Source organism: uncultured Ferrovibrio sp. (assembly GCF_937960835.1).
Classification (GTDB): Bacteria; Pseudomonadota; Alphaproteobacteria; order Ferrovibrionales; family Ferrovibrionaceae; genus Ferrovibrio.
The window spans coordinates 1-56,966 of the sequence record NZ_CALGPC010000012.1 but is presented as its reverse complement, the minus strand read 5'-3'; the positions used below and the strand labels follow the sequence as shown (position 1 = coordinate 56,966).

50 protein-coding genes, 2 tRNA genes and 1 pseudogene (1 of these 53 running past the window's edge) are annotated in these 56,966 nt (G+C 62.5%); 39 read left to right on the top strand and 14 right to left on the bottom strand.

What is annotated here, in order from left to right; translation table 11 throughout:
* The 8 genes from Q0603_RS12290 to Q0603_RS12255 form a co-directional block, all read left to right on the top strand.
* Nucleotides 1-20, top strand: the final stretch of a protein-coding gene (locus Q0603_RS12290; RefSeq protein WP_298726043.1) for an ABC transporter ATP-binding protein. Its footprint begins 736 nt before the window's first position; only the last 20 of its 756 coding nucleotides appear in the window; the start codon falls outside the window, past its left edge; the stop codon is at nt 18-20.
* A 4-nt stretch (nt 21-24) separates the two neighbouring features.
* Entirely contained in the window at nt 25-801 is a 777-nt protein-coding gene (locus Q0603_RS12285; protein WP_298726041.1) for an ABC transporter ATP-binding protein, read from the top strand.
* Between the two features lie 38 nt (nt 802-839).
* Complete coding sequence (locus Q0603_RS12280; RefSeq protein WP_298726039.1) at nt 840-2,714, top strand: AMP-binding protein; 1,875 nt, start codon at nt 840-842, stop codon at nt 2,712-2,714.
* 89 nt (nt 2,715-2,803) lie between these two features.
* Entirely contained in the window at nt 2,804-3,958 is a 1,155-nt protein-coding gene (locus Q0603_RS12275) for an ABC transporter substrate-binding protein (protein WP_298726038.1), read from the top strand.
* Nucleotides 3,959-4,137: 179 nt separating this feature from the next.
* Entirely contained in the window at nt 4,138-5,316 is a 1,179-nt protein-coding gene (locus Q0603_RS12270) for an ABC transporter substrate-binding protein (protein ID WP_298726037.1), read from the top strand.
* Between the two features lie 198 nt (nt 5,317-5,514).
* Nucleotides 5,515-6,705, top strand: coding sequence for an ABC transporter substrate-binding protein (locus Q0603_RS12265; protein ID WP_298726035.1), 1,191 nt, complete (start codon nt 5,515-5,517; stop codon nt 6,703-6,705).
* An 84-nt stretch (nt 6,706-6,789) separates the two neighbouring features.
* Complete coding sequence (locus Q0603_RS12260; protein ID WP_298726032.1) at nt 6,790-7,971, top strand: ABC transporter substrate-binding protein; 1,182 nt, start codon at nt 6,790-6,792, stop codon at nt 7,969-7,971.
* A 111-nt stretch (nt 7,972-8,082) separates the two neighbouring features.
* Nucleotides 8,083-8,994 carry a DMT family transporter gene (locus Q0603_RS12255; protein WP_298726030.1) on the top strand — a complete coding sequence of 304 codons (912 nt, stop codon included), beginning with the start codon at nt 8,083-8,085 and terminating at the stop codon, nt 8,992-8,994.
* A gap of 44 nt (nt 8,995-9,038) precedes the next feature.
* On the opposite strand, the gene Q0603_RS12250 is transcribed toward Q0603_RS12255, so the two are convergent.
* A tRNA-Pro gene (locus Q0603_RS12250) sits at nt 9,039-9,115 on the bottom strand.
* Between the two features lie 86 nt (nt 9,116-9,201).
* On the bottom strand, nt 9,202-10,140 hold the full coding sequence (locus Q0603_RS12245) for a polyprenyl synthetase family protein (RefSeq protein WP_298726198.1): 939 nt from the start codon (nt 10,138-10,140) through the stop codon (nt 9,202-9,204).
* Nucleotides 10,141-10,346: 206 nt separating this feature from the next.
* Between Q0603_RS12245 and Q0603_RS12240 the strand changes: the two genes are divergently transcribed.
* The 6 genes from Q0603_RS12240 to Q0603_RS12215 all read left to right on the top strand — a co-directional run bounded on the left by Q0603_RS12240 (nt 10,347) and on the right by Q0603_RS12215 (nt 18,345).
* Entirely contained in the window at nt 10,347-11,096 is a 750-nt protein-coding gene (locus tag Q0603_RS12240) for a methyltransferase (protein WP_298726028.1), read from the top strand.
* A gap of 90 nt (nt 11,097-11,186) precedes the next feature.
* A complete protein-coding gene (locus Q0603_RS12235) occupies nt 11,187-11,420 on the top strand; it encodes a hypothetical protein (protein ID WP_298726026.1) in 234 nt (77 codons plus the stop codon).
* Between the two features lie 117 nt (nt 11,421-11,537).
* The gene (locus tag Q0603_RS12230) at nt 11,538-12,413 is read left to right on the top strand and encodes a glycine--tRNA ligase subunit alpha (RefSeq protein WP_298726197.1); all 876 of its coding nucleotides are present in this window, start codon (nt 11,538-11,540) and stop codon (nt 12,411-12,413) included.
* Nucleotides 12,413-14,485: a glycine--tRNA ligase subunit beta gene (gene glyS, locus Q0603_RS12225; RefSeq protein WP_298726024.1), complete on the top strand. Its 2,073-nt coding sequence runs from the start codon at nt 12,413-12,415 to the stop codon at nt 14,483-14,485. Before Q0603_RS12230 ends, glyS begins: the two co-directional genes overlap by 1 nt.
* Before the next feature lie 7 nt (nt 14,486-14,492).
* Entirely contained in the window at nt 14,493-17,387 is a 2,895-nt protein-coding gene (gene ppdK / locus Q0603_RS12220) for a pyruvate, phosphate dikinase (RefSeq protein WP_298726023.1), read from the top strand.
* 112 nt (nt 17,388-17,499) lie between these two features.
* Nucleotides 17,500-18,345: a protein-methionine-sulfoxide reductase heme-binding subunit MsrQ gene (locus Q0603_RS12215; RefSeq protein WP_298726021.1), complete on the top strand. Its 846-nt coding sequence runs from the start codon at nt 17,500-17,502 to the stop codon at nt 18,343-18,345.
* Between the two features lie 3 nt (nt 18,346-18,348).
* Here the strand turns inward: Q0603_RS12215 and apbC are convergent, their stop codons facing one another.
* A complete protein-coding gene (gene apbC / locus Q0603_RS12210; RefSeq protein ID WP_298726019.1) occupies nt 18,349-19,494 on the bottom strand; it encodes an iron-sulfur cluster carrier protein ApbC in 1,146 nt (381 codons plus the stop codon).
* Nucleotides 19,495-19,684: 190 nt separating this feature from the next.
* Between apbC and hflK the strand changes: the two genes are divergently transcribed.
* The 3 genes from hflK to Q0603_RS12195 are packed head-to-tail and all read left to right on the top strand — an operon-like array spanning nt 19,685 to nt 23,291.
* Complete coding sequence (gene hflK / locus Q0603_RS12205; RefSeq protein ID WP_298726017.1) at nt 19,685-20,836, top strand: FtsH protease activity modulator HflK; 1,152 nt, start codon at nt 19,685-19,687, stop codon at nt 20,834-20,836.
* A 13-nt stretch (nt 20,837-20,849) separates the two neighbouring features.
* Nucleotides 20,850-21,743 (top strand): protease modulator HflC, encoded by an 894-nt coding sequence (hflC, locus tag Q0603_RS12200; protein ID WP_298726015.1) that lies wholly within the window; start codon nt 20,850-20,852, stop codon nt 21,741-21,743.
* A gap of 57 nt (nt 21,744-21,800) precedes the next feature.
* Entirely contained in the window at nt 21,801-23,291 is a 1,491-nt protein-coding gene (locus Q0603_RS12195; protein WP_298726013.1) for a DegQ family serine endoprotease, read from the top strand.
* 67 nt (nt 23,292-23,358) lie between these two features.
* Here Q0603_RS12195 and Q0603_RS12190 read toward each other — a convergent pair whose 3' ends face one another.
* Nucleotides 23,359-23,994 (bottom strand): ATP-dependent Clp protease proteolytic subunit, encoded by a 636-nt coding sequence (locus tag Q0603_RS12190; RefSeq protein WP_298726011.1) that lies wholly within the window; start codon nt 23,992-23,994, stop codon nt 23,359-23,361.
* Between the two features lie 168 nt (nt 23,995-24,162).
* On the opposite strand from Q0603_RS12190, the gene Q0603_RS12185 reads away from it, so the two are divergent.
* The gene (locus Q0603_RS12185) at nt 24,163-24,945 is read left to right on the top strand and encodes a 3-hydroxybutyrate dehydrogenase (protein WP_298726009.1); all 783 of its coding nucleotides are present in this window, start codon (nt 24,163-24,165) and stop codon (nt 24,943-24,945) included.
* A 126-nt stretch (nt 24,946-25,071) separates the two neighbouring features.
* On the opposite strand, the gene serB is transcribed toward Q0603_RS12185, so the two are convergent.
* Nucleotides 25,072-25,974, bottom strand: coding sequence for a phosphoserine phosphatase SerB (serB, locus tag Q0603_RS12180; protein WP_298726007.1), 903 nt, complete (start codon nt 25,972-25,974; stop codon nt 25,072-25,074).
* A 53-nt stretch (nt 25,975-26,027) separates the two neighbouring features.
* Here serB and miaA point away from each other — a divergent pair, with 53 nt between their 5' ends.
* The 5 genes from miaA to Q0603_RS12155 all read left to right on the top strand — a co-directional run bounded on the left by miaA (nt 26,028) and on the right by Q0603_RS12155 (nt 31,771).
* Nucleotides 26,028-27,002, top strand: a complete 975-nt coding sequence (gene miaA / locus Q0603_RS12175) for a tRNA (adenosine(37)-N6)-dimethylallyltransferase MiaA (protein ID WP_298726005.1) — start codon at nt 26,028-26,030, stop codon at nt 27,000-27,002.
* Nucleotides 27,003-27,070: 68 nt separating this feature from the next.
* Entirely contained in the window at nt 27,071-28,855 is a 1,785-nt protein-coding gene (locus Q0603_RS12170) for an acetolactate synthase 3 large subunit (protein WP_298726003.1), read from the top strand.
* 32 nt (nt 28,856-28,887) lie between these two features.
* The gene (ilvN, locus tag Q0603_RS12165; protein ID WP_298726001.1) at nt 28,888-29,403 is read left to right on the top strand and encodes an acetolactate synthase small subunit; all 516 of its coding nucleotides are present in this window, start codon (nt 28,888-28,890) and stop codon (nt 29,401-29,403) included.
* 53 nt (nt 29,404-29,456) lie between these two features.
* Nucleotides 29,457-30,479, top strand: a complete 1,023-nt coding sequence (gene ilvC, locus Q0603_RS12160) for a ketol-acid reductoisomerase (RefSeq protein WP_298726000.1) — start codon at nt 29,457-29,459, stop codon at nt 30,477-30,479.
* A gap of 110 nt (nt 30,480-30,589) precedes the next feature.
* The gene (locus Q0603_RS12155; protein WP_298725998.1) at nt 30,590-31,771 is read left to right on the top strand and encodes a lipid-transfer protein; all 1,182 of its coding nucleotides are present in this window, start codon (nt 30,590-30,592) and stop codon (nt 31,769-31,771) included.
* A gap of 67 nt (nt 31,772-31,838) precedes the next feature.
* On the opposite strand, the gene Q0603_RS12150 is transcribed toward Q0603_RS12155, so the two are convergent.
* The gene (locus Q0603_RS12150) at nt 31,839-32,678 is read right to left on the bottom strand and encodes a hypothetical protein (protein WP_298725997.1); all 840 of its coding nucleotides are present in this window, start codon (nt 32,676-32,678) and stop codon (nt 31,839-31,841) included.
* Nucleotides 32,679-32,709: 31 nt separating this feature from the next.
* Nucleotides 32,710-33,450, bottom strand: coding sequence for an SDR family oxidoreductase (locus tag Q0603_RS12145; protein ID WP_298725995.1), 741 nt, complete (start codon nt 33,448-33,450; stop codon nt 32,710-32,712).
* 631 nt (nt 33,451-34,081) lie between these two features.
* On the opposite strand from Q0603_RS12145, the gene Q0603_RS12140 reads away from it, so the two are divergent.
* The 10 genes from Q0603_RS12140 (at nt 34,082) to Q0603_RS12095 (ending at nt 43,899) form a co-directional block, all read left to right on the top strand.
* Nucleotides 34,082-35,647, top strand: a complete 1,566-nt coding sequence (locus Q0603_RS12140; protein ID WP_298725993.1) for a 2-isopropylmalate synthase — start codon at nt 34,082-34,084, stop codon at nt 35,645-35,647.
* A 78-nt stretch (nt 35,648-35,725) separates the two neighbouring features.
* A complete protein-coding gene (locus Q0603_RS12135) occupies nt 35,726-36,769 on the top strand; it encodes a rod shape-determining protein (RefSeq protein ID WP_298725991.1) in 1,044 nt (347 codons plus the stop codon).
* A gap of 44 nt (nt 36,770-36,813) precedes the next feature.
* Entirely contained in the window at nt 36,814-37,701 is an 888-nt protein-coding gene (gene mreC, locus Q0603_RS12130; RefSeq protein ID WP_298725988.1) for a rod shape-determining protein MreC, read from the top strand.
* A gap of 11 nt (nt 37,702-37,712) precedes the next feature.
* Nucleotides 37,713-38,234 (top strand): rod shape-determining protein MreD, encoded by a 522-nt coding sequence (mreD, locus tag Q0603_RS12125; protein WP_298725986.1) that lies wholly within the window; start codon nt 37,713-37,715, stop codon nt 38,232-38,234.
* A 5-nt stretch (nt 38,235-38,239) separates the two neighbouring features.
* Complete coding sequence (mrdA, locus tag Q0603_RS12120) at nt 38,240-40,144, top strand: penicillin-binding protein 2 (protein WP_298725984.1); 1,905 nt, start codon at nt 38,240-38,242, stop codon at nt 40,142-40,144.
* A gap of 1 nt (nt 40,145) precedes the next feature.
* Nucleotides 40,146-41,291: a rod shape-determining protein RodA gene (gene rodA / locus Q0603_RS12115; RefSeq protein WP_298725982.1), complete on the top strand. Its 1,146-nt coding sequence runs from the start codon at nt 40,146-40,148 to the stop codon at nt 41,289-41,291.
* Nucleotides 41,292-41,414: 123 nt separating this feature from the next.
* Nucleotides 41,415-41,490 (top strand) — tRNA-Lys (locus tag Q0603_RS12110).
* A gap of 189 nt (nt 41,491-41,679) precedes the next feature.
* Nucleotides 41,680-42,492, top strand: a complete 813-nt coding sequence (locus Q0603_RS12105; RefSeq protein ID WP_298725980.1) for a methyltransferase domain-containing protein — start codon at nt 41,680-41,682, stop codon at nt 42,490-42,492.
* A 60-nt stretch (nt 42,493-42,552) separates the two neighbouring features.
* Nucleotides 42,553-42,783: a DUF3606 domain-containing protein gene (locus tag Q0603_RS12100; RefSeq protein ID WP_298725978.1), complete on the top strand. Its 231-nt coding sequence runs from the start codon at nt 42,553-42,555 to the stop codon at nt 42,781-42,783.
* A gap of 69 nt (nt 42,784-42,852) precedes the next feature.
* On the top strand, nt 42,853-43,899 hold the full coding sequence (locus Q0603_RS12095; RefSeq protein ID WP_298725976.1) for a DUF1593 domain-containing protein: 1,047 nt from the start codon (nt 42,853-42,855) through the stop codon (nt 43,897-43,899).
* A 263-nt stretch (nt 43,900-44,162) separates the two neighbouring features.
* On the opposite strand, the gene Q0603_RS12090 is transcribed toward Q0603_RS12095, so the two are convergent.
* Nucleotides 44,163-44,459 (bottom strand): hypothetical protein, encoded by a 297-nt coding sequence (locus Q0603_RS12090; RefSeq protein WP_298725974.1) that lies wholly within the window; start codon nt 44,457-44,459, stop codon nt 44,163-44,165.
* A gap of 398 nt (nt 44,460-44,857) precedes the next feature.
* Between Q0603_RS12090 and Q0603_RS12085 the strand changes: the two genes are divergently transcribed.
* Nucleotides 44,858-45,400 carry a GNAT family N-acetyltransferase gene (locus Q0603_RS12085; protein WP_298725972.1) on the top strand — a complete coding sequence of 181 codons (543 nt, stop codon included), beginning with the start codon at nt 44,858-44,860 and terminating at the stop codon, nt 45,398-45,400.
* Between the two features lie 36 nt (nt 45,401-45,436).
* Here Q0603_RS12085 and Q0603_RS12080 read toward each other — a convergent pair whose 3' ends face one another.
* Nucleotides 45,437-46,336, bottom strand: a complete 900-nt coding sequence (locus tag Q0603_RS12080; RefSeq protein ID WP_298725970.1) for a LysR family transcriptional regulator — start codon at nt 46,334-46,336, stop codon at nt 45,437-45,439.
* 100 nt (nt 46,337-46,436) lie between these two features.
* Between Q0603_RS12080 and Q0603_RS12075 the strand changes: the two genes are divergently transcribed.
* Entirely contained in the window at nt 46,437-47,438 is a 1,002-nt protein-coding gene (locus tag Q0603_RS12075) for a zinc-dependent alcohol dehydrogenase family protein (protein WP_298725968.1), read from the top strand.
* 13 nt (nt 47,439-47,451) lie between these two features.
* On the opposite strand, the gene corA is transcribed toward Q0603_RS12075, so the two are convergent.
* A complete protein-coding gene (corA, locus tag Q0603_RS12070) occupies nt 47,452-48,441 on the bottom strand; it encodes a magnesium/cobalt transporter CorA (RefSeq protein WP_298725966.1) in 990 nt (329 codons plus the stop codon).
* A 637-nt stretch (nt 48,442-49,078) separates the two neighbouring features.
* On the opposite strand from corA, the gene Q0603_RS12065 reads away from it, so the two are divergent.
* Nucleotides 49,079-51,301: a hypothetical protein gene (locus tag Q0603_RS12065; RefSeq protein ID WP_298725964.1), complete on the top strand. Its 2,223-nt coding sequence runs from the start codon at nt 49,079-49,081 to the stop codon at nt 51,299-51,301.
* A 61-nt stretch (nt 51,302-51,362) separates the two neighbouring features.
* Nucleotides 51,363-52,112, top strand: coding sequence for a hypothetical protein (locus Q0603_RS12060; protein WP_298725962.1), 750 nt, complete (start codon nt 51,363-51,365; stop codon nt 52,110-52,112).
* A 9-nt stretch (nt 52,113-52,121) separates the two neighbouring features.
* On the opposite strand, the gene Q0603_RS12055 is transcribed toward Q0603_RS12060, so the two are convergent.
* The 4 genes from Q0603_RS12055 to Q0603_RS12040 form a co-directional block, all read right to left on the bottom strand.
* A complete protein-coding gene (locus Q0603_RS12055; RefSeq protein ID WP_298725960.1) occupies nt 52,122-52,661 on the bottom strand; it encodes a flavin reductase family protein in 540 nt (179 codons plus the stop codon).
* Nucleotides 52,662-53,026: 365 nt separating this feature from the next.
* A complete protein-coding gene (locus Q0603_RS12050; RefSeq protein ID WP_298725958.1) occupies nt 53,027-54,046 on the bottom strand; it encodes a TniQ family protein in 1,020 nt (339 codons plus the stop codon).
* Nucleotides 54,047-54,333: 287 nt separating this feature from the next.
* A complete protein-coding gene (locus tag Q0603_RS12045) occupies nt 54,334-55,146 on the bottom strand; it encodes a hypothetical protein (RefSeq protein WP_298725956.1) in 813 nt (270 codons plus the stop codon).
* The gene (locus Q0603_RS12040; protein WP_298725954.1) at nt 55,103-55,543 is read right to left on the bottom strand and encodes a hypothetical protein; all 441 of its coding nucleotides are present in this window, start codon (nt 55,541-55,543) and stop codon (nt 55,103-55,105) included. The genes Q0603_RS12045 and Q0603_RS12040 overlap by 44 nt, the downstream gene beginning before the upstream one ends.
* Nucleotides 55,544-55,661: 118 nt before the next feature.
* Here Q0603_RS12040 and Q0603_RS12035 point away from each other — a divergent pair, with 118 nt between their 5' ends.
* Nucleotides 55,662-56,516 carry a hypothetical protein gene (locus tag Q0603_RS12035; RefSeq protein WP_298725952.1) on the top strand — a complete coding sequence of 285 codons (855 nt, stop codon included), beginning with the start codon at nt 55,662-55,664 and terminating at the stop codon, nt 56,514-56,516.
* A 32-nt stretch (nt 56,517-56,548) separates the two neighbouring features.
* Nucleotides 56,549-56,966 (top strand): annotated as a pseudogene (locus Q0603_RS12030) (transposase); the annotation flags it as partial.

Genomic DNA, 56,966 nt, shown 5'->3' with positions numbered 1-56,966 from the left:
AGGCCTATCTGGGAGGCTGATGTCATGACAGCCGAACCGATCCTGCGCCTGAGCAACATCGAGACCTATTACGGTCCGATCATGGCGATCCGCGGCGTCAGCCTGGAAGTGCCGAAGGGCGCCATCGTCACCGTGCTGGGCGCCAATGGCGCCGGCAAGACCACGATTCTTAAGACCATCTCCGGCGTGATGGACCCGCAGAAGGGCACGGTCGTCTTCGAGGGCAAGGAAATCCAGAAGATGGACCCGGACAAGGTGATGCGGCTCGGCATCGGCCATGTGCCGGAGGGCCGCGAGACCTTTCCGTTCCTGAGCGTGCACGACAATCTGATGATGGGCGCGTTCACGCGGCGCGATGCCGATGGCATCGCCCAGGATCTGGAGATGGTCTACGGCTATTTCCCGCGCCTCAAGGAGCGTGCCGGCCAGCCGGCGGGTTCAATGTCGGGCGGCGAGCAGCAGATGCTGGCGATCGGCCGCGCGCTGATGGGCCGGCCGAAGCTGCTGTTGCTCGACGAGCCGTCGCTTGGCCTGTCGCCCAAGCTGGTGAAGGAAATCTTCGAGATCATCGTCCGCATCAATAAAGAGCAGAAGACCACCATTCTTCTGGTCGAGCAGAATGCCAATGTGGCGCTGCATGCGGCGCATTACGGCTACGTGCTGGAAGTCGGCCGCATCGTCATGGCCGATACCTGCGCCAAGCTGCTCGAGAAGGAGGACATCAAGGAGTTCTATCTCGGCATGAAGGAACAGGGCGTGCGCGGGAAGCGCCGCTGGAAGAAACGCAAGACCTGGCGGTAGACTGAACCAAAACCACCGCCACCAGGGAGGACGCCATCATGCATGGCAAAGCGGTCGATCCGAAGACGGGCGTGCTCATCGACGCCGACATCCTCGAAATCATCGAGCGGGACACGCTGCCGCGGTATTTCTGGCGCAAGGTGGCCGAGCGCGGCTCCAAGGTCGCGATGCGCGAGAAGGATCTCGGCATCTGGCGCTCGATCACCTGGACCGACTACGGCAACAACGTCAAGCATGCCGGCCTCGGCTTTGTCGCACTGGGGCTAAGGCGCGGCGAGGTGGTTTCGATCATCTCGGAAGGCAATCCCGAATGGCTCTTTGCCGATCTCGGCTGCCAGGGCGTCGGCGGCGTGACGAATGGCATCTACACCACCGATTCCTCCAAGCAGGTCGAGTACATCGTCAACGACAGCCGCACGGTCATCTATGTGGCTGAGAATGACGAGCAGCTCGACAAGGTGCTGGAGGTGCGCGACCGATGCCCGACCTTGAAGAAGATCGTTGTCATCGACATGGAGGGCCTGACGGACTTCCACGATCCGATGGTGATCAGTTTCGAGCAACTGCTGCAGCTCGGCCGCGATTTCGAAAAAGCCAATCCCGGCTATTGGGAAGCTGAACTGGCCAAGGGCAAGCCGGATGATCTCGCCATCCTGATCTATACCTCGGGTACCACCGGCGCGCCGAAGGGGGCGATGATCAGCCATCGCAATCTGCTGTTCCAGATGGAGAATGCCGGCCGCCTGCTGGATCAGACCACCCATGACGAGCAGCTCAGCTTCCTGCCGCTTTGCCATATCGCGGAGCGCGGCTTCTCGCTGCTCTGGCCGCTCCGTTCCGGCTCGACGGTGAACTTTGCCGAAAGCCCGGAAACGGTACCGCAGAATCTCCAGGAAGTGCAGCCGACCGTCTTTTTCGCCGTGCCGCGCCTGTGGGAAAAGTTCTACTCGGCCATCGCCATCCGCATGAAGGATGCAACGACCGTCGGTAAATGGGCCTACAAGACAGCTTTGGGCATCGGCTACAAGCTGGCGCAATGCCGCCTGGAGGGACGACAGCCGTCACTGGGGCTGAAGATCGCCTTCTGGCTGGCCGATCATCTGGTGCTCAAGAACATAAAGCGCATGATCGGCATCGACCGCTGCAAGTGGCTGCTGACGGGCGCGGCGCCGATTTCGCCTGACCTGATCAAATGGTATCTGGCGCTGGGCAAGGACATGCGCGAAGTCTATGGTCAGACCGAGAATGTCGGTCTCGCCACGGCGCCGCCGGAAGGCGAGGTCAAGCTCGGCTCGATCGGCAAGGCGGTGCCGAATACCGAAGTCAAGCTCAGCCCCGAGGGCGAAATCCTGCTCAAGGGCCCGCATGTCTTCATGGGCTATCTGAACAACCCGTCCAAGACGGCGGAGACCATCGTCGATGGCTGGCTGCATACCGGCGATGTCGGCGTGGTCGACAACGAGGGCTGGTACCGCATCACGGACCGGATGAAGGACATCATCATCACGGCGGGCGGCAAGAACATCACACCGTCGGAGATCGAGAACCAGCTGAAATTCAGCCCCTATATCTCGGATGCGGTGGTGATCGGCGACCGGCGCAAGTACCTCACCTGCCTGATCATGATCGACCACGAGAATGTGGTGAAGTTCGCCCAGGACCTGAACGTGCCCTTCACCAACTTCGCCTCGCTGTGCCACGCCAAGGAGGTGCAGGAGCTGATCTGGGAAGAGATCGAGAAGGTCAACAAGAATTTCGCCCGGGTCGAGACGATCAAGAAGTTTCGCCTGATCGACCAGCAGTTGACGGCGGAAGACGACGAATTGACGCCGACGATGAAACTGAAGCGCAAATTCGTCAACGAGAAGTACAAGGCGTTGATTGATGAAATGTATGCCGGAGCGGACGCGTAAAACGCCGCACGGTTATCAAAAAAGCATGGTGTGAAGCCTGCCTAGAGAGGGAGCGAAAGAAAGAGATGCGGTTTAAATCATTGGGGTTGATGGCGGCGCTGCTTGCCGCCACGGGTATATCGGGCGTGGCCCAGGCGCAGAACGTCCGGGGCGTGACGAAGAGCGAAATCGTGATCGGCATGCATACCGATCTGTCCGGCGTGGCGGCTTCCTATGGCGTGAGCTCGTCCAATGCCATGCGCATGCAGTTCGACAAGGTCAATGCCGAAGGCGGCATCCATGGCCGTAAGATCCGCCTGATCGTCGAGGATACGCAGTACCAGGTGCCGCGCGCGGTGCAGGCAGCGAACAAGCTGATCAACCGCGACAAGATCTTCCTGATGGCCGGCGCACTGGGCACGCCGCATAACAACGCGGTGTTTGCCGAGCAGTTCAAGGCGGGCATTCCGAACATCAACCCGGTGACCGCCGCCCGCTCGATGTTCGAGCCGTTCCATCCGCTGAAGTTCCAGGCCATCTCCAGCTATTACGACCATATCCGCGCCGGCATTAAATACGTCGCCGAGAAGAATGGCCGCAAGAAGATCTGCACGCTGTATCAGGACACCGATTTCGGCAAGGAAATCCTGGAAGGCGTGCAGGATCAGACCAAGGCGATGAACCTGCCGCTGGTTGAGGCGACGACCAACAAGCCGGCCGATACCGACTTCACCGCCCAGATCACCAAGCTGCGCAATGCCGGCTGCGATCTCGTGGCGCTGGGCGCCATCGTGCGCGACGCGATCCTCGCCTATGGCACTGCGCGCAAGATGGGCTGGACGGATGTCGATTTCGTCTCGCAGTCGGCGAGCTTCGACCAGATCGTCGCCAGCGCGCCGGGCGGCGCCACCGAGGGCCTCTATGTCGGCGCCGGCACGGTGATGCCCTATCGCGATACTGCGGACGCCACTGTCGCGGCCTGGTGGGATGCCTACAAGGCCAAGTTTGGCAGCGACCCGAATATCGGCGCCGTCTACGGCACCAATACGGCCAACCTGATCATCACGGCGCTGGACAAGGCCGGCAAGGACCTGACCACCGAGAAGTTCCTGAAGGCGCTGGAAAGCATCCAGGGCTATCGCGACATCTTCGGCGGCCCGGTGCTCAATTTCGGCCCGGACAAGCATCTCGGCACGAACGAAGTGCTGCTCTACCAGATCCAGAAGGGCCGCTTCGTCCAGATTGCCGGTCCGCTGAAATACTGAGCAAATCCCAATCCGTTCAGTCGGGTAGGACGCCCGCGGCTTCTGGCCGCGGGCGTTTCTTTTTTGCACTGCAGCAGGGCGGTCAATACCGCGAATGAGAGCGCAAAATCCGCTTACGCCCCGGACAGTTCCGCGCTAGCCTGATCCTGCAAATAACAAAAACTTATAGGGAGCTTGAAATGCAACGGGGATTTATATTCGGGGTTGCCGCCACAGCCTTGGCCATGGTCCTAACTGCACCGGCCATGGCGCAGGACGTGCGGGGCGTCACCAAGAATGAGATCGTGATCGGTCAGCATACCGATCTGAGCGGACCCGCGGCGTCCTATGGCGTTCATGTGTCGAATGCGATGCGGCTGTATTTTGACAAGGTCAATGCCGAGGGTGGCGTGCATGGCCGCAAGATCCGCCTGATCGTCGAGGACCACCAGTATCAGGTGCCGCGCGCGGTGCAGGCGGCGAACAAGCTGATCAACCGCGACAAGATCTTCCTGATGGCCGGCGCGCTGGGCACGCCGCATAACAACGCGGTGTTTGCCGAGCAGTTCAAGGCAGGCGTGCCGAACCTGTCGCCGCTGACGGCGGCGCGCTCGATGGTCGAGCCGTTCCATCCGCTGAAGTTCCAGACCTTCTCCAGCTATTACGACCATATCCGCGCAGGCATTAAGTATCTGGTCGAGAAGAACGGCCGCAAGAAGCTCTGCACGCTGTATCAGGACACCGATTTCGGCAAGGAAATCCTGGAAGGCGTGCAGGATCAGGCCAAGGCGATGAACATGCAGGTGGTGGATACGGCGACGAACAAGCCGACCGATACCGACTTCACCGCCCAGATCACCAAGCTGCGCAACTCCGGCTGCGATCTCGTGGCGCTGGGCGCCATCGTGCGCGACGCCATCGTGCCTTATGCCACCGCGCGCAAGATGGGCTGGACCGATGTGGACTTCGTCTCGCAGTCGGCGAGCTTCGACCAGATCGTCGCCAGCGCACCGGGCGGCGCCACCGAAGGCCTTTATGTCGGCGCCGGTACGGTGATGCCCTATCGCGATACCGCCAATGCCACCGTCGCGGCCTGGTGGGATGCCTACAAGGCGAAGTATGGCAGCGATCCGAATATCGGCGCGGTCTATGGCCACAACATCGCCGACCTGATCGTGACGGCGCTGCAGCGGGTGGGCAAGGACGTGACCACCGAGAAGTTCGTCAAGGCGCTGGAAGGCATCCAGGGCTACCGCGACATCTTCGGCGGCCCCGTGATCAATTTCGGCCCGCAGAAGCATCAGGGCACGACAGAAGTGCTGTTCTATCAGATTCAGAAGGGCCGCTTCGTGCAGATCGCCGGTCCGCTGAAATACTGACGCTGACTGCAGATCCGCTGAAATCGGCGAGAAACGTAACGCCCGCGGTATCTGCCGCGGGCGTTTTCATTTGCAGCTGCCAATGTCATTACACTGAAGGGACAATAACACTGTCATAACGTAAATTGACAATGCCCTCGTTGGCGTTCCGGGCTAGGCTTGCCCGGCATAACCACACAAAAGACGAGGGAGGTTGGCATGCGTAGGGTCAATGTACTCGCGGTCGCTGCGGCGGCCTCTTCAGTGCTTTTTGTTGGACATGTTGCCGCACAGCCCGCCAAGGTTCGCGGCGTCACCAAAACCGAAATCGTCATCGGCATGCACACGGACCTCAGCGGCCCGGCGGCATCCTACGGTGTCAATTCATCGAATGCGATGCGGATGCGCATTGAGGAGGTGAATGCGCAAGGCGGTATCCATGGCCGCAAGATCAAGCTGGTGGTCGAGGACAATCAGTATCAGGTGCCGCGCGCGGTGCAGGCGGCGAACAAGCTGCTCCATCGCGACAACATTTTTCTGATGGCCGGCTCGCTGGGCACGCCGATGAACAATGCGGTGCTGCCGGACCAGTTCAAGGCGGGCGTGCCGAACCTGTTTCCGCTGACGGCGGCGCGCCAGATGTATCAGCCCTTCGATCGCATGAAATTCGTGGCGCAGTCTTCCTATTATGACCAGATCCGCGCCGGCATCGCCTGGATGGTGGCCAGCAAGGGCAAAAAGCGCATCTGCAGCCTGTATCAGGACACCGATTTCGGCAAAGAGATCTTCGAAGCGGCGCGCGATCAGGCCAAGGCGATGAATATGGAACTGGTCGAAACCGCCACCAACAAGCCGGCCGATACCGACTTCACCGCTCAGATTTCCAAACTGCGCGCGGCAAATTGCGACCTGATTGCCTCCGGATCGATCATCCGCGATGCCATCGTGCCCTATGGCACGGCCCGGAAGATGGGATGGAATGACGTCGACTTCATCGGATCGTCGGCCAGCTACGACCAGACGGTTGCCGGCGCGCCGGGCGGGGCCACCGAAGGCTTCTACGCCATGGCTGGAACCGTGTTTCCCTATCGTGACACCGCGCCGCAGCATCTGGTTGCCTGGATGGATCGCTACAAGGAGACGTTCGGCAGCGATCCGAATATCGGCGCCGTCTATGGATACAGCCTGATGGATCTGATCATCACCGCGCTGGATCGCGCCGGCAAGGACCTGACGACCGACGCCTTCATCAAGGGGATGGAATCGATCAAAGGCTATCGCGACATGTTCGGGGGGCCGGTGGTCAGTTTCGGTCCGGACAAACATCAGGGCTCGAACGAAAGCTTCCTGTATCAGGTGCAAAAGGGGAAGTTCGTCACTGTTGCCGGCCCGGTCAATTACGGCAGCTGACGGCATCCGCGATGTTGGGCTGTGACCGCTTGGCGGCGGTCGCAGCCTTTTTCATGCTGAAAAATCAGAATCGGGAGAACGACGATGAAGGCGGTGCGTAACATCTGCGGCGCGGCCGCGGTTATCCTGATTGCCGCCAGCGGCGGCCTGGCGGTTGCCCAAAACAAGGGCCAGGGCATCACCAAGACGGAGATCGTGATCGGCACCCATACCGATCTGTCCGGCGTGGCGGCAGCTTTCGGGGTGCATTCCTCCAATGCGGCCCGCATGCGTTTCGATGAGGTGAATGCAGCAGGCGGGATTCATGGCCGCATGATCCGCTATATTGTCGAAGACAGCCAGTATCAGGTGCCACGTGCCGTACAGGCGGCCAACAAGCTGCTGCACCGGGACAAGGTGTTTCTCATCCTGCTGGGCGCCGGCACGCCGATGAACAACGCGGTCCTGCCCGAACAGATCAAGCTGGGTGTGCCGAACTTCTTTCCCTTGAGCTGGGCGCGGCAGCTTTATGAGCCGTTCCATCCGATGAAATGGGCGGCGGGTGCGTCCTACTACGCCCAGATGCGGAGCGCGATGCGCTACTTCGTGCAGGAGCGGGGCAAGAAGAACATCTGCGCTCTTTACCAGGACACCGATTTCGGCCGCGAAGTCTTCGAGGGCGTGAAGGATCAGCTGGCGGCGATGAACGTGAAGCTGGCGGATTCAACCACGCATAAGCCGACCGATACCGACTTCACCGCGCATCTGACCAAGCTGCGGGCGTCCGGTTGCGACCTGATCGCTTTGGGTTCAATCATCCGCGACAGCATCCTGCCGGTCAGTACGGCGAAGAAGATGGGCTGGGATGTCGACATGGTCGGAACGACGGCCACATTCGATCTGGCGGTTGCCAGCGCACCGGGCGGCGCCACCGAGGGGCTGTACGCCATGACGCAGATCGAAGCGCCCTATCGGGATTCCAGCAATGCGGCCTTGCAGCAATGGGTGGAGAAGTATCGCGAGAAATACGGCGCCGATCCCAATCCGGCGGCACAATTCTCCTATGTGGCGGCCGATCTGATCGTCATGGGGCTGGACCGCGCGGGCAAGGATCTGACGCTGGAGAGCTTCCTGAAGGCGATGGAATCGATCCAGGGCTATCGGGACATCTTCGGCGGGCCGGTGATGACCTTCGGGCCGAACAAGCATCACGGCACCGATGCTGTTTTCATGGCACAGGTCAAGAATGGCCGCTGGCAGCGCGTGACCGAGCCGCTGGCTTTCTAGCCGTTGCGGCCGGGCGCGATCTGGCCGATCGCGAAAGCTTCCGCTAATCTGTTGCGTAACCGGCCCGGCATGGCAGACATGCCGGGCCATCCTTTTCCGGTTCGCTTTCACATGTCGTCTTCCCCATTCGCTGCCCCGATGTCGAACGTGCCGCTCGGCATCGGCTATATGGTTGCTGCTGTCACGCTGTTCGGCGTCATGGACGCTCTGGTGAAGTGGCTGGTCGCCAGCTATCCCACAGTGCAGGTGATGTTTTTCCGCAGTCTCTGCGCCTTTCCGCCCATCCTGTTCATGGTGGCGCGCGGACCCGGCGGCTTCGGCGTGCTGCGCACCCGGCGGGTCCTGGATCACGGCCTGCGGTCCGGCTTCGGCTGTGTTGCGATGCTCGGCTTTTTCTTCGCTTACGGCTCGATGCCGCTGGCCGATGTCACCGCGATCTCGTTTTCGGGACCGATCTTCATCGCCTTCCTGTCGATCTGGCTGCTGCGCGAGAAGGTCGGCATCCATCGCTGGTCGGCCATTGTGGTCGGCTTCATCGGCATGTTGGTGATCGTGCGGCCGGGCGAGGGGATGCTGCAAAGCGGCGCCATCGTCGTCGTCGGCGCCACGGCGCTCTATGCGCTGGCGATGATTCAGATCCGCAAATTGAGCGACACCGAACCCTCGACCACCATCGCCTTCTATTTCACCGCTTTCTGCACCCTGTTCACCGGCCTGGCCTTGCCGTGGTTCTGGGTAACGCCAGCTTGGAGCGACTTGCCGCTGCTGATCGCCGTTGGCCTGGTGGGCGGATTGGCGCAGCTTGCCATGACCCGCGCCTATGGGCTTGCGCCGGCCTCGGTGGTGGCGCCGTTCGATTACACCCACCTGATCTGGTCGGTGCTGTTCGGCTGGTATATCTGGGGCGACTTTCCCGATCTGCAGACCTGGATCGGCTGCGCCATCGTGGTGGCGAGCGGGCTTTACATCCTCTATCGCGAAACGATCCGCCGGCAGAAGGTGCCGAAGGTCTGGACCGAATAAGGACTGGGCTGAAGAGAGGGGATATGCGGGAGAAAACTGCGCGCTGGTCGGAGTGAGAGGATTCGAACCTCCGGCCCCTAGCTCCCGAAGCTAGTGCTCTACCAGGCTGAGCTACACTCCGACACCGGCGCGGGCGCCTGTATAGCGCCTAGGGGGCTTGGCCGCAAGCGGCAAGGGTTAAGGAAAATCGGCGGCGTTTTCAGCCGTTTACAGAGCCCGCTCGATGGCGAAATCGATGGTTTCCGCCATGGCATCGCGCATCGCGCCGGCCGGAAGCGTCAGCAGCGCCTGGCGCGCCTTCTGGCCGTAGAGGCGGGCGCGGGCCAGGGTTTCGTCGATGGCATTGTAGCGGTCGATGTAGCGCAGAGCCTGTGGCCAGTCCTCGGCGGTCTGCTCCTCCGGGCGCTCGATCACCCGGCGCCAGAAATCCCGCTCGGCCTCCGAGCCGCGGCTGAAGGCCAGCGTCACCGGCAGGGTGACCTTGCCTTCGCGGAAGTCATCGCCGGTATTCTTGCCCAAGGTCGCCCCGTCGGAGGCATAATCCAGCGCATCGTCAACGAGCTGGAAGGCAATACCCAGATACCGGCCATAATCGTCCAGCGCCTGAACGTCCTCGGCCGGGCGCTCGGCAATCACGCCGCCGACCCGGCAGGCCGCGGCGAACAGCGCCGCCGTCTTCGATTCGATGACCTTCAGGTAATCGGCCTCGGTTGAATTCATGTCATTGGCGGTCATCAGCTGCAGCACTTCGCCTTCGGCAATCACCGCCGAGGCGTTTGCCAGGATGCGCAGCACCTCCAGCGAGCCGGTTTCCACCATCAGCTGGAAGGCGCGGCTGAACAGGAAGTCGCCGACCAGCACCGAGGCCTGGTTGCCCCACAGCACGTTGGCCGTGGTGTTGCCGCGGCGGCGTTCGCTCTCATCCACCACGTCGTCATGCAGCAGCGTGGCGGTATGGATGAATTCGACACAGGTCGCGAGCAGGACATGCTTGTCGCCGCGATAGCCGCACAGCTTGGCGGCGCCAAGCGTCAGCAGCGGCCGGATGCGCTTGCCACCGGCGGCGATCAGATGGCTGGCCAGTTCCGGAATCAGCCTGACGTCACTTTCCATGCGACGCAGGATTTCGCGGTTCACCGCCTCCATATCAGCGGCGACCAACGCGCGCAGCGGTTCGATGCTCGGCTTCACGGCACCCGAAACGGTATCATGGGGCTGTTTTTTCGGAGCGGTCTGCACTACGCGGCCTGTGGTGTCTGGCTATGTTGTCTGGAACGGTCTGGCTGGAGCATAGTGGGATGGCAAGGTCGGTCAAGCGCCACTCCGGCCTCAAAACGCGCCATTAAGGGCTTATGACGCCTACAGAACTGACTTGTGACGCCCTTTTGGGGGGATTGGTACGCATTGAGCAGCCGCGCAAGGGCCAGCGCGCCAGTGCCGATGCCGTGATGCTGGCCGCCGCCGTGCCGGCCCGTCCGGGCATGCGGGTGCTGGAACTGGGCTGCGGCACCGGCGTTGGCATGCTGTGCCTTGCCGCCAGGCAGCCGGATATTGCCGTCGACGGGATCGAAATCCAGGAGGATCTGGTTTCCCTCTGCACCCGCAATATCGCGGCCAATAAGATGGAGGGGCGTTTGCGGGTCGTCGCCGGCGATATCCGCAAGCGCATCGCCGGAATCACGCCCAACACTTATGATCAGGTTTTTGCGAATCCGCCCTATTTCGACGCCAGCCGGCATCGCATATCGCCCCATGCCGGCCGCGCCACCGCGCGCCATGAAAATGGTGAGGCGGACCTGGGACAATGGGTCGCAGCCTTGCTGCGCCATGCCAGGCCAGGCGGCGGCATCACGCTGATCCATCGCAGCGAACGCCTGCCGGAATTATTAGACGCCCTGATGGCAAAAAAAGCCGGCGCGATCCGCATCACGCCGCTGTGGTCGCGCGCAGGCGAGCCGGCCAAGCGCGTCATCCTGCGGGCCATCAAGGGCAGCAAGGCGCCCCTCACCCTGGAACCGGGCATCGTGCTGCATCGTCCAGATGGCAGTTATTTTCCCGAGGTCGATGCGGTGCTGCGCAGCGGTGCGGCCCTGCCGGCCTAGCCAGGCCTTGCGGCCGGGCGGGGGAGGCCGCAGTATCGGTGAGCGATCCCCTGCCATAGACCCGCTGCCGGCTACGGCAAATAGGCCCCCATGCTGAAATACCTGTTGCTGATTCTTGTGATTGCCGGTGTCTGGTACGGCTTTCGTTACGTTAACCGGAAGAAGGCCGTCGGCGACAAGCCCGCTGCCGATACCGTCGACTCGCAGCCGCGCCGGCCGGTCACTGCGGAGGACATGGTGGCATGCTCCGTTTGCGGCATCTATGTCGCGCCGGGCGCGGCGAAATCCTGCGGCCAGCAGAATTGTCCGTATCCGTCCGCATAAAATCCCCAATCCCTTGACCCTGAGGCGGGCGGTGGTTAAGGTCCGCCCGTTTTTCGATCACCCCGCACCGCAACAAAGGGCGAGAGCGCAAAGGACTCCACGATGGCGCCCACCGGAATCGCCGCGGCTTCGTCGTTTCAGGACCTGATTCTCGCTCTGCAGACCTATTGGGCGCGTCAAGGTTGCATCCTGCTGCAGCCTTATGACATGGAGGTCGGTGCCGGCACCTCGCATCCCGCGACCACGCTGCGCGCGCTGGGGCCTGAGCCCTGGAATGCCGCCTATGTGCAGCCCTCGCGCCGGCCGAAAGACGGCCGTTATGGCGAGAACCCGAATCGCCTGCAGCATTACTATCAGTTCCAGGTGATTCTGAAGCCAAGCCCGGAAAACGTGCTCGATCTTTATCTCGGGTCGCTGGAAGCGCTCGGCATCTCGCCCAAGCGCCACGACATCCGCTTCGTCGAGGACGACTGGGAGAATCCGACGCTCGGCGCCTGGGGCCTGGGCTGGGAAGTCTGGTGCGACGGCATGGAAGTGACGCAGTTCACCTATTTCCAGCAGGTCGGCGGCTTTGACTGCAATCCGGTTTCCGCCGAGATCACCTACGGTCTCGAGCGTCTTGCCATGTATGTGCAGGGCAAGGACAACGTCTACGACCTCGATTTCAACGGCCGCGGCAACACCTATGGCGAGGTGTTCCTGCAGGCCGAGCGGGAATTCTCCGCCTACAATTTCGAGCATGCCGACACGGAACAGCTGTTCCGCCGCTTTGCCGATGTCGAGCAGGAATGCGGCCGTCTGATCGCGGCCGGCCTGGCTTTGCCTGCCTATGACCAATGTTTGAAGGCGAGCCATACCTTCAACCTGCTCGATGCACGCGGCGTGATCAGCGTGACCGAGCGGGCCGCCTATATCGGCCGGGTGCGCGCACTGGCGAAGGCATGCTGCGCCCAGTGGCTGAAGTCGCGCGGCCATAACGGGGAGATTGGCTGATGCTCGGCGAATTACTGCTCGAGCTGCAGTCGGAAGAGATTCCGGCCCGCATGCAGCAGCGTGCGGCCGACGATCTTGCGCGCCTGGCCACCGAGGCGCTGAAGAAAGCCGGTCTGACCTTTGAGAGCTATCAGAGCTATGTGACGCCGCGCCGCCTGGCGCTGGTGGTCAAGGGCCTGCCGCGTCAGACGCAGACCGTGCGCGAGGAAAAGAAGGGACCGCGCATCGGCTCGCCCGATGCGGCCATTCAGGGTTTCTTGCGTTCGGCGGGCCTGACTTCGCTCGATCAATGCGAGAAGCGTGAAGTCGGCAAGGCGGAATTCTGGTTTGCCGTGGTTGAAAAGCCCGGCGCTGCAACGGCCGATGTGCTGGCAGGCCTGCTGCCTGAGGTGATCGGTCAGTTGCCCTGGCCGAAATCCATGCGCTGGGGCGCGTATGACCTGCGCTGGGTGCGACCGCTGCATTCGATCCTGTGCCTGTTCGAGGGCCAGGTTGTCCCGTTTGCTTTTGGTCATCTCACCAGCGGCGATACCACCTGTGGCCATCGCTTCCAGGCGCCGCAGCGTTTTGCCGTACGCGATGCCGCCGATTATCTGCGCCGCCTGCGCGCCGCCTATGTCGAGCCCGATTTTGCCGCGCGCCGCGAACGCATCCTGAAGGACGCGCAATTCGCCGCCGCCAATGAAGGGCTGACCCTGGTGGACGATCCGGGCCTGGCCGATGAGGTGACTGGCCTGGTCGAGCAGCCGGTGGTCCTGCTGGGCACGATCCCGCAGGAATACATGGATGTGCCGCGCGAAATCCTGACCACAACGATGCGGACGCATCAGAAGTATTTCGCGCTCAACGATGCGACCGGCAAACTGGCGCCGCGTTTCGTCATCGTCGCCAACACGCTGACCGACGACGGCGGCAAGCAGGTGGTGGCGGGCAATCAGCGCGTGCTGAATGCGCGTCTGTCGGATGCCAAGTTCTTCTGGGACCAGGACCGCAAGCAGAAGCTGGAAAGCCGTCTGCCGGCGCTGAACGACATCGTCTTCCATGCCAAGCTGGGCACGGTGGCGCAGAAGGTCGAGCGTGTGGAGCGCCTGGCCTATGAGATCGCCACCCAGATCCAGGGCGATGCCACGCAGGCACGCCGCGCCGCGCGGCTGGCCAAGGCCGATCTGGTCAGCGGCGTGGTGGGCGAGTTCCCTGAACTGCAGGGAATCATGGGCCGCTATTACGCGCTGCATGACGGCGAGCCCGCGCCCGTGGCTGAGGCGATCGCCCAGCATTATTCGCCGCAGGGCCCGAATGACCGCTGCCCGTCGGATAAGGTGGCGGTGGCTGTTGCGCTGGCCGACAAGATCGACACGCTGAGTGGCTTCTTCGCCATCGACGAGAGGCCGACCGGTTCGAAAGACCCCTTCGCCCTGCGCCGCGCCGCTCTGGGCGTGATCCGCCTGATCATCGAAAACAAGCTGTCATTGCCGCTGCGGCCGCTATTCCGCTCGGCGCTGTCGCTGCAACTGGTTCAGGCCGCCCCCGACCGCAATCCGGTCGAGGAGCTGATGCAGTTCTTCGTCGACCGCCTGAAGGTGCATCTGCGCGAGAAGGGCGTGCGGCACGATCTGATCGCGGCCGTCTTCGCCAAGGGCGGCGACGACGATCTGGTCCGGGTGCTGGCCAAGGTCGACGCGCTGAGCCGCTTCCTGGCCGAGCCCGACGGCGGCAATCTGCTGGTCGCTTATCGCCGCGCCAACAATATCGTGCGCGCGGAACTGAAGAAGACGCCCGATCTGCAACTGGGCGAAGTCGATGGCGGACTGATCAAGCAGGACGAGGAACGCGCGCTGGTTGCCGGCCTTGCCGAATTCGGCGGTGACAAAGCGGGGGCGACGCAAGATGAGGCTGATTTCCGCCTTTATCTGGCCACACTTTCTCGGCTACGTCAGCCCGTCGACGCTTTCTTCGACCGCGTGACTGTGAACAGCGACGATGCCGCCGTGCGTCGCAATCGCTTGAGTTTGCTTTCAGCGGTCGCTGGAAGCATGGATCGTATTGCGGATTTTTCCCAGATCGAAGGGTGAGAGCGCTATGGCCAAGCCGAAGCAGAAAAAAGCCAAAACCAAGCTCAAGGCTAAGACGGCCAGCACACGAGCTAAAACTGCGGTGCGCAAGACCGCGGTGAAGGTCAAGAAGGCTGTCAAGGCGAAGAAGGCCGCCAAGGCCAGGAAGCCGGTCGCAAAGAAGTCCGTTACGAAGAAGCTGGTTGCGAAGAAGGCTGCCGCTTCCAAGGCGCCAGCCCCGATCAAGGGCAAGCTGGTTTACAGCTTCGGCGACGGCAAGGCGGAAGGCCGCGCCGATATGCGCGAACTGCTGGGCGGCAAGGGCGCCAACCTCGCCGAGATGTCCAATCTCGGCCTGCCGGTGCCGCCGGGCTTTACCATCACCACCGAAGTCTGCACCGCCTATTACGACAACGGCAAGAAGTATCCGCCCGCGCTGAAGGGGCAGGTCGAGGCGGCGCTGGCCACCGTCGAGAAGCTGGTCGGCGCCAAGTTCGGCGATTCCACCATGCCGCTGCTGGTCTCGGTGCGCTCCGGCGCCCGCGCCTCGATGCCGGGCATGATGGACACCGTGCTCAATCTCGGTCTCAACGACGTCACCGTCGAGGCGCTGGCGCGCCAGTCCGGCAATGAGCGGTTTGCCTGGGACAGCTACCGCCGCTTCATCCAGATGTATTCCGACGTCGTGCTTGGCGTCGGGCACGAGCATTTCGAGGAAATTCTCGAGATGCATAAGGAAGAACGCGGCTTCAATCTCGATACCGATCTGAAGGCCGAGGACTGGAAGGAAATCGTCGCCGCCTACAAGAAGATGGTCGAGAAGGAGCTGGGCAAGCCCTTCCCGCAGGATGTCCATGACCAGCTTTGGGGCGCCATCGGCGCCGTCTTCCAGAGCTGGATGAACCAGCGTGCCATCACCTACCGCGCGCTGAACAACATCCCGGCCTCGTGGGGCACGGCGGTGAACGTGCAGGCGATGGTGTTCGGCAATATGGGCGACACCTCCTGCACCGGCGTTGCCTTCACCCGCGATCCGGCGACAGGCGAGAAGAACTATTACGGCGAATACCTGATCAACGCTCAGGGCGAAGACGTGGTCGCCGGTATCCGCACGCCGCAGCAGCTCACCAAGGCTGCCCGCCTGAAGGCCGGCAACGACCTGCCCTCGATGGAAGAGTCGATGCCCGAGACCTTCAAGCAGCTGGTGAATGTTTTCCAGAAGCTGGAAAAGCATTACCGCGACATGCAGGACATCGAATTCACGGTCCAGCAGGGCAAGCTGTGGATGCTGCAGACCCGTTCGGGCAAGCGCACCGCCAAGGCGGCGATCAAGATCGCCGTCGACATGGTGAAGGAAAAGCTGATCAGCCAGGCTGAGGCGGTGGATCGCATCGATCCGGCTTCGCTGGACCAGCTGCTGCATCCGACGCCCGATCCGAAGGCGCCGCGCAAGGTGATCGCCAAGGGCTTGGCGGCGTCGCCGGGCGCTGCCAGCGGCAAGGTTGTCTTCCAGGCCGACGAAGCTGAGCAGATGGCGTCGAAGGGCGAGGCGGTGATCCTCTGCCGCGTCGAGACCTCGCCGGAAGACATCCACGGCATGCATGCCGCCAAGGGCATCCTCACGGCGCGCGGGGGCACCACCAGCCATGCGGCGGTGGTCGCGCGCGGCATGGGCCGGCCCTGCGTTTCCGGTGCCGGTGGCATCCGCATCGACTATGCCGCCAACAAGATGACGGCTGGCGATATCACCGTGAACAAGGGTGATGTCATCACCATCGACGGCTCCACCGGCGAAGTGATCCTCGGCCTGATGCCGATGATCGAGCCGCAGCTCTCGGGCGATTTCGGCCTGCTGATGAGCTGGGCCGACAAGCTGCGCAAGCTGAAGGTCCGCACCAATGCCGAAACCCCGGCCGATGCGGAAACCGCCGTGCGCTTCGGCTGCGAAGGCATCGGCCTGTGCCGCACCGAGCATATGTTCTTCGACGCCGACCGCATCACCGCGGTGCGCGAGATGATCCTGTCGGACAATGTCGAAGGCCGCCGCAAGGCTCTGGCCAAGATTCTGCCGATGCAGCGCAACGACTTCGTGCAGCTGTTCAAGATCATGGCCGGCCGTCCGGTGACGATCCGCCTGCTCGATCCGCCGCTGCATGAATTCCTGCCCAAGACCGACGCCGATTTCGAGGCGGTCGCCAAGGGCACGGGCCTGTCGGTGGCGGCGCTGAAGGAACGCAAGAAGGCTCTGGAAGAGACCAACCCGATGCTGGGCCATCGCGGTTGCCGCCTCGGCATCACCTATCCGGAAATCTACGAGATGCAGGCGCGCGCCATCTTCGAGGCTGCCGTCGAGGTCACGCAGGGCGGCGGCAAGCCGGTCGAGCCGGAGGTGATGATCCCGCTGGTCGCCACCAAGGCCGAGATCGACTTCATGAAGAAGCGCGTCGATGCCGTTGCCCAGGCCGTCTTCAAGGAGAAGGGCAAGAAGGTGAAGTACCTGGTCGGCACGATGATCGAGCTGCCGCGCGCCGCTCTGCGCGCCGCCGAGATCGCCGAGACCGCTGAGTTCTTCTCCTTCGGCACCAACGACCTGACGCAGACGACGCTCGGCATCAGCCGCGACGACTCGGCCCTGTTCATGGAAGACTACCTGAAGGCCGGCATCTTCGACCGCGATCCGTTTGTCAGCATCGATCAGGCTGGCGTCGGCGAGCTGGTCAAGATCGCGGCCGAACGTGGCCGCAGCAGCCGCAAGGATCTGAAGCTCGGCATCTGCGGCGAGCATGGCGGCGATCCCTCGTCCGTCCGCTTCTGCCACAAGGCGGGACTGGATTACGTGTCCTGCTCGCCCTATCGCGTGCCGATCGCGCGCCTGGCCGCCGCCCAGGCCGCCATCTCGGAAGAGAAGGCGAGCGAAGCCTGAGTTGCGGCATTCACTGCTTCGTGAAGCGGCGCCGGAGAAATCCGGCGCCGTTTTCGTTTTCAGCACGGCTTTGTTATTTGTTTCCTGTGGCGATCCGCGACAGGTTGGGGCCATGCTTCCTTGGACCGAACGCAACGGCGCTGTCTCGCCGCTGAAGCTCACCTGCTTCCTTCTGCTGTGCCTGCCCGCCGTGTGGATCGGCTGGGATGCGCTGATGCAGAATCTTGGGCCGCGTCCCTATGACGAAGCCCTGCACCGGGCAGGGCTTTGGGCGGTGCGTTTCCTGCTGATCTCGCTGGCGATCACGCCGCTGCGCCGCCTGCTGCGCTGGCCGAAGCTGATTACCCTGCGGCGGCAGATCGGCCTGGCCGCTTTGTTCTATGCCCTGCTGCACCTGACGCTTTATGCCGGGGATCAGGGCTTTCTGCTGAGCAAGGTGGCAACCGAGATCGCCAGCCGGATTTATCTCACCATCGGCTTTGCTGCGCTATGCGGTCTGATCGCCCTTGGCGTGACCTCCACGGATAGCGCGATCCGCCGGATGGGCGGCAGGAACTGGCAGAGGCTGCACCGCATCGTTTATGCCATCGCTGTCCTTGCCCTGGTGCATTACCTGCTGCAAAGCAAGCGCGATATGACCGCGCCGATCCTGCATCTGGGCCTGCTGGCCTGGATGTTCGGCTACCGCATCGCCTACGCTTTCGGCGCGATGCAGAAGCCCTGGCATGCACTTCCGCTTTCGGCAATTGCTGGATTGGCAACTGTCGTCATCGAGGCGGGCTGGTATTTCGGCTTCACGAAGATACCGGTCGAGCAGGTTCTTGCGGCCAATCTGCAATTCGATTTCCGCATCGCGCCCGCCTGGTGGGTTTTTGCAGTGGGGCTGGCGATTGCTGCATTGGCCTGGGCACGCCAGGCCTGGCCGCTCTCGCGGCCAGCACCTTCGGCGGCTGAGTGATATTTATTGAATGACGATGCGCGGCATCTTGGGCGCAGCGCCGTCGCGATCCAGCTTGTCGCCGATCTGCCTGGCAATCGCCAGATAGGCCTTGGCTTCCTCGCTGTCGGGCTGGCTGGCGACAATCGGCGTTCCGGCATCGGATGTTTCGCGGATCGCGATATTGAGCGGCAGTTCGCCGAGGAAATCGCAGCCGAGTTCAGCGGCCGTCTTGCGCGCGCCGCCATGAGCGAAGATCTCGCTGCGATGGCCGCAATTCGGGCAGCAGAAATAGCTCATATTCTCGACGATCCCGAGCACCGGCACGTCGACGCGGCGGAACATGTTCAGGCCCTTGCGCGCATCCAGCAGTGCGATGTCCTGCGGCGTCGAGACGATCACGGCGCCGGCCAGCGGCACGCGCTGCGCCATGGTAAGCTGCGCATCGCCGGTGCCGGGCGGCATGTCGACCACCAGCACGTCCAATTCGCCCCAGCTGACGTCGCGCAGCATCTGCTCCAGCGCGCTCATCACCATCGGACCACGCCAGATCATCGGCGTATCCTCCGGCACCAGGAAGCCCATCGACATGCAGGGAATGCCCCAGCCCTGCATGGGATGCAGGTGCTTGCCGTCCGGCGAATGCGGTTTGCCGGTGATGCCCAGCATGCGCGGAATCGACGGGCCGTAGATATCGGCATCCAGCAGCCCGACCTTGCGTCCGGTCTGCGCCAGCGCCAGAGCGAGGTTCACTGCCGTGGTCGACTTGCCCACGCCACCCTTGCCGGAAGCGACCGCGATGATCGATTTGATGCCGGGAATGGCGGGGCGGGGACCGACCGTCGGCTCGGCGCCCGGCTTGCCGCGGCTTGGTCCGTGGCCATGCGGCGCAGCGGGGCGGGCAGTTTCGGATTTGCCGACCCGCTCGGCAGTCAGAACCACGGTGGCAGAGGTCACGCCGGGCAGTGCTGCGACGGCTTGCTCGCAGGCCTTGCGCAAAGGCTCCTTGCGTGGGCCTTCCTCCGGGCGGACTTCGAGGACGAATCCGACATTGCCGCCTTTGATGACAAGGCCGGACACCATGCCCAGATCCACCACATTCCTGCCATGTTCGTTATCTACGACTTGCCGCAGCGCGTTCAGGATCTGCGCCTCCGTAACCTCGGTCATGCTTGAAATTCCCGCAAAAGTTCCAATATTGTCGGCAGTTAGCTGGGCAAGGCTCGGTCGACGCCAAACGCTTGATATATCAGGGTCGGATATATCGCAGGCAGTCGGTCTGGGCAATTCGCTGGCCAAAAATGCGCAGGCGCTGGGGATAGGGCGCCACAATTTTCAGTAAAAGAAGAAGGACGACAGGATGCCCTGGAGCAATCAAGGTGGGGGATGGCAAGGCGGCGGTGGCCGTGGACCTTGGGGACAGGGCCCTCGTGGCGGAGGGTCTGGCGGCGGTTTCGGCGGCGGACCCACACCTCCCAACCTGGAAGAACTCCTTCGCAAAGGACAGGACCGTTTCCGCAATCTCCTGCCCGGCGGTGACGTTTCCGGCCGCGGCATTCTGCTGCTGATCCTGGTGGCGCTCGCCATCTGGCTCGGCACCGGCTTCTACCGCGTCGACACGGACGAGCAGGGTGTGGTGCTGCGCTTCGGCAAGGTGCATGCCGTCACCGAGCCCGGCCTGCGCTATCGCCTGCCCTGGCCGATTGACAGCGTGTTGACCCCGAAGGTGACCACCGTCAACCGCGAGGAGATCGGCTTTCGCTCGCTCGGCGACAGCGCCAATCGCGGCGTGCAGACGCGAGACGTGCCCGAGGAAAGCCTCATGCTGACGGGCGACGAGAACATCGTCGATATCGACTTCACGGTGCTGTGGCAGGTGCGCGACGCCGGCCAGTATCTGTTCAACGTGCTCGATCCCTCGCGCACCATCAAGCAGGTCGCCGAAAGCGCCATGCGTGAAGTGGTCGGCAAGAACAACATCCAGTTCATCCTGACCGATGGCCGCACCAAGGTGGCTGACGATACCCGAATACTGATCCAGCAGATTCTCGACAGCTACAATGCCGGTGTGGTGATCAATTCGGTGGCGCTGCAGCGCACCGAGCCGCCGGCTTCGGTGATCGACGCCTTCCGCGACGTGCAGGCCGCCCAGGCCGACCGCGAGCGCGCGCAGAACGAAGCGGAAGCCTATCGCAACGACATTATCCCGCGTGCCCGCGGTGAGGCGCAGCGCATTCTGCAGCAGGCGGAAGCCTACAAGCAGGAAGTGATCGCCAATGCCCAGGGTGAAGCGAGCCGCTTCAGCCAGGTCTATGAGGAATACCGTCAGGCCAAGGACGTCACGACGCGCCGCATGTATCTGGAGACCATGGAGCAGATCCTGCGTGGCACCACCAAGGTGGTGATCGACAATCAGGGCGGCAGCGGCGTGGTACCGTATCTGCCGCTGACCGAGCTGCAGAAACGGCAGACGCCGCCGGCGCAGCCGCAGCAGCAGCAGAACGCGCGCTAAGGGAGGGCAAGCCATGAACCGTTCGTTGCTCACTCTCCTCGTCATCGTGGTGGTGGTCCTTGGCTTCATCGTCAAGGGATCGGTATTCACCGTCCATCAGGCGCAGCAGGCCCTCGTCGTGCAGTTCGGCGATCCACGCCGCGTCATCTCCGAGCCCGGCCTGAACTTCAAGATCCCGCTGATCCAGGATGTCGTTTATTTCGACAAGCGCATCCTTGGCCTCGACGCCCAGCCGGAAGAAGTGCTGACCAGCGACCAGCGCCGCCTGGTGGTCGACAGCTTCGTGCGCTATCGCATCACCAATCCGCTGCTGTTCTATCAGACCGTCCGCAACGAGTTCGGCCTGCGCGGCCGCTTGGCGCCGAGCGTGGCCAACGCGCTGCGCGGCGCCTTCGGTAAGCTGGATGCTGTGTCGATCATCTCGGGCGACCGCCCGTCGGCGATGCAGCAGGTCTTCCGCAGCCTGCAGGAGAACGCCCAGCGCCTCGGCATCGAGGTGGTGGATGTGCGCGTCAAGCGCGCCGACTTCCCCGATGCGATCAGCCAGGCGATCTTCCGCCGCATGCAGACCGAGCGTCAGCGTGAGGCGAATGAGCAGCGCGCCACCGGCTTTGAGCTGGCCGAGCGCATCCGCGCCGAAGCCGAACGGCAGCGCACCGTGCTGCTGGCCGAGGCCCGCCGCAAGTCGGAAATCCTGCGCGGTGAAGGCGATGCCGAACGCACCCGCATCTTTGCCGAGGCGGCCAGCCGCGATCCGCAATTCTACGACTTCTACCGGTCGCTGCAGGCTTATTCGAAGGCGTTGCAGCAGAGCGACACGACCATGGTGCTGTCGCCGGATTCGGATTTCTTCCGGTATTTCGAGAATCCGGCAGGCACGCCTCGTCGTTCTCCCGCCCAGCGATAGGCGGCAGGAAGCACGCGTAACGGTCGCCGCCCGTCCGGGCGGCGAGGAGGTTGGAAGATGAAAGCGACCATGCAATTGCGGTTGATCCGCGCCTGCGCTGCAACGGCCGGACTTTTGTTCGTCATCCTGATCGGCGCGGCCGCCCAGGCGCGGCCGCCGGAGGGCGACTTTGCCGATCTGGCCGAGCAGCTTCTGCCTTCGGTGGTCAATATCTCGACCACCCAGACGCTGCAGAATCGCGGCCTGCCCGACGGCATGCCGCAATTCCCTCCCGGCTCACCGTTTGAGGAATTCTTCAAGGACTTCTTCGAGCGTCAGCAGCGCGGCGAGGGCAACCGTCCGCCGCGTCAGGTTTCCTCGCTGGGCTCGGGCTTCATCGTCGATCCGCGCGGCTATGTGGTGACCAACAACCACGTGATCGCCGAGGCCGATCAGGTGCGCGTCATCCTGCATGACAATACTGAACTGGAAGCCAAGATCGTCGGCCGCGATCCGGAAGTCGATATCGCCGTGCTGAAGGTCGAGCCGAAGAACGGCGAGTTCAGGGCGATCAAATGGGGTGATTCCGACAAGCTGCGCGTTGGCGAATGGACCCTGGCGATCGGCAATCCCTTCGGCCTTGGCGGCACGGTGACGGCGGGCATCATCTCGGCGCGCGGCCGCGACATCAATGCCGGTCGCTATGACGATTTCCTGCAGACCGACGCCTCGATCAACAAGGGCAATTCCGGCGGTCCGCTGTTCAACCGCAATGGCGAGGTGATCGGCATCAACACTGCGATCTTCTCCCAGTCGGGCGGCTCGATCGGCATTGGCTTTGCCGTGCCGGCCAATCTCGCCCGTCCGGTGGTGCAGCAGCTCATCGAATTCGGCCGCACCCGCCGTGGCTGGCTGGGCGTGCAGATCCAGTCGGTGACCGAAGAGATGGTGGAGGCTCTGGGCCTCGATAAGGCGCGCGGCGCGCTGGTCGCCAAGGTCGTGCCCGGCGGCCCGGCCGAGAAGGCGGGGATCGAATCCGGCGATGTCATCGTCAGCCTCGACGGCAAGCCGGTCGCGACCACCAATGCGCTGACCCGCGCGGTGGCCGAAACGCCGGTTGGGCGCACCGTCAATGTCGAGGTCATGCGCAAGGGCAAGAAGCGCACCGTGAAGGCCACGCTTGGCGAGCTTGAGACGGCGATGGCCTCGGCAAAAGAGGAAGGCAAGAACGGCAATGCGAACCGCCCGAAGGCTGGCCGCAACGAAACCGAGCTGGCTGACCTTGGCCTGCGGGTGTCGCCTTTGACCAAGGAGCTCCGGCAGCAGCACAACATCAAGGACGACGTCAAAGGCGTGGTGGTTACCGATGTCGATCCGGAAGGCCCGGCCGCAAAGCGCGATGTGCGTGTCGGCGACGTGATCATTGAAGTGGCGCAGTCGGAAGTCCGCACGCCGGACGACGTCACCGAGATGCTGAAGGCGCTGAAGGATGCGAAGCGCAAGGTGGCGTTGCTGCAGATCCAGCGCGGCGGCGAACCGCGCTTCGTGCCGGTGCCGTTGAAGTCGTAATTGGCAGCATCAGCCAATAAAAAGGCCGGCTTTGAGCCGGCCTTTTGTTTTCAGAGATGTCGGATTTTCAGCCCGGAATTTCTGTGACGTTCTGCACGATCTTGCCGACCAGGCCGTAAGTGACGGCATCCTCGGCGCTGATCCAGAAGTCGCGGTCGGTATCCTTTTCGATCTTCTCGATCGGCTGGCCGGTCTCGCGGGCGAAAATCTCGTTCAGGCGCCGGCGCATGCGGATGATCTCCTTGGCCTGGATCGCGACATCCGAGGCCGGGCCCATCGCGCCGCCCGCCGGCTGGTGCAGCAGGAAGCGGGTATTGGGCAGGGCGAAGCGGTTTTCCTTCTTCGCCGCCACGTAGATCAGCGCACCGGCCGAGGCCACCCAGCCGGTCCCGACGACACGGACTTCCGGCTTCACGAACTTGATCATGTCGTAGATCGTGTCGCCCGACTCGACATGGCCGCCCTGGCTGTTGATGAAGATGGTGATCGGATCATCGCCCTCGGCCTGCAGGGCCAGCAGGCGGGCGGACACGTCCTTGGCCACTTTCTGGTCGATGCCGCCATAGATCAGGATGGTGCGGGCCTTGAACAGGCGCTCCTCGATGCCGGCCGACTTCTCGCGGACCTTCTCGGCCTCGCCATTCTTCTCCGGCTCGTCCTCGTTCATGACGGCCAGATTGCGATGATTGGTGGGGTTCAGCATGCGCGGAAAACTCCTTGGAACGGGCTCAATTGGTATCCCATGGGGGCAGGGGGCTTGCAAGGCTCAGGCTGCTTTGGCCGGTGGCCGATCCGGGGCTGATACTGGTCCGGCCGGGGCGTTTCCGTTACGCTTTTGGCCGTTTTCGCTCCCCAAGAGATGAGGTCGCCCATGCTGAAAGGCAAGTCTGCCGTCGTCACCGGCTCCACCAGCGGTATCGGGCTCGGCATCGCCCGCGCGCTCGCCAAGGAAGGCGTCAACGTGATGCTGAACGGCTTCGGCGACGCGGCTGAGATCGAAAAGACCCGGGCCGGCCTGGCGGCGGAGGCCGGCGTAAAGGTGCTCTACGACGGTGCCGATATGAGCCAGGGCGAGGCCGTTGCGGGCTTCATCAAGAAGGCCGAGGACGCCTTCGGCGGCATCGACATCCTCATCAACAATGCCGGTATCCAGTTCGTCTCTGCGGTGGACGAATTCCCCGAGGCGAAATGGTCGGCGATCCAGAACATCATCCTCAATTCCACCTTCCACGCCACCAAGGCGGCCCTGCCGGGCATGAAGAAGAGGAACTGGGGCCGCGTGATCAACATCGTCTCGGCGCATGGCCTGGTCGCCTCGCCGTTCAAGTCGGCCTATGTCTCGGCCAAGCATGGCCAGATCGGCTTCACCAAGTCGGTGGCGCTGGAAGTGGCGGAAACCAACATCACGGTGAATGCGATCTGCCCGGGCTATGTGCGCACGCCGCTGGTGGAGGGTCAGATCGACGATCAGGCCAAGGTGCATAACATGCCGCGCGACAAGGTGATCCGCGAGGTGATCCTGGCATCGCAGCCGAACAAGCGATTCATCGAGATCGAGGAAGTTGCCGCGCTGGCACTGTTCCTCTGCGGCGAGATGGCCAAGTCGATCACCGGCACGGCCATCGCCATCGATGGTGGCTGGACCGCCCGGTAAGGCTAATCGTCATGCCCGGGCCCAGGTAACGCTTCTGGGCCGGGCATCTTGCCCAGAACGGCGAAAGACCCGCGAAATCAAGTCCGCGGGGGGACGCTTTTTTTACAGGTGATGCTTTTTGTACCGCTAACCGCGCCCGACGATCTCGTCGCGGCGATAGCCCTGCGCATAGAGCAAGGCCGTCAGATCGCCATGGCGCACGTTGAAGCGCGCTGCTTCCTGCACCTTCGGCTTGGCATGGAAGGCGATGCCCAGGCCGGCGGCGCGCAGCATGTCGAGGTCATTGGCGCCGTCGCCGACGGTGATGCAGTCGTCCAGGCTGATGCCGCGCTCTTGCGCTACGCGCTGCAAGGCTTCCAGCTTGGCCTCGCGGCCCAGGATCGGCTCACGCACTGCGCCGGTGATCACGCCGTCTTCGATGATCATATGGTTTGCCTGCTGATCGTCGAAGCCGAGCTTCATGGCTATCGGCACGGTGTAGTAGTCGAAACCGCCGGAAACCAGCACGGTATAGACGCCATTCTCCTTCAGCGTCTGCAGAAGCTGCATCGCGCCCGGCATCAGCTTGATCCGTTCGCCCGCCTTTTCCAGCAAGGTTGCCGGCTGGCCTTTCAGAAGGCCGACGCGCTCGCGCAGCGCGCCGTGGAAATCGATCTCGCCGTTCATGGCGCGGCGGGTGATCTCCGCCACCTGCGGGCCGATATCCGCCTCGAAGGCGATCTCGTCCAGCATCTCGTTGCGGATGATGGTGGATTCCATATCGGCAACCAGCGCCTTCTTGCGCCGGTTCTCCGGCTTCAGCACCAGGATGTCGACCGGGGCGCCGCGCAGCGCCACGCGGGCGGCCTTTTCGGCCTCGGCGGGGGCGACATTGTCGAAGGGAATGTCGCAGGCCACGCCCTGGTCCAGCCAATCCGCCGGACCGACCTTGCCCCGCGCCAAAGCCAGGGCATCGCGCACGGCATTGGCCAGTTTTGGCGTCAATACGGCGTTATGGGGGGCGGTGATCAGCGTCAGAATATTTTGCATTGATCTGTTCTAGGACTGTAGAAGGGGCGGCGCAACCCGGGCTGACCCTCCGTATGGACACCAAATTCGTTCCAATCATCATCCTTGCGGGTCCCACCGCCAGCGGCAAGTCGGCGCTGGGAATCGCCATTGCCGAGAAGATCGGGGGCATGATCATCAACGCCGACAGCATGCAGGTGTATCGCGACCTGCGGGTGATCACCGCGCGTCCCACCGACGAGGAGATGGCGCAGGTGCCGCATCGCCTCTATGGGGTACTGGATGGCGCGGCGCATGGTACGGCGGCGCTGTGGCGGGAAATGGCGCTTGAGGCCATCGCCGAAGCGGCTTCCTCCGGCCGGATCCCGATCCTGCTGGGCGGCACTGGCATGTATTTGCGCAGCCTGCTCGAAGGCCTGGTTGAAATCCCGCCGATCCCGGATGAAGCCAGGGCGGAGGCGCGCAAGCTGCTCGAAACCCTCGGTCCGGCCGGTCTGCATAAGGCGCTGGCAGAGCGCGACCCGCAAAGCGCCGCCCGGCTGAAGCCCGGCGACAGCCAGCGCCTGGTTCGCGCCTATGAGGTTGTCGCCGGCACCGGCCGCAGCCTGCTGGACTGGCAGAAGGAGGCGGCCGCGCCGTCCTTGCCCAATCCGGTCTTCAAGCTGCTGCTGCAGCCGCCGAGGGCTGCGCTTTACGCCCGGATTGACCGCCGGTTCGAGGCGATGGTGCAGGCCGGCGCGCTGGACGAGGCCCGCGCGGTGCTGGCCCGGACCGACCTGCCGCCCGACGCACCGATGCTGAAAGCCCATGGATTACCGGAACTTATGCGCCACCTGAAAGGCGAAATCGGGCTGGACGAAGCCGTTCGGATTGCCCAGGCCAACACCCGGCACTACGCTAAACGCCAGACCACCTGGTTCCGGCACCAGTTCCGGCCGGACCTGGTTGTGGAAAACGATCTTGGGCGGCAAGAAAATTTCAACCCTGAGGTGGAAATCTTTCCATTCATTGTGAGATACCTATTGACCGCCCGCGGAGGCGGCGTTTAGGTTGGCCGCCTTTCGCGGCCGGGGCCTCTCTGCCGTCGAAACGACTTCCCTTAGGAGAATGGTGCGTTATGCAGTCCGGTAAGCAGGCTGCGCCGGCCGAACAGATGTCCGGCGCCGAATTGGTGATCAAAGCCCTCATCGATCAGGGGGTTGAGGTCATTTTCGGCTATCCTGGCGGCGCCGTACTCCCGATCTATGACGCGCTGTTCAAGCAGAACGCGATCCGCCATGTGCTGGTGCGCCATGAGCAGGGCGCGGTTCATGCGGCGGAAGGCTATGCGCGTTCCACCGGGAAGCCCGGCGTGGTGCTGGTCACTTCCGGTCCGGGCGCGACCAATGCCGTTACCGGCCTGACCGATGCGTTGCTCGACTCCATTCCGGTGATCTGCCTGACCGGTCAGGTCGCCACGCATCTGATCGGCAGCGATGCCTTCCAGGAATGCGACACGACCGGCATCACCCGGCCCTGCACCAAGCACAATTATCTGGTGAAGGACGTCAACGATCTCGCCCGCGTCGTCCATGAGGCCTTCTATGTTGCGACGACTGGCCGTCCGGGTCCGGTGGTGATCGATCTGCCGAAGGATATCCAGGTCGCGCAGGGGCCCTATACCGGTCCGGCGAATGTGAAGCACAAGACCTATCGCCCGCGCGTCGATGGAGATGAGGCCAAGATCAAGGAAGCGGTGGCCTTGATGGCCGCAGCCGAGCGGCCGATCTTCTATACCGGTGGCGGCATCATCAATGCCGGTCCGCGCGCGTCCGAATTGCTGCGCGAACTGGTCAAGCTGACCGGTTTCCCGATCACCAACACTCTGATGGGCCTGGGCGCCTATCCTGGCACCGACAAGCAGTTCCTCGGCATGCTGGGCATGCATGGCACCTGGGAAGCCAATCATGCGATGCACGATTGCGATGTGATGATCGCCATCGGCGCCCGTTTCGATGACCGCATCACTGGCCGCCTGAATGCCTTCTCGCCGGGATCGAAGAAGATCCATGTCGACATCGATCCGTCCTCGCATAACAAGACGGTGCGCTGCGATCTCAACATCGTCGGCGATGCCTGCAAGGTGCTGGAGCAGATGATCGCTGCCTGGAAGCAGGGCGGCTACAAGCCGAACCGCAAGGCACTCGATGCCTGGTGGCAGCAGATCGATCAGTGGCGTGCCCGCGACTGCCTGAAATACAAGACCGATCCCAAGATCATCAAACCGCAGCAGGCGATCCAGCGCCTGTACGAGCTGACCAAGGACCGCGACACCTTCATCACCACGGAAGTGGGCCAGCATCAGATGTGGGCGGCGCAGTTCTACAAGTTCGACAAGCCGAACCGCTGGATGACTTCGGGCGGCCTGGGCACGATGGGCTATGGCCTGCCGGCTGCGGTCGGCGTGCAGATCGGCAATCCGGGCAAGCTGGTGGTCGATATCGCCGGCGAGGCCTCGATCCTGATGAACATCCAGGAACTCGGCACGGCGGCGCAGTATCGCCTGCCGGTGAAGGTCTTCATCCTGAACAACGAATATATGGGCATGGTGCGCCAGTGGCAGGAATTGCTGCATGGCGGCCGTTACTCGCAGAGCTATTCAGAAGCGCTGCCTGATTTCGTCAAGCTGGCGGAGGCCTTCCATTGCGTCGGCTTGCGCTGCACCGATCCGGCCGATCTCGATGGCGTGATCAAGGAGATGATCGCCATCGACCGTCCGGTGGTCGTCGATGTTGCTGTCGACAAGACGGAGAACTGCTTCCCCATGGTGCCTTCGGGCGCGGCGCATAACGAAATGATCGTCGCGGAAGAGGGCGGCGGCGATTCCGCCACCGTCAGTGAAGAAGGCATGGCTCTCGTCTGAGGCCGCTAGAAAATACGCGAAAGCTCAAGATCATGTCCGCGCCTAAGCAGCCGATCCAATCCCATATCCTCTCCGTGCTGGTCGACAACGAGCCGGGGATCCTGGCCCGCGTCGTCGGGATGTTCTCCGGCCGGGGGTACAATATCGAAAGCCTGACCGTGGCCGAGGTCTCCGATGCCGCGCATCTGTCGCGCATCACGGTCGTCACCTCCGGCCCTGCCAACGTCATCGAGCAGATCAAGGCCCAGCTCGGCCGCCTGGTGCCGGTGCATCGCGTGCACGATCTGACCGTCGAAGGGCCGCATGTCGCGCGCGAACTGGCGCTGATCAAGGTGGCCGGCACCGGCGAGAAACGCGTCGAATCCCTGCGCATAGCCGATATCTTCCGGGCGCGCGCCGTGGACTCGACCATCGAATCCTTCGTCTTCGAGCTGACCGGCACGCCGGAGAAGATTTCCGCCTTCATCGAACTGATGAAGCCGCTTGGTCTGGTTGACGTGTCGCGCACCGGCGTGGTCGCGATCAGCCGCGGCGCCCAGGCGATGTGATTTGCCGTTTTGAACTGAAATAACCAACGACGCAGTCCCGAGGAGATACGACAATGCGCGTTTACTACGACCGCGATGCGGACCTGAACCTGATCAAGGGCAAAAAGGTCGTCATCGTCGGCTATGGCAGCCAGGGCCACGCCCATGCAATGAACCTGAGAGACAGCGGCGTGAAGAATGTCGCTGTCGCCCTGCGCAAGGGTTCGGCCGGCGTGAAGAAGGCCGAAGAGGCCGGCTTCAAGGTGATGACCCCGGCTGAAGCCGCGAAATGGGCCGACGTCGTCATGGTGCTGACGCCCGACGAGGGCCAGTCGGACCTGTGGAACAACGACCTGCGCGACAACATGAAGGAAGGCGCCGCGCTTGCCTTCGCGCATGGCCTGAACATCCACTTCAACCTGATCGAGCCGCGCAAGGATCTCGACGTGTTCATGATCGCGCCGAAGGGCCCTGGCCATACGGTGCGTTCGGAATACCTCAAGGGCGGCGGCGTACCCTCGCTGGTGGCCGTGCATCAGAATGCCTCGGGCAACGCGCTGGAAATCGCGCTGTCCTACGCCTCCGCCATCGGCGGCGGCCGCGCCGGCATCATCGAGACCACCTTCCGCGAGGAATGCGAGACCGACCTGTTCGGCGAGCAGGCGGTGCTGTGCGGCGGTCTGGTCGAGCTGATCAAGGCGGGCTACGAGACGCTGGTCGAAGCCGGTTATGCGCCGGAGATGGCCTATTTCGAGTGCCTGCATGAAGTGAAGCTGATTGTCGACCTCATCTACGAGGGCGGCATCGCCAACATGAACTACTCGATCTCGAACACCGCCGAATACGGCGAATACGTCACCGGCCCGCGTATCATCACCGCCGAGACCAAGGCCGAGATGAAGCGCGTTCTGGAAGACATCCAGTCGGGCCGCTTCACTCGCAACTGGATGCTGGAGAACAAGGTCAATCAGACCTCGTTCAAGGCCATCCGCGCCAAGATGGCTGCGCATCCGATCGAGGAAGTCGGCGCCAAGCTGCGCGCGATGATGCCCTGGATCGCCAAGAACAAGCTGGTCGACAAGGACCGCTCGAACTAAGTCCGCAAGGACGTTGCGTCAGCGGCCGCCGGAGCAATCCGGCGGCCGTTTTCGTTTGTGCCAGGCCGCATCTGCCGTAGACTTCGCGCAAAACAGCAGGAGGAAACGTCATGGCCAAAGTCATTGTCGCCGGCGTCGGCATGATTCCGTTCGCGAAGCCCGGCGCCTCTGCCCCCTATGACGAGTTGGGCGCGGAGGCGGCCAGGCTGGCGCTGAAGGATGCAGGCATTGGCTACGATGCCGTGCAGCAGGCCTATGCGGGCTATGTCTATGGCGACAGCACCTGCGGCCAGAAGGCGCTCTATCGCGTCGGCATGACCGGCATTCCGGTGATCAACGTCAACAACAACTGCTCGACCGGCTCGACGGCCCTGTTCCTGGCGCGGCAGGCGGTCGAAAGCGGCGCGGCCGACTGCGTGCTTGCGCTCGGGTTCGAGCAGATGAAGCCCGGCGCTCTGGGCTCGGTCTATCAGGACCGCCCCAGCCCCTTTGTGGAATTCGACAAGGTCTGCGACGATATCGTCGGGCAGCCCGACATTCCGCTCGCCTTGCGCTATTTCGGCGGCGCGGGCTTAAGCCATATGCAGAAATACGGCACCAGGCTGGAGACCTTTGCGCGCATCCGCGCCAAGGCGAGCCGCCATGCCAAAAACAATCCGCTGGCGCTGTTCCGTCAGGAGGTCAGCGTCGATGACGTGATGAACGCGCAGGTGATCTGGCCCGGCGTGATGACGCGCCTGATGGCCTGCCCGCCGACCTGCGGCGCAGCGGCGGCCCTATTGGTATCGGAGACATTCGCCGCCAAACATGGCCTGCGCAGCGATATCCGCATCGCCGCGCAGGCGATGACGACGGATTATCCTTCGACTTTCGAGGCGCGCGACATGATGCAGGTGGTCGGCGCCGATATGAGCCGCGCGGCCGCCGATAAGGTCTATGAGCAGGCTGGCATCGGACCGGAGGATCTCGACGTGGTCGAGCTGCATGACTGCTTTGCCCATAACGAGCTGATCACCTACGAGGCGCTGGGGCTTTGCGCCGACGGCGAGGCCGAGCGCTTCGTCGAAGATGGCGACAACACCTATGGCGGCAAGGTCGTCACCAATCCATCCGGTGGACTGCTTTCGAAAGGCCACCCCCTCGGCGCCACCGGTCTTGCGCAATGCTACGAGCTGACGCATCAGCTTCGTGGCACGGCGGAAGCGCGGCAGGTGGAAGGCGCGCGCCTCGCGCTGCAGCATAATCTGGGCCTTGGCGGCGCCTGCGTGGTGACGCTGTATCAGCGCGCCTGACGAGAAACCTCATTTTAATGATCGAAATGTTCTAACGGCTGGAGGCGGTGCATGGGATGAACTGACCTCAGGTGGTCGCTTCCGCCGCCAATCGGCGATTGTAGATGCTTGCCCATGTGACAAAGCTGTTTCCGTCGAAAGGCTTTTGTCTACGTGGGTGCCACTTCATCTGTCCTGGTCGAGCCTCGGATTTATAGGATTGCAGCGTTTGTCCGGGCTGAAGCTGAGGTAGAAGGTAGTTTCCCCTCATGGCCTTAACCAGAATCCAGTCTGGAAGATCCTCCCAAAAATCATAGAGTGCTTTCGCGTAGTGCGGAGCAATTCCTGGTTCTCTGTCCAACTGGTCAAGACGGTCGGAATTGCTGGTCTGAAATACCAGTATCGTAAGTCCGTTTGAGCGGAAGGACAGCGCGGGTATCTCCGTCAGATAGAATGTGCTCCCCTGAACCCGCCAGCGTTCCGCCGCATCACAGGCGGCATTATAGCTGACGTGAAAACTGCCATCCTCCCGATACCACTCTGTCCAAGTTGAGTGCCATGCATTTCGCCCGTAGTAAAGGTAAAACAGCTTTACAACGTCTGCCGATATGACGCGATCGTCAGAATCCGTGTCGGCCTCCGTATAGCTGTCAATTTGGGGCGGTTTGCTCAACCAGTCCGCACGCAATGCCAGACGGCTCGTCACATCGGATTCGCACCGTGTGATCTCGGCCTGACTAAGCATGCCGAGAAACAGCGGATTGATGTCAGGCCCAAGGTCGCGAAACTCACCGTTAGCGATGGCACGAATCTCAAGAGAATGCAGTCCGCAATATTCGGCAATCTGGTCGAAACTGAGCCCGGTATTGTCGTACATCCAGCGTGCCAGCCTCTGAGGGCTGCGAACAAAGGCGGAGTCGAAGCGCATGGTGCGAATCGGAAGGGTAGAGAAATGTATTTTATAAGGCGCCCAGCAGCGTCAATCCGCCATCGACCAGCAGCGACTGGCCGGTGACGTAAGCCGCCAGCGGCGAAGCCAGGAACAGCACCGCGCCGGCGATGTCGTCCGGCGTGCCGGTGCGGCCCAGCGGCAGCTTGGCATTGAAGGCGGAGATGGCTTCCGGGCTGCTCTGGTTGGCGGTCATCTTGGTCGGCACGAAGCCGGGCCCGACGCCGTTCACGCGAATGCCCTGCTTGCCCCATTTCATCGCCAGCGCCTTGTTCAGATGCTTCAGGCCGATCTTGCTGGCCGAATAGGCCGGATTGTTGCGCGCCGCCTGCTCGGTCACCACGGAATCGAGATTGACGATGCAGCCCTGCCGTTTCGCCAGCGCGGGCTGCAGGCTGGTGCAAAGATCCATCACGCCGGTGAGATTGACATTGACCACGCGGGCGAAATGCTCGCGCTCGAATTCTTGGCCCTTGTAGAGGACGATGCCGACGCAGTTCACCAGAACATCCAGCGCATCGAACTTCGCCGTCACCGCTTTGACGGAAGCCGGATCGGACACATCAAGGCGATGGAAATCCAGGCCGCTGAAATCCTGATCGTAGGCCGAAGCTTCGCGCGTGCCGGTCACCGACACTTTCGCGCCAAGCGCTTCAAACGCGCGCGCCACGCCATAGCCGATGCCATCCGATCCGCCGGTGACGAGAACCGTCTTGCCGCTGAAATCCAATGCCTGCTGCCAAGCCGTCATGCTGTCCTCCCTCGACTCTGAGAGGCAGGTTAGCGGGGCTCTTTGCGGCTGGCGAGTTTACGCCGGGGCAGGCGGCTATGCGTCAGAGCTGCTCGATGACGATGGCGGACTCTATGACGATGCCCGTGACGGTCTGCTGCAGGACCAGAAAGCTCGCGGCTGGTAGCCTTCCAGTTGCGCCAGCTTGCGACGCGCCGATGGGCCGGGCCTGCCGGCGCGGGCAAGGGGCCGGGCGGGGCTCTGGCGGCTGCGGCGGCATAAAGGATCGCCTTGGCCGGCGCGGGGCTTCCCCCCAACAGGCGGGGGAGGGGGATGATCGCCTGCAAATGAAGCCGGCGGGCCGCTTTGACCGCCATTTTGAGGAGATTTTCCACCTCTGGGCGCGATCGATCCTGGTTTTCTGCCACTTTCCAGATAACCGCTTCTTAACGTCGCGCAGCGGTAGTCATTCACCCTCTTTTAAGCATGCTATCGGAGAGTGACCGGGTAAGTTTTTGACCCCGTGATGTTTTTCGCCCTTTGATTGGACCCGGCCGAAGCGTGTACACTATGGTTAAGCTACGGAAACGACGGCGAAATCGGGCGTGGCAGCCGGCGGAGACCCCAGGGCGGCCCGAGGGAAGGGTGTATTATGGCTAATGCTCCGGAACAGGCGCGCGGCCGCGACCGCGTAATCATTTTCGACACCACCCTGCGCGACGGCGAACAATCGCCCGGCGCCTCGATGAATTTGGAAGAGAAGCTGAAGATCGCCGCCGTGCTGGAAGGCATGGGCGTCGATGTGATCGAGGCCGGCTTCCCCATCGCATCCAACGGCGACTTCGAAGCGGTTCATGAAATCGCCAAGCGCGTCACCAACTCCATCGTCTGCGGCCTCAGCCGCGCGGGCCGCAAGGATATCGACCGTGCCTGGGAAGCTTTAAAGCCCGCCAAGCAGGCGCGCATTCACACCTTCATCTCCACCTCGCCGCTGCATATGAAATACAAGCTGCAGATGGACCCCGAGCAGGTCCATCAGGCGGTGATCGACAGCGTGTCCTATGCGCGCAACCTGTGCGACGACGTGGAATGGAGCTGCGAGGACGGCACGCGCTCGGACCGCGAATTCCTTTGCCGCCTGATCGAAAGCGCGATCAAGGCTGGCGCCACGACCATCAACGTGCCGGATACGGTCGGCTACACGATCCCGGAAGAATACACGGCGCTGATGCGCTACCTGATCGAGAACGTCCCCAACAGCGACAAGGCCAGATTTTCCGCGCATTGCCACAATGACCTCGGCCTGGCGGTGGCGAACTCGCTGGCGGCCGTGATCGGCGGCGCGCGCCAGGTGGAATGCACCATCAACGGCCTGGGCGAACGCGCCGGCAATGCCGCGCTGGAAGAAATCGTCATGGCGCTGCGCACCCGCGGCGACGCCATGCCCTATGAGACCAACATCAAGACCACCGAGATCATGAAGGCCTCGCGGCTCGTCTCGGCGGTCACCGGCTTCGTCGTGCAGCCCAACAAGGCCATCGTCGGCGCCAATGCCTTCGCCCATGAAAGCGGCATCCATCAGGACGGCATGCTGAAGCATGCCGGCACCTACGAGATCATGACGCCGGAATCGGTTGGCCTGAACCGCTCGACCCTGGTGATGGGCAAGCATTCCGGCCGCCATGCCTTCCGCAAGAAGCTCGAGGAACTCGGGTTCCGTCTGGCAGAGAATCAACTCAACGATGCATTCGGCCGCTTCAAGGATCTGGCCGACCGCAAGAAGGAGGTCTTCGACGAAGACCTCATCGCCCTGGTCGACGACACGGTCAGCCATGGCAACGACCGCATCCGCTTCGTCTCGCTCCAGGTGGTTGCCGGCTCGAAGGAGCCGCAGACCGCCGAACTGGAGCTGGAGATCGACGGCGCGCTCAAGGCGGTCAAGGCGACCGGCAACGGCCCGGTCGATGCCACCTTCAATGCGATCAAGGCCTTGTTCCCGCACCAGGCCAACCTGCAGCTCTACCAGGTCCATGCCGTGACCCAGGGCACGGATGCGCAGGCCGAGGTGACGGTGCGGCTGGAAGAGGCGGGCAAGACGGTGAATGGGCAGGCGGCGGATGCCGATACTTTGGTGGCGTCCTGCCGGGCTTATATCCATGCGCTCAACAAGCTGCTGGTGAAGCGGGAGAAGACCGCGCCGGCAGCATTGAGCGCCTGAAAATACGGGGGCTGGGGGTTGCGCTGCTCCGGTGCGAAAGCGATAACGGCGCAACGTTTTCGGTGAGGTGACTACTCGATGTTTTCGCGTTTGATGGGATTCATGTCGGCCGACATGGCGATTGACCTCGGCACGGCCAATACGCTGGTTTATGTGAAGGGCCGGGGCATCGTTTTGAACGAGCCGTCCGTGGTCGCCATCACCAATAACCGCGGCAAGAAGCAGGTCCTCGCGGTGGGTGACGAGGCCAAGCAGATGCTCGGCCGTACCCCCGGCAACATCGAGGCCATCCGCCCCTTACGCGACGGCGTCATCGCCGACTTCGAAGTGGCGGAGGAAATGATCAAGCATTTCATCCGCAAGGTGCATAACCGCCGTAGCTTTGCCTCGCCGCAGGTCATCATCTGCGTGCCGTCCGGCTCCACCGCGGTCGAGCGCCGCGCCATCATGGATTCTGCGGAATCCGCCGGCGCGCGCCGCGTCTTCCTGATCGAGGAACCGATGGCTGCCGCCATCGGTGCCGGCCTGCCGGTCACCGAGCCGACCGGCTCGATGGTGGTCGATATCGGCGGCGGCACCACGGAAGTTGCCGTCCTCTCGCTCGGCGGCATCGTCTATTCGCGCAGCGTGCGCGTCGGCGGCGACAAGATGGACGAAGCCATCATTGCCTATATCCGCCGCAATCATAACTTGCTGGTGGGCGAGGCCTCGGCCGAGCGCATCAAGAAGCAGATCGGCTCGGCCGCGCCGCCGGAAGACGGCAATGGCCTCTCCATGGAGATCAAGGGCCGCGACCTGATGAACGGCGTGCCGAAGGAATTGGTGATCAACCAGCGCCAGATCGCCGAAAGCCTGGCCGAACCGGTGGGTGCCATCGTCGAGGCAGTGAAGGTCGCCCTGGAGCATACCGCGCCGGAACTGGCGGCCGACATCGTCGACAAGGGCATCGTGCTCACCGGCGGCGGCGCGCTGCTGGGCAATCTCGACCTCGTGCTGCGCCATGCCACCGGCCTGCCGGTTTCGATTGCCGACGAGCCGCTGTCCTGCGTGGCTTTGGGCACCGGCCGCGCGCTGGAAGAGATGAAGACGCTCAAGCACGTTCTGTACAACCCGCCTTACTGATCGCATCGGTCGAATAGGCAAACCGGAGGGCATCGCGGGGGCACATGACGAGACGGTCGGGACGCAGTGCATGGATCGCGGCGCCGTTTCGGCTGCTGCTGCAGCGCTTCGCGTTCCTGCTGCTGCTCGGCGCTGCCATCGGCCTGATCCTGCTGGGCCGCATCGACCGCCCCTTGGTCGAGCGCACCCGCGCCTTCGTCGCCGATATTGTCGAGCCGGTGCTTTCCGCCATCGCACAGCCGGTGGCGGCGATCAATGCCATGGTCGGCTGGGTGGAAGACATCCTCTATGTCCATGAGGAGAATTTCCGCCTGCGCACCGAGAATGCCCGTCTGCTGCAATGGCAGGAGGTCGCGCGTCGGCTGGAACAGGACAATGCCAGCCTGCGGCGGCTGCTCGCGGCCGGCCCCGATATCAGCCAGACTTTTGTCACCGGCCGCGTGATCGCTGACGGCGCCGGATCCTATGTGCGCTCGGTGCTGGTCAATGTCGGCGCCCAGGACGGCGTGAAGAAGGGGCAGGCGGCAATCGGCCCGGGCGGTTATGCCGGCCGCGTCGCAGAAGTGGGCCAGCGCGCTGCACGCATCCTGCTGCTGACCGACTTGAACTCGCGTCTGCCGGTGATGCTGCAGGATGGCGGCCATCGCGCGGTGCTGACCGGCGACAACTCGCCCTTTCCCAAGCTGGAATATCTGCCCGGCCATGCCAAGCTGGCGATCGGCCAGCATGTCGTGACCTCGGGCGACGGCGGCCAGTTCCCCGCCGGCATCCCGGTGGGCGAAGTGATCTCATTGGCCGATGGCGCGGCCCGGGTGCGGCCCTTCGTGGATATCGGGCGGCTCGATTTCCTGCGCATCATGCAGTTCGACGAAACCAGGCTGGAAACCGACGAGCCAGTTCTGCTGGCTTCGCCGCCGCAGCAGCAACGCTAGGAGGCGGGCCGATGTCTGCGTTGCTCGGGCAAGCTAGCCGCCGCGCCCGCGCTCTGCTGCCGCTCCTGAGCAGCCTCGTGCTGGTCCTGATCGGCCTTCTGCCGCTCGGTCTGCCGCATTTCGGCGCCGTGGCCCCGGCGCTGGCCCTGATGGCGGTTTTCTACTGGAGCATCTTCCGCGCCGATCTGATGACCATGCTGGGTGCTGCGCTGATTGGCTTGTTTCTCGACCTGCTTGGCGGCGGCCCGCTGGGGCTTAATACGCTGATCCTGCTGCTGGTGCACGCGCTTGGCGTGTCGCAGCGCCGGATTTTCCTCGGCTCATCCTTCCTGGTGAACTGGTCGGGCTTTGCCCTCGTCGCCACGGTCACCGCGGCGGGCGGCTGGGCTGTTGTGTGCCTGCTGCATTGGACTTTGCTGCCGGTTCTGCCCCTGATCGGGCAATGGGGCCTTTCGCTTGCGATTTATCCCGCTATCTATTGGCTGCTGAGTCGCCTTGAGCGCCGCTATCTGCGCTCACTCGCGCCGATCTGAACGCCATGGCCATCAATCGCCGCGACAACGATCTGAAAGCCGTCTTCACGCGGCGTGCCCTGCTGCTGGGCACCGCGCAGCTCGCCCTGTTCGGCGTGCTGGCGGGCCGGCTGTATTACCTGCAGGTTCTGGAATCCGACAAATATACGCTGCTGGCCGAGGAAAACCGCATCAACATGCGGCTGCTGCCGCCGCGCCGCGGCCGCATTCTCGACCGCTACGGCATCGAGCTGGCCAGCAACCGCCGCAACTATCGTGTGCTGATCGTGGCTGAACAGGCCCGCGATGTCGATGCCACCCTGGCCGCCCTGGCGGAACTGATCCAGGTCGACGAGGTGCAGAAACAAAGGGTCAAGCGCGAGATCGAGCGCCGCCGCAAATTCGTACCCGTGGTGGTGGCCGAGAATCTGTCCTGGGACGACTTCGCCAAGGTCAATCTGCATAGTCCGGATCTGCCGGGCGTGCAGCTCGATGTGGGCGAGACGCGCGACTATCCCTTCGGGCCCGATTTCGCCCATGTCGTCGGCTATGTCGGCGCGGTGTCGGAAGGCGACCAGGGCGACGATCCCTTGCTCGAGCTGCCGGGCTTCCGCATCGGCAAGAGCGGCGTGGAAAAAGTCTATGACGAGCGCCTGCGCGGGCGCGCCGGTCACAGCCAGATGGAAGTCAACGCCTATGGCCGCGCCATCCGCGAGCTGACCCGTTACGACGGCCAGCCCGGCGACGATGTGGTGCTGACCATCGATGCCGAGCTGCAGCGCATGGCGATGCAGCGCTTCGGCGAGGAAAGCGGCGCCGCCGTGGTGATGGATGTCCATACCGGCGACATCCTGGCGCTGGTATCCAATCCCGGCTTCGATCCGAACTGGTTCAATGTCGGCATCACCCAGGCCCAGTGGCGCCAGCTCAATAGCGACAAGTTCAAGCCGCTGATCAACAAGGCGGTGCAGGGCACCTATCCGCCCGGCTCCACCTTCAAGATGGCGGTGGCGATCGCCGCGCTGGAGGCCGGCGCGGTGGATGCCAGCACCCGCGTTTTCTGTCCGGGCCATATGGAATTCGGCAACACCCGCTTCCATTGCTGGAAGAAGGGTGGCCATGGCGCCATGAATGTCGTCTCCGCCCTGGAGGAAAGCTGCGACATCTTCTTCTACGAAGCCGCGCGCCGCATTGGCGTCGACAAGATCGCCGAAGTCGCGAAGAAGCTGGGCCTGGGCGCGGTGACAGGCCTGGACGTGACCGGCGAGCGCAGGGGCCTGATCCCGACGCGCGAATGGAAACGCGCCGCCCTGAACCAGCCTTGGCATCCGGGCGAGAACCTGATCACCGGCATCGGGCAGGGCTACGTTTTGGCCACGCCGCTGCAGCTTGCCGTGATGGCTGCGCGCATTGCCAACGGCGGATATGCTGTTGAACCGCGTATCGTGCGGCCCAGCGCCACCTTTGGGCCCGAGCCGGATCAGCGGCTGGCCAAGGACCGCTGGCCGTCGCTCGGCATCAAGCGCGAATATCTGGAACTGGCGCAGGAAGGCATGATCCGCGTCACCTCGCCGCCGCGCGGTACCGCGCAGCGCGCCCGCATCACGCTGGCCGAATATGCCATGGCCGGCAAGACCGGCTCCGCCCAGGTGCGCCGGATCAGCCGCCTGGAACGCGAGACCCGGGTGCGCAAGAACGAGGAGAAGCCCTGGGAAGAGCGCGACCACGCGCTGTTCGTCGCCTATGCGCCGATCCACGCGCCGCGCTATGCCTGCGCGGTAATCGTCGAGCACGGCGGCGGCGGCTCCACGGCGGCGGCGCCGATCGCGCGCGACATCATGCTGGAAGTGCAGAAGCGCGATCCCTCGCGCAAGGAGCGCTCGGTACCGGGCGTCACCACCGCGGCTGCCGAGTTGAAGGGCGGAGGCTGAGATGCGGTCGCACTGGTATAGCCGCGGCAATGATATGACCCTGGGGCGCAAGCTGCGCGACATCAACTGGGGCTTGATCCTGCTGGTCACCGCCATAGCCAGTATCGGCTTTGCCACGCTCTATTCCGCGGGCGGCGGCAATCTCGATCCCTGGGCCGACCGGCAGATGCTGCGCTTCCTGGTCGGTCTGGTGGTCATGACGGTGATCGCAGTGACCGATATCCGGCTGTGGATGCGGCTGTCCTACGTGATCTATTTCATCGGTTTGCTGATGCTGATTGCGGTGGAACTGTTCGGCCGCGTCGGCATGGGCGCGCAGCGCTGGCTCAATCTTGGCTTCATCCATATCCAGCCGTCGGAGGTGATGAAGATCGCCCTGATCCTCACCCTGGCGCGGTATTTCCATGGGCTCTCTTACGAGGAGGTCGGCCGCATCCGCTGGCTGATCATCCCGCTGGCCATCGTGTTCGTGCCGGTCGGCCTTGTCATGAAGCAGCCCGATCTCGGCACCGCGATGCTGCTGCTGATGTCATCCGGCGCGGTGTTCTTCTTTGCCGGCGTGCGGGCCTGGAAATTCCTGGTTGGCATTGCCGCCGCCGGCGCCTCGCTGCCGATCGCCTGGGGCTTCTTGCACGAATACCAGCAGAAGCGGGTGCTGACCTTTTTGAACCCGGAGGAAGATCCGCTCGGCGCTGGCTATCACATCATGCAGTCCAAGATCGCCCTGGGCTCGGGCGGCTTCACCGGCAAGGGCTTCATGCAGGGCACCCAGAGCCATCTCAGCTTCCTGCCGGAAAAGCAGACCGACTTCATCTTCACCATGCTGGCCGAGGAGCATGGCCTGATCGGTGCGCTGGTGCTGCTGGCTCTCTATATCCTGGTGATCGCCTATGGCTATGCCATCGCGCTGCGCTCGCGCAGCCAGTTCGGCCGCCTGCTGGCCGGCGGCCTCACCACCATGCTGTTCCTCTATGTCTTCATCAATATCGCCATGGTGTCTGGCCTCGTGCCGGTGGTCGGCGTGCCGCTGCCGCTGGTTTCCTATGGCGGCACGGCGATGATGACCTTGCAGGTGGGCCTGGGGCTGCTGATCGGCGTCTACGTGCACCGGGATGTCGAGATTCCGCGCCATATGAGCGGGTTGTAACTATTTGGCCAGCAAGGGTATTTTCTGGCCCGCAAGACCCTTGCATTTCTCGCGAATCACGGTATTTTCGCGCGGCTTTCGGCGCTCAGTCCTCATCGAGGACGCAGCCGCCCGAGGGAAAATGGGCGCATAGCTCAGTTGGTAGAGCAGCTGACTCTTAATCAGCGGGTCCTAGGTTCGAGCCCTAGTGCGCCCACCATTTTCCCCCATCTCTCGTTGTCATACCTGATACGCGCTGGCCGGCTTAGCTGGCCGGTCCTCTGTTTTCTGATCGGCAATCGTCACAGATTGGCTATGCGCAGGTCACGGGCGCGGCATCCTGTAACCCCAGCGTCGTTCTAGTTTGTTTGCCCAGGCGGAACCCATTCGGGCGGAACCGGACGGAACGATGAGCAAACCTGTGCTGATCAACATCGGCTGCGGACGCGTCTGGCATCCCGATTGGATCAATCTCGATCACCGGCCCACCGCGCCCGAAATCCGGCCTTTCGACATCCGCAAGCCGCTGCCCTTTGGTGAGGGCGTGGCCGATGCGGTCTATGCCTCGCATGTGCTGGAGCATCTGGAGCGGGACGAAGCGCGCCGCCTGCTGCGGGATTGCCGTCGCATCCTCAGGCCTGGCGGATTGCTGCGCGTCGTCGTGCCCGATCTTGAGGATCTGTGCCGCTTCTATCTCGAACGCCTGCAGGCAGTGATCGAGCGGCCCGATGGCGACAACGAAATGGCCTATAACTGGGCCTATCTGCATCTGCTGGATCAGCATGTGCGGCGGCAGAATGGCGGCGAGCAGGGCGCCTTCATGACGACGCCGGGCCTCACCGCCAACGACAATGTCCGCGCGCGGCTTTCCACCGATGTTTTGCGCATTCTTTATGAAGATCCAGACAGTCTGCGCCCGCGCGGCGCCCGCGGCCGCCTGCGCCAGGCGGGCTTGCAGGTCGCGCGCCGCGTTCTGCCGCAATATGTGGCGGAAGCTCTGGAAAGCGCCTTCGTGCTGCGCGCCGGGGAATTGCATCGCGTCGCCTATGACCGGTTTTCGCTGCCGCGCCTGCTGCGCGAAGCGGGCTTCATGGAAACCGCCATCCTGGATGCGTATAGCAGCGGCATTCCCGATTTCGCCATCGCCGAACTCGACTGCGTGCAGGGCAAGCCGCGCAAGCCCGGCTCGCTTTATGTCGAAGCGGTCTGCCCCTGGATCTGAGGGACGGAATCTAAGGGAACTGGCTCACGGCGTATCCGTTCCTGATTCAGGAGGTGGATCATGGCCATCGACGAAAAGCTGCCGGCGCCGCGGGATCGGTCGCGCATCGATATCGGCCGGGACTGGGAACTGCGCTGGTGGTCCAAGGTCTTCAACGCTTCGCCTGAGGAGCTGAAGCGCGCCGTGGCAGCCGTCGGCCCCTCGGTCTTGGCGGTGGCGCAGCATCTCGATGTGCCGCTGGAAGCCGAGCCGCCGGACAGCGACACGCTCTATACCACCGGTCCGCACTAGCCGGCGCCTGCCGGTATTGATCACGCCATCGCCACACCTGACACGCGGCGGCCATGGCGCTATGGCGGCATGGCGAAACGGTTTCATCTTGCTCTGCTGTTCCTGCTGCTGCTCTGCCAGGGCACTGCCTGCGCGCAGCCGCCTGCAACGCAACCGACAGCAACCTCGGTGCGGCACAAGCCCTGGGTACTGATTTCCACCGATATCGGCGGCAGCGATCCTGACGACAAGCAGAGCATGGCGCATGCCTTGCTCTATGCCGACCGGCTGCATTTCGTCGGCCTCGTTTCGACGCCCACCCGCCATGGCGGCCGCGCCTCCGATCTGCTGGAGGTCATCGCAGCATACGAGAAGGATTATCCCAACCTGAAAACCTGGTCGGCGGATTATCCAACGCCCGCCTATCTGCGCAGCATCGTCCACCAGGGCCAGATCGAGCCGCAACCGCCGGAAGGCTTCAGCGCGCAGTCTTCGCCTGGTACCGATGCCATCGTGCAGGCGGCCTATCGCGCGCGCGAGGCAGGCCGGCCGCTTTGGGTGCTGGTCTGGGGTGCGGCCACCGATCTGGCGCAGGCGCTGCACACCGATCCGCGCATCGTCACGGTGCTGCGCGTCTACTCGATCGGCGACTGGAACACCGAGCAGGACCGCGCCGCGCGCGACTATATTCACCGCCATCATCCGGCCCTGTGGTGGATCGAAAACGACAGCAGCTTCCGCGGCCTCTATATCGATGAGAACGGCAGGGACAATAACGGCTGGCGCATGGAGGATGCGCGCGGCCATGGCGCGCTGGGCGAGTATTTCGTTGCCGCGCGGCCTTGGGGCCTGAAGATGGGCGATACGCCGTCGCTTTTGTATCTGATCGATCACGCCGATGACGGCGATCCCACGGCGGATAGCTGGGGCGGCAGCTTCATCCGCGATCCGATGCGGCCGCAGCGCTGGATAGACGATCCCGACCGGCGGCTGGATATCGCAGGCTACGCGGGTGCTGAGACCATCCGCCGTTTCCAGGCGGCGATCTACCGCGACATCGCGGCGCGCTTCGACCGCGCCCGCGCGCCGCGCTCACCGGGCACGCCGCTTGCGGCTTCCGCCCGGCCCGGCGGCTAGAGCCGCCAGTTCTCTTCTCGACATCGCAAAATAAGTCCTGCGGCGCTCCCCAAGGCCAAAAGCGGCTGGAAAGCGCGCGCAGGAAAGGCATGCGCAGGTCGGCAACCTGGTGGACGAACCTGGTTTGACGAACCCTGGCTCAGGTTTCTTCTTGTTATGACGCCTTGTCTGCAAAACCCCGGTATGGATTGGCTCGGACCTTCATCCTCGCCGTTACTCTGCCCGCCTCGTACAAACTCTTGCTACCACCTCCGGCTAGGACTTCAGTGGATGCGATAGCGGCGGCGTGTCGGCCGCTTGTTCAATCCATACTTGTTTTCGAACCGGATCAGATCGCCGCGCGCGCAGGCCGCACGGTTTTCCGCCCGGGCCGCATCCCGCTCCAAGTTGCGCACCGTCTGCAGCATGAGGCGGCTCTTGGCAAGGTCAGCGGCGGCCTGGGCGGCCTTCAGTTCGGCTCTGGCCGCAGCCAGCGCGGCCTGAACCTCGCTGTACTTGCTGGTGGCAGCCCCGAAGGCTTCCGAGAGTAGAGAATGCAAACGAAGGATCTGACTTTCCATTGTTGCCCCTCAATGTTGTTGTTCGTTGCGCTCGGAGGATCACGCCGGAAATTGCAAGAATCCAGTGGTCGTGTGGTGACCGAAGGGCTGTGGATAACTTCTGCTAGACCCCCGCCCGGTCACACTTCAGGATGAGTTTTATCGCGCTATTCCGGCATTTTCAAAAAGCTCAGGAATGCTCTTTGCGGTAGCGAAAATCATTGTGTACGGATGATATTCGCCTTTCTGGTGTTAACCGAACGGCGGCGAAAACTGCTCCTATAGCGATATTCCTCTCATGGCTGATCGCGTTAGGACTGACCGCGCGGAAGTGGTAGCCGGCTTCTGCGGCTGGCGCTTTCGGACGGCCATGCTATGCCTGCCGCCTCATTGCACTGAGCGTTGAGCCGAGAGTTCTAATGCCTGAACCCATTCTTGAAACCGAACGCCTGATCCTGCGTCCGCCCCAAGCCGGCGACCTCGATGCCTGGGCGGCAATGATGGCCGATGAGGAAACCGCGCGTTTCATCGGCGGCGTGCAGCCGCGCCAGATGGTATGGCGCAGCCTCTGCGTGATGGCCGGCGGCTTTGCGCTTTACGGATATGCGATGTTTTCGGTGATCGAGAAATCCACCGGACGTTGGATCGGCCGCCTCGGTCCCTGGAAGCCGGAAGGCTGGCCAGGCACGGAAATCGGCTGGGGCCTGGTGCGCGACGTCTGGGGCAAGGGTTACGCCACCGAAGGCGCGGCGGCAACGATGGACTGGGCCTTCGACCATCTTGGCTGGACCGACATCATCCACTGCATCGACGAGAAAAACGCGCCGTCGCGAAAGGTTGCGGAGCGCCTCGGCTCCACCTATCGCTATGACACGAACATGCCCGCACCGTTAGAGAACATGCGCGTGCAGATCTGGGGCCAGACGAAGGACGAATGGAAGGCGCGCCGCGCCAAGGCCTGAGCGGATCAGTCATCGTCCTGCTATTCCATTGCCCTGCTATTCCATTGCCTTGGGCAGCTCCGCTGCCAGAAGATCGATGGCGGCGCGCACTTTGAGCGGCAGATGCGGCGTCTTCAGCCACAGCGCATGATTGTCGAAGGCATAACCCGGCTGTTCGGGCAGCAGCGCAACCAGCGCGCCGGCGGCGATGCGCTCGCGCACCAGCCAGGAGGGCAGCCAGGCTAACCCCATCCCCGCAGTTGCTGCATCGGCAATGGCGGCAAGATCGTCCAGCCGCAGGCGTGCCAGCGGCGTGACTTCCTGTATTGCAGTGCTGTCGCGCGGAAACAGCCAGGGATGCACCCAGCCGGGCCGGCTGTAGAGAATCGCCTGGTGGCGTGTGAGATCTTCGATCCGCTCCGGCCGGCCATGCGCATCGAGATATGACGGCGCGGCACAGACCAGCATGCGATGCTGCCCGATGCGGCGCGACATCATGCCGGCCCGGTCCTCCAGTCGCCCGGTGCGGATGGCGAGATCGAAACCGTCTTCCGCCAGATCGGCGATGCGGTCGCTGAAGGAGAGGTCGAGTTCCAGTCCCGGATGCCGCTCGACCAGCCGCAGCAGGATCGGCGCTACGCAATAGCGGCCCAGCAAAGCCGGCATGGTGACGCGCAGGCGTCCGCGCGGCGTGCCCAGCTGATCGGCGGCCAGCGCTTCGGCGGCCTCCGCCTCGGCCAGCACCAGGCGGCAGCGTTCGTAATAGGCGCGGCCGAAATCGGTCAGGCTCTGGCGACGCGTGGTGCGGTTCAGCAGCCGCATGCCCAGCCGCTCTTCCAGGAAGCGCACGTGCTTGCCCACCATCGGCGCCGACAGGCCAAGCGCCTCGGCAGCGGCCGCGAACGAGCCCGTATCCACGGCTTTGACGAAAACGGCCATGCTGGTCAGGCGGTCCATTCGAAACTCCCGGTTTCTTCTCTTCTGTCTGAACCGCCATTTATCGCGGCGGCCTCGCGCGGCATAGCTCCTTTCAAATCGTCTGATTTGGAGTTGATCAATGGCACGCGCAACGGCACGCATCGTCCGCTTTCACCGCCTGGGTGGCCCCGAGGTCCTGCAGATCGAGGAGGTCGCACTGCCCGATCCCGGCCCGGGCGAAGTGCAGATCGCCGTCAAGGCGCTCGGGCTGAACCGCGCCGAGGCGATGATCCGCTCCGGCAACTATATCGAAAGCCCTGACTTGCCCTCTGGCCTCGGACTCGAAGCGGCCGGCATCGTGCACAGGCTGGGCGAGGGCGTTGAGGGCCTCGCCATCGGCGATGCAGTCAGCATCCTGCCGCCGCCCTCCATGGTGCGCTGGCCGGCCTATGGCGACTACGCCACATTTCCCGCACGCCATGTGGTGAAGCATCCCCCCCATCTGAGCTTTGAAGCCGCAGCCGCGACCTGGATGCAGTATCTCACAGCCTATGGCGCGCTCATCGATATCGCAAAGCTGCACAAGGGCGAGTTCGTCGTCATCACCGCCGCGTCCAGCAGCGTTGGCCTTGCCGCCATCCAGATCGCCAGCCGCATCGGCGCGATCCCCATCGCCGTGACGCGCGGCCGTGCCAAGGTGGATAAGCTGCGCGAAACCGGCGCGGCGCATGTCATCGTCTCCGATGAAGAGGATCTGGAATCCCGCCTGAAACAGATCGCCGGGGCGGATGGCGTGCGTGTGGTGTTCGATCCGATCGGCGGCCCGATCTTTCTGCCGCTGACGGCGGCGATGGCGCGTGGCGGCATTCTGATCGAATACGGCGCCCTCAGTCCGGAGCCGACGCCATTCCCGCTTTTCACCGTGCTGACCAAAAGCCTCACCTTGCGCGGCTATGTGGTGCACGAGATCATCGGCGATCCGGCGCGGCTTGAACCCGCCAAGGCTTTCATCCTTGAGGGATTAGAGGCCGGCACGCTCAAGCCGGTGATCGCCAGCGCCTTCGCCTTCGATCAGATCGTCGAGGCGCACCGCTTTCTGGAATCGAACCAGCAGTTCGGCAAGATCGTTGTGACGGTGTGATCACCTGCTTTTCTTACAGCCAGCCGCTGCGTTTGAACCGCGCATAAAGCAGGCCGCACACGCCGCCCATCAGCAGCAGCGCCAGAGGATAGCCCCATCGCCATTGCAATTCGGGCATGAACTCGAAATTCATGCCCCAGATGCCGGCAAAGGCGGTGGCCACGGCGAAGATGCCGGCCCAGGCGGCAAGCCGCTTGGTCACTTCGCTTTCCTCGATGGTCACCATCGAAAGGTTAACCTGGATCGCCGTGGTGATGGTGTCGCGCATGGTATCGAGTGAGTTGTTCAGCCGCTGCAGGTGGTCCGAGACGTCGCGGAAATATTCATGCATCTGGTTGCAGGGCGCCGGCACGCGGCCGCCATGCAGACGCATCACGCCTTCCATCAGCGGCGCCACCGCATGCTTGAGTTGCGTGACTTTGCGTTTCAGCGCATAAAGCCGCTCGATATTCTCGCGCGCTGAATTGGCTTCCTCCTTCACGCTGTCGCTCTTGGCGAAGATCTGCTCTTCGATCTCCTCCAGCTCGTTCTCCAGCGCTTCCATCACCGGGAAATAGCGGTCGACCACGGCATCCATCAGCGCGTAGAGCACGTAGCCCGAGCCAAGCTGCAGCAGATGCGGTTCGCGCTCGGCGCGGGAGCGCACGCCAAGGAAAGTCTGCTGGCTGTGGTTGCGCACCGACAGCACGTAATTGCGGCCGACGAAGACCGCGATTTCGCCCACCTGCATCTTGCCGTCGACCATGTCGATCAGCTTCATCACGACGAACAGGCTGTCGTCGTATTCCTCCACCTTGGGCCGCTGGTGGCCATTCTGTGCGTCTTCCACGGCCAGTTCATGCAGGCCGAATTCCTCCTGCATCTCGGCCAGTTCTTCCGGCGTGGCGTCTTTCAGCGCCACCCAGACAAAGCAGTCGGGCTGGCCGATATAGTCGCTGATATCCTGAACCGGCAGTTCGGCCAGTTTCTCGCCCCGGCGATAGACCACGCAATTGACCAGCATCTTGAACTCTCCCCATCGCGCAGCCCGGCTTTGCATCCCTGCGGCGGCGTCGCTGCCTGCGGGCCTGATTCGCGGCAAACGCTCGAATGAAGTCTATCTCTTTGGCGGCCAGGCGGGGCGGCGAAGCGCAGGCTTGATGTTTCTATAATGTTTTCTGTCTCGATGATGCCCGATGCGGGCGACAGGCATGCATATATATGCCTGTGGAGAAGCCGGAAGGGCAGCGGAAGCGGCGGGAAGGAGCGGGAAGTCCTGAAGCCGCCGGAAGCATCCGGAAAGCCGGGGGGAGGCTGGCGGAAGGGAAGGTCTGTGACCGTCGCGGGAATGAAAATGGACTGAAATGGAGCTGAATGGTTCTTGACGAACGCCATCGGTTCGAAACGGGCCGCAGCGGTCATGGCCGGTGCAAAACGGGTGTCAGCGGAGCCGGGCGAGGGGAGATTGGCGGCGGATGCTGACCTGGGTTCGTGCGGAGAATCGGGGCGAAAGCCGGGGTGCGGCCGCTGGAATGACCTCAGGTTGTCGCCACAGCAACATTGCGCCTTTCCCAGCCCTTAGGTTGTAACACGCAGATTCCTTGTGCTTTTTCCCCAAGACGGAATAATGGGATCCTCAGATTGAAACGGAGGGGAAGCCCATGACGTCCGAGCCGCAGTCAGACTCCGCCCTCTCTGCGTCCAACCCCTCCGCATCCGGCCCCTTTGCGAAGCCCGCCCATCGCTGGCGGTTTTTCCGTGCCGGCGGCTTCGATCAGGTGCGCATCGAGCGCGGCGAGGATCTCAAGGCGCTGGACAGCCTGGACCAGAAGCTGTGGCTGGCACTGGCCTGCCCGATCGACAGCCTGCAATTCGACCGCCGCACGCTGACGCTGATCGACACCGACAATGACGGCCGCATCCGCGCGCCCGAATTGCTCGATGCGGTGCGCTGGGCCACTCATATGGTCAAGGATGCCGATGCCTTCTTCGCCGGCCATCGCAGCCTGCCGCTCAGCCTGATCGACGACAGCCATGAAGAAGGCGCGCAGCTGCTCGCCTCGGCCCGGCGCATCCTCGCCAATATGGGCAAGCCGGATGCGGCCGAAGTGGCGCCGGAAGATGCCGCCGATGTGAAGCGCATCTTCTCCGATACCTGCTTCAACGGCGACGGCATCGTGCCCCCGGCGGCGGCGGAAGATCCCGCGATTGCCGAGCTGATGAAAAAGATCATGGAGCTGTTCGGCTCCAGGCCCGATCGCGGCGGCGCGGCCGGCTTGGGCCAGGAAGAGGTCGATGCCTTCTTCGCGGCAGTCGAGGCGCATCTCGCCTGGCATCAGGAAGCCGAAGGCAAGCCGGAGATCAACCCGCTTGGTGCGGGTACCGAAGCAGCGGTGGCGGCCTTGCAGGCGGTCGAAGCGAAGGTCGAGGATTATTTCACCCGCTGCCGCCTTGCGGCTTTCGATCCGCAGGCAGCGGTGGCGCTGAATGCGGACGAGAAGGCTTTTGCTGCGGTCGCGGCGGAAGATCTCTCCGCGGCGACTCCCGTCAGCGGCTTTCCGCTCGCCAGGATCGCCGCCGAAAAGCCGCTGCCGCTCAGCCGCGGCGTCAATCCCGCCTGGGCTGGTGCCATTGCCACGTTGCGCGATGCCGTCGTCACGCCGCTTCTGGGGGCGCGCGATGAGCTGAGCGAAACCGAATGGCAGGCGGTGAAGGCCAAGCTGGCGCCGACCCGCGACTGGCTGACGCGCAAGGCTGGCGCGGTAGTCGAGAGCTTCGGCCTGGAGGCGTTGCGGGCGTTGCAGTCCGGCGATGCGCGGGCACAGTTGACCAAGCTGATTGCCGCCGACAAGGCGGTGGCGCCGGAATTCGAAGCGGTGGCATCGGTCGAGAAGCTGGCACTGTATCTGCGCGACCTTGTGCCGCTGCTGAACAACTTCGTTGCATTCAAGGATTTCTACACCCGCCGCGCCAAGGCCGTGTTCCAGATCGGGCGGCTCTATATCGATGGCCGCTCCTGCGATCTGTGCATCCGGGTGGAAGACGCCAACCAGCATGCCGCTTTGGCGACGCTCAGCCGCATTTATCTGCTCTATTGCGACTGTGTCCGCCGCGGCAGCAACGAGAAGATGACGATCGCGGCTGGCGTTACCGCAGGCCATGCCGATCAGCTCATGGTCGGCCGCAACGGCGTGTTTTACGACCGCGAAGGACGCGACTGGGATGCGGTGATCACCAAGATCGTCACCCATCCGATCAGCATCCGCGAGGCATTCTGGATGCCGTTCCGCCGGGTCGGAAAATTCATCGGCGAGCAGATCGAGAAATTCGCCGCCGCGCGCAGCAAGCAGGTCGAGCAGCAGATGACGACGCAGCTGGTCGCGACCGGCAGCCAGGCGATCAGCGGCCAGCCTGCGCCGGCGCAAAGCGCGCAGCAGCAACAGCAGGCTTTCGATGCCGGGCGGTTTGCCGGCATTTTTGCCGCCATCGGTCTTGCCATCGGCGCCATCGGCACGGCTTTGGCTTCGGTGGTGACCGGATTGCTGAATCTGACCTGGTGGCAGATTCCGCTCGCCATCGCAGGCGTGATCCTGCTGATCTCCGGGCCGTCCATGCTGATTGCGGCGATGCAGCTGCGCCAGCGCAACCTCGCGCCGCTTCTGGACGCCAATGGCTGGGCGGTGAATGCCCGCGCGCGGATCAACATTCCCTTCGGCGGCAGCCTGACCCAGCTGGCGAAGCTTCCGCCCGGGGCCGAACGCTCGCTGACCGATCCTTATGCCGAGCGCACCACGCCCTGGCGGCTTTTCCTGGTTTTGGTCATCATCTTGATCCTGCTTGGCTTTGCCTGGCGCTATGATCTGTTGCAGCGGCTCTTCGGTTAACCAAGTTCGCTGGCGCGGATTCCATTCGCCAGCCCCCTGGTTGGCACGCTAGGATGCCGTCATGACCATTGCGCCACGCTTCTTCAGCCCCATCGGCACCCTGCGCCATGCCGAGCGCCTGAACTTCCTCACCCAGGATGTTCGCGCAGCCGGCACCGTGCTGGGCTTTTTCGGCGCGGCAGCGGCATTAGGCGCGAAGCCGGCCGAACTTGTGCTGATGGTCTGCCGCCGCCACAGCCCGTCCGATCTGCATCGCCAGGTCGTGCTGGTCTTCCAGCAGGATCGCGGTTTTGCCGATGCGCTGTCCAAGCTTTACCGCGTTCATGGCCGGCCGCTGGGCTTCGAGGCGCAGCAGCGCTGGTGCGCCATCCCGGAGCCTGCCTTCCTGCGTGACGAGACTTACGCCCTGATGGCGGCGCGGTTTCCGACGCTGCTGCTGATCGAGGAAGATGAAGACGGCTCGCTGCACATCGAAGTGCATGCCTCTTCGGGCTTCAAGACCCAGCCGCAGTTGAAGCTGGCGCCGCTGCAGCCGCGCAAGCCGGCGAAGAAGCCCGCAGAGCAGAAACCGGCCCAGAAACCGGAACAGCAACCGGCGGCAAAGGTGATGCAGATGCCGCCGCGGCCGGGCGCTGCAGCTTCAATCCCGCCGCAATCGGTGATGACAAGCCAGATGGCACAGCCGGTGGCGGAAGTCGTGCCCTTGCGGCCGCGCAAGCTGCGCAGCGCCGTGGCCTTGAACGAAACCGTCGAACGCCGCGTGGTGGATGAATTCCGCCGCCTGTTGCGGACGGTCGCGCAGCATTCCTGATTATCTGATCTAGCTGTCGCGCTGGCGCTGCGAAAGCGGGCCTGTGCACATATACGCGCCGTCCTGATAGACCAGCGGCGCGACTTCCGGCTGATAGGTGGCGCGGATGACACGGCCGATGCAGATCGAATGCGTGCCATAGGCATGCAGGGCTTCGATCTCGCAGAAGATGTTGGCCTGGGCATCGGCCAGATAGGGCACGCCGGCCGCGTCGCTGAGCCATTCGCCTTCGGCAAAGCGCGCCTCGCCCTCGGCCAGTCCGGAAAAGACCTCCGACAGCCGCTGCTGGCTGCAATGCAAGAGGTTGATGCAAAGCTGGCGTCCCAGCCCGAGCTGGGCATGCAGGGCAGCGGAACGGTTCACACAGGCCAGCACCGCCGGCGGATTGGCGGAGACGGAGGTGACCGCCGTTGCGGTCATGCCATGGCGCAGGCCGCTGGCGGAGCGGGTGGAAATCACGGTGACGGTGGCTGCCAGCCGGCGCATCGCGGCACGGAAGGCCTGCTCAAGCGATTCTGCCGGCGGCTGGGTCATGGGCGACTGGGTCATGTCTCGATCATGTAAGGGAGAATGCCCCTCGCTTCAATTCGGCCAGAGAAAAGCCTGCGACCTTTTGCCCGTGCGCGAAATCTGAGCTTGGGCAAGGTTTTAGGCCCCGATTCTGAGCTTTCACAGTAGCTCGACGAAACCGCCCCTTAAGCCTTTGATTTCATTAAGGCGGTTTCACGATAAATGATCGGTTTTTGCAGAGAAATTGTGAGAAAACCGGGATTTCTTTCACGATTGCTGTAACATGGGGTATGGGCGGCGCGTTTTCTAAGCCACGTCAATGACTTAGCTTTTCGGCGACATTGCAGTTTTTGCGCCTGAATTTGAATCTGCAGCGCTCGATTGCCCTCAAATTGGGCCTTCTGTCACCAGTTGATGCCCATTCCGCGGCTGTCGAGCACGTCATTCACGACGCGTCCGATCGCGAATCCTTTGCTCTCCCAGGTCATCATCCGGCTTCGCAGGTATGTGAGGATGCGGGGCAGATCGGAGGTGGCCCAGATTTCTTCGTCGGACGCCGCGGCGATGAGAGCTTGCTTCATTTTGCGGGGCGCCAACTGGCAGATTGCCAGCCCGAGGCTCAGTCGAAAGCCTATCCGCGGATCTGGTTCCTTGGCGCCTAGATTGTAGGGGCCGGAGAATTGTCCGAAGCGTTTGTGGGACGCACCGAGCAGGCTGTGTCGTACTTTGGGCGGGAGATCCGAGAAATGTCCGAAGACATCTATGGTTTCGCTAAGCTGTAGGCCCCGGAGCAATTCTGGAACCGGCTGCGGGCGGTCGAAAAGGATGTTCTCGATGTACCGCTGGCCTGAAATCTCCTCTTCCGAGACTGGTTCCCGAACAAGGTTTCGGAGGTCATGTCCATTCCGGCAAACGGTGAGATCGAAAACACGCCAGTCCAGTGGTTTTGGCTTTCTGGGATTGCACTCAGGGCAGCTTAAGACAAGGCGTATCTGATGTTTGGTGCAGACCTGGGCAAACCGGAAATTCCAGATAAGTCGATGGTGCGCTGATTCCTTGAGGCATTCCGGGCATAAGCGGCGCCCCTCACGGTTGGGAAGGCATGAGAAGGGAAGTTCGTGGCCCAAGACGTGGAAGACGGCGTCGCCCCACCGGCCTTTTTCGCGCGCTTCTGTGGGGGCCAGGCTTCGTAATTCTTTGAATGGAACCCCGGAGAGCGCACTCAAGCGGGTTATTTGAGCATCTGTGAACTGGGTCTGACGAAAATCCAGGTCTGCGGCTGAGGCAATCCAGTCTGCCGGAACGGGCTCGATCCCGTCCGCGGGATCGGGAGAATTGCGCTGTGCCAGCCGGTTAAAGAAGCTTTGCATGCTTTCGTCCGGCTCCGGCGAAGCGGATAACGACAGCGGCTGAATTTTGTCCATGAGAGACCAAGGATTTCGTCGCCCTGGGGGACGGGCGCAGAATTTGTGCCTCAGATTGATGCGACAGGCAAGATTACCGAGCGGCGGATTGGAATCCTCCCGGTACCGCCAAACAACGAGTCCACATTCGTTGCAGATATCCGCTCTGCCTCTGAAGCACTGTCGTCGGTGGTCTTCTTGCATGCCACTGCCGCAAACTCCGATCAGCAGCGACAACGATCAGGAGCGGTCCGTGTTCACCGAAAGCGATTTCTCTCACGATGAAGGTGCTAGTGTATCCTATGCCGTCACTCACCATAGTTATCCGGTGCTGTGCGAGTTCGAGCTGGCATCCTTAGCGTACTTCGCATCTCTAGAAGAGTATCCGTGCAATCGAACTCGGGTACAAAGGCGGGCAATTCGAAGGATTTCAGGACTTCGACTTCACAGCGCAACAGGCGGTGGAACTCAGGTAAAGCCCTTCGTAGCTCGAGTCCCATGTATGTCGGTAATCCGAGAGTGACCCCAAGGCCCATTATAACGAAGCACCAGAGGCCCACTGACGACATGGCTTTTCGAATCTGCACCTTGCGGGTTTCTTGGGAACGGTTCGGGGAGAAAACATTGACGACGTCAGCTATCTTGAAAAAGTAGAGGATAGCCACGCCATATCCACTCGCGAAAACCAGCATAGTCGATAGTGTTAGTACAGTGTCGGCGTAATAGACTTGAGCAGGAGTAAGATCGCCGCTCAGCAATGCAGAAAGCGCTATGCCTGCCACTGCAGCGATGCCGCCCATCACATAAATGCTTATGCGGATCGCATCGTCCATTCTTTGGCGCCACCAAGCAAGCGTGGCTCCCGTTGGGTCTAGATCGATCTCTTTGGCAGTTTCCGGCTCAATACCCTCATGGGCGACAATTGGGGGGATGTTCGCTTTCGGTATACCTTCTTCAGATGGGGCCCGAGTGGCTTTTCGGGACACTTCATCTAATGCTGCGGAAACAACTTCCAGTGTTCGTTCCACCTGATCATGGTTCGAGCCTCCCAATCCAAACGCTTGTACGAAGGCTGGTTTATGAGCCCAGGTTCCTCCAAATGAACCAGAGAGCTCCGACACGGCATCTTTCAGTGCCCTCCACCTGATTATTGAAATCGGCGCCCATGTTTGGCGATGGCGGCATGCTCCAATCGAATTCCCTCGCATGCTTGCTGAACATTTCTCCGGCTCGGTGTGCCCTGTCTATTACGTCCTCGGAGTTGGCGGTTGAATCAGCTTGCAATGCAGACACATCTGCATTGAGTCTAAGCAGGCTATCTCTGACCGGTCGCAAGTAGGTGTCCAGGTATACCAGTTCATCTTCGTAGTCCTGCCGATCCTTCTTAGCTTCCCTTTCGCGACGTTGATGCGTCTGTTGATTTGATTGCCAGACCGTGATCATGGCGGCAATTGCGGCCACTGCGCCGCTGAGCGCCGATATGATTTCACCGGCTGAGGCGAGGTCTATTCTTTCCATGGGTCAGTATTGGTTCTGGAGGGTGGTTTTGGATTGACGAAACTTGCTCTACGCTGGAACTGCCAAATAGCAGATATGACCAATTATAACTGCTGCAAATATCGGATGAGGTGGGTTGGTGGGCAAGCTATCGGAACAGGAACTGCGAACCCTTCTTAGCGCGGCGGAGAGTCGACAGCATGCGCGCGAAGAGCGGGAAGATAAATTGATTGTCGAGGCATTCAAGTCAGGTATCGTTCCTGTGCCAGAGGATATTCGGGCAATACTTCGTCAACGCAACTTCTCACACAGGAAGCGATTGATGAGCCATCATCCGTTCTGGAAAGAATGGATGCTCCGTCAGGGATTCGAGGCATTGTATGGGGCAGCGGTTGCTGCACGGGTTGACGTTTTGCGGCACAATGCTGCGCTCGGCGCATTTGCGGCGGGCCACGACCAGTTCCATGAGCACGTCGACTATACCGTGTCTAATCCATCCCAGAAGGACGTCCTCGCATATTGTTCAATAGCGTTTTCGGTTGTCGACAATAATCGCCGAATTCGGAAATTACGACCGGACTTGGAGGCAATCTTTCCGGGACTCATTGAACGGCATTTCAATAACTCCGTGACTGCCTTCGTTATGATGCTTCGAGAAAATCTCACCCATGGTCGAATGGTGATGTCGAATTGGACAATTTCACGCGACGAGAATGGGACCGCGGGTCAAATGTTGTTCGACGTCGACGATTTGTTGCTTTTTGGTAAGTGGGATGCGATGGCGTTAGAGTATATCAAGGTGCAGCCACATGGGAGAGTAAATATCGGCGCGGCAATTTCCGAACATTTCAAGCATCTCACCGAATTCCGAAGGGAGATAGTTGACTTCCTTGCCAGGAACCGACGGGCAGACGAAATCGACTTTTTCGAAATTGAAGACGAGCACCGAGAACGAGGCTATCTGGTCTGCCCCCTGAAAAGTGGTCCTCCCTGAAGTAGGCTATTGAGCCGTAGGAGGACGTTGGAATGCCCCAGAAGAAGCACAAACCCGAAGAGATCGTGGCGAAGCTGCGCCAAGTCGATGTTCTGTTGTCGCAAGGTCGTTCTGTCGGAGAAGCGGTCCGTTTGATCGGCGTGACGCAGTTTACGTATTACCGGTGGCGCAAGGAGTTCGGTGGCCTGAAGGGTGACCAGGTGAAGCGGCTGAAGGAGCTCGAGAAAGAGAATGACCGGCTGCGCAAGGCGGTCTCGGACCTGACACTCGAGAAGCTGATCCTGAAAGAGGCTGCTTCGGGAAACTTCTGAGCCCCGCTCGCCGTCGCCGTTGCGTCGATCGTGTCATGGCGAAGTTCTCCGTCTCGGAGCGGTTTGCCTGCAAGGTTCTCGGCCAGCATCGTTCGACCCAGCGCAAAAAGCCGCAAGGCCGGCCCGATGAAGAGGCGTT

What these genes read in the sequence shown, in the direction of transcription:
- Q0603_RS12060 (WP_298725962.1), top strand. Translation starts at nt 51,363, where the DNA reads ATGACCATTGCGCCACGCTTCTTCAGCCCCATCGGCACCCTGCGCCAT.
- Q0603_RS12270 (WP_298726037.1), top strand. Translation starts at nt 4,138, where the DNA reads ATGCAACGGGGATTTATATTCGGGGTTGCCGCCACAGCCTTGGCCATG.
- ppdK (WP_298726023.1), top strand. Translation starts at nt 14,493, where the DNA reads ATGGCCAAGCCGAAGCAGAAAAAAGCCAAAACCAAGCTCAAGGCTAAG.
- ilvN (WP_298726001.1), top strand. Translation starts at nt 28,888, where the DNA reads ATGTCCGCGCCTAAGCAGCCGATCCAATCCCATATCCTCTCCGTGCTG.
- Q0603_RS12095 (WP_298725976.1), top strand. Translation starts at nt 42,853, where the DNA reads ATGGCGAAACGGTTTCATCTTGCTCTGCTGTTCCTGCTGCTGCTCTGC.
- Q0603_RS12155 (WP_298725998.1), top strand. Translation starts at nt 30,590, where the DNA reads ATGGCCAAAGTCATTGTCGCCGGCGTCGGCATGATTCCGTTCGCGAAG.
- Q0603_RS12170 (WP_298726003.1), top strand. Translation starts at nt 27,071, where the DNA reads ATGCAGTCCGGTAAGCAGGCTGCGCCGGCCGAACAGATGTCCGGCGCC.
- Q0603_RS12150 (WP_298725997.1), bottom strand. Translation starts at nt 32,678, where the DNA reads ATGCGCTTCGACTCCGCCTTTGTTCGCAGCCCTCAGAGGCTGGCACGC.
- Q0603_RS12055 (WP_298725960.1), bottom strand. Translation starts at nt 52,661, where the DNA reads ATGACCCAGTCGCCCATGACCCAGCCGCCGGCAGAATCGCTTGAGCAG.
- Q0603_RS12215 (WP_298726021.1), top strand. Translation starts at nt 17,500, where the DNA reads ATGCTTCCTTGGACCGAACGCAACGGCGCTGTCTCGCCGCTGAAGCTC.
- Q0603_RS12190 (WP_298726011.1), bottom strand. Translation starts at nt 23,994, where the DNA reads ATGCTGAACCCCACCAATCATCGCAATCTGGCCGTCATGAACGAGGAC.
- Q0603_RS12255 (WP_298726030.1), top strand. Translation starts at nt 8,083, where the DNA reads ATGTCGTCTTCCCCATTCGCTGCCCCGATGTCGAACGTGCCGCTCGGC.
- mreD (WP_298725986.1), top strand. Translation starts at nt 37,713, where the DNA reads ATGTCTGCGTTGCTCGGGCAAGCTAGCCGCCGCGCCCGCGCTCTGCTG.
- Q0603_RS12065 (WP_298725964.1), top strand. Translation starts at nt 49,079, where the DNA reads ATGACGTCCGAGCCGCAGTCAGACTCCGCCCTCTCTGCGTCCAACCCC.
- Q0603_RS12240 (WP_298726028.1), top strand. Translation starts at nt 10,347, where the DNA reads ATGACGCCTACAGAACTGACTTGTGACGCCCTTTTGGGGGGATTGGTA.
- Q0603_RS12285 (WP_298726041.1), top strand. Translation starts at nt 25, where the DNA reads ATGACAGCCGAACCGATCCTGCGCCTGAGCAACATCGAGACCTATTAC.
- ilvC (WP_298726000.1), top strand. Translation starts at nt 29,457, where the DNA reads ATGCGCGTTTACTACGACCGCGATGCGGACCTGAACCTGATCAAGGGC.
- Q0603_RS12100 (WP_298725978.1), top strand. Translation starts at nt 42,553, where the DNA reads ATGGCCATCGACGAAAAGCTGCCGGCGCCGCGGGATCGGTCGCGCATC.
- Q0603_RS12050 (WP_298725958.1), bottom strand. Translation starts at nt 54,046, where the DNA reads ATGGACAAAATTCAGCCGCTGTCGTTATCCGCTTCGCCGGAGCCGGAC.
- Q0603_RS12105 (WP_298725980.1), top strand. Translation starts at nt 41,680, where the DNA reads ATGAGCAAACCTGTGCTGATCAACATCGGCTGCGGACGCGTCTGGCAT.
- Q0603_RS12140 (WP_298725993.1), top strand. Translation starts at nt 34,082, where the DNA reads ATGGCTAATGCTCCGGAACAGGCGCGCGGCCGCGACCGCGTAATCATT.
- mrdA (WP_298725984.1), top strand. Translation starts at nt 38,240, where the DNA reads ATGGCCATCAATCGCCGCGACAACGATCTGAAAGCCGTCTTCACGCGG.
- Q0603_RS12090 (WP_298725974.1), bottom strand. Translation starts at nt 44,459, where the DNA reads ATGGAAAGTCAGATCCTTCGTTTGCATTCTCTACTCTCGGAAGCCTTC.
- Q0603_RS12085 (WP_298725972.1), top strand. Translation starts at nt 44,858, where the DNA reads ATGCCTGAACCCATTCTTGAAACCGAACGCCTGATCCTGCGTCCGCCC.
- Q0603_RS12275 (WP_298726038.1), top strand. Translation starts at nt 2,804, where the DNA reads ATGGCGGCGCTGCTTGCCGCCACGGGTATATCGGGCGTGGCCCAGGCG.
- apbC (WP_298726019.1), bottom strand. Translation starts at nt 19,494, where the DNA reads ATGACCGAGGTTACGGAGGCGCAGATCCTGAACGCGCTGCGGCAAGTC.
- glyS (WP_298726024.1), top strand. Translation starts at nt 12,413, where the DNA reads ATGCTCGGCGAATTACTGCTCGAGCTGCAGTCGGAAGAGATTCCGGCC.
- miaA (WP_298726005.1), top strand. Translation starts at nt 26,028, where the DNA reads ATGGACACCAAATTCGTTCCAATCATCATCCTTGCGGGTCCCACCGCC.
- serB (WP_298726007.1), bottom strand. Translation starts at nt 25,974, where the DNA reads ATGCAAAATATTCTGACGCTGATCACCGCCCCCCATAACGCCGTATTG.
- Q0603_RS12260 (WP_298726032.1), top strand. Translation starts at nt 6,790, where the DNA reads ATGAAGGCGGTGCGTAACATCTGCGGCGCGGCCGCGGTTATCCTGATT.
- Q0603_RS12265 (WP_298726035.1), top strand. Translation starts at nt 5,515, where the DNA reads ATGCGTAGGGTCAATGTACTCGCGGTCGCTGCGGCGGCCTCTTCAGTG.
- rodA (WP_298725982.1), top strand. Translation starts at nt 40,146, where the DNA reads ATGCGGTCGCACTGGTATAGCCGCGGCAATGATATGACCCTGGGGCGC.
- hflK (WP_298726017.1), top strand. Translation starts at nt 19,685, where the DNA reads ATGCCCTGGAGCAATCAAGGTGGGGGATGGCAAGGCGGCGGTGGCCGT.
- Q0603_RS12185 (WP_298726009.1), top strand. Translation starts at nt 24,163, where the DNA reads ATGCTGAAAGGCAAGTCTGCCGTCGTCACCGGCTCCACCAGCGGTATC.
- Q0603_RS12245 (WP_298726198.1), bottom strand. Translation starts at nt 10,140, where the DNA reads ATGGAGGCGGTGAACCGCGAAATCCTGCGTCGCATGGAAAGTGACGTC.
- Q0603_RS12280 (WP_298726039.1), top strand. Translation starts at nt 840, where the DNA reads ATGCATGGCAAAGCGGTCGATCCGAAGACGGGCGTGCTCATCGACGCC.
- Q0603_RS12145 (WP_298725995.1), bottom strand. Translation starts at nt 33,450, where the DNA reads ATGACGGCTTGGCAGCAGGCATTGGATTTCAGCGGCAAGACGGTTCTC.
- Q0603_RS12235 (WP_298726026.1), top strand. Translation starts at nt 11,187, where the DNA reads ATGCTGAAATACCTGTTGCTGATTCTTGTGATTGCCGGTGTCTGGTAC.
- Q0603_RS12195 (WP_298726013.1), top strand. Translation starts at nt 21,801, where the DNA reads ATGAAAGCGACCATGCAATTGCGGTTGATCCGCGCCTGCGCTGCAACG.
- corA (WP_298725966.1), bottom strand. Translation starts at nt 48,441, where the DNA reads ATGCTGGTCAATTGCGTGGTCTATCGCCGGGGCGAGAAACTGGCCGAA.
- Q0603_RS12040 (WP_298725954.1), bottom strand. Translation starts at nt 55,543, where the DNA reads ATGGAAAGAATAGACCTCGCCTCAGCCGGTGAAATCATATCGGCGCTC.
- Q0603_RS12075 (WP_298725968.1), top strand. Translation starts at nt 46,437, where the DNA reads ATGGCACGCGCAACGGCACGCATCGTCCGCTTTCACCGCCTGGGTGGC.
- Q0603_RS12135 (WP_298725991.1), top strand. Translation starts at nt 35,726, where the DNA reads ATGTTTTCGCGTTTGATGGGATTCATGTCGGCCGACATGGCGATTGAC.
- Q0603_RS12080 (WP_298725970.1), bottom strand. Translation starts at nt 46,336, where the DNA reads ATGGACCGCCTGACCAGCATGGCCGTTTTCGTCAAAGCCGTGGATACG.
- hflC (WP_298726015.1), top strand. Translation starts at nt 20,850, where the DNA reads ATGAACCGTTCGTTGCTCACTCTCCTCGTCATCGTGGTGGTGGTCCTT.
- mreC (WP_298725988.1), top strand. Translation starts at nt 36,814, where the DNA reads ATGACGAGACGGTCGGGACGCAGTGCATGGATCGCGGCGCCGTTTCGG.